Origin of the sequence: Hymenobacter sp. UV11, from assembly GCF_004684095.1 — a bacterium.
In the GTDB taxonomy this organism is placed as follows: domain Bacteria; phylum Bacteroidota; class Bacteroidia; order Cytophagales; family Hymenobacteraceae; genus Hymenobacter.
The window spans coordinates 576714-633808 of sequence record NZ_SRII01000001.1 but is presented as its reverse complement, the minus strand read 5'-3'; the positions used below and the strand labels follow the sequence as shown (position 1 = coordinate 633808).

Annotated in this window: 50 protein-coding genes and 1 tRNA gene (2 of these 51 cut by a window edge); 22 read left to right on the top strand and 29 right to left on the bottom strand. The window is 60.4% G+C overall.

Annotated features, from left to right (window positions below; translation table 11 throughout):
• The 4 genes from E4631_RS02480 to E4631_RS02465 all read right to left on the bottom strand — a co-directional run.
• Positions 1-215: the 5' portion of a hypothetical protein gene (locus tag E4631_RS02480; RefSeq protein ID WP_133658506.1), read on the bottom strand. It extends 34 nt beyond the left edge of the window; only the first 215 of its 249 coding nucleotides appear in the window; the start codon lies at positions 213-215; its stop codon lies beyond the left edge, outside the window.
• 91 nt (positions 216-306) lie between these two features.
• Complete coding sequence (locus E4631_RS02475) at positions 307-912, bottom strand: TlpA disulfide reductase family protein (protein ID WP_240734614.1); 606 nt, start codon at positions 910-912, stop codon at positions 307-309.
• Positions 913-1062: 150 nt separating this feature from the next.
• Entirely contained in the window at positions 1063-1992 is a 930-nt protein-coding gene (locus E4631_RS02470) for a PfkB family carbohydrate kinase (RefSeq protein ID WP_133658505.1), read from the bottom strand.
• Between the two features lie 99 nt (positions 1993-2091).
• Positions 2092-2165: transfer RNA gene (locus E4631_RS02465), tRNA-His, on the bottom strand.
• 138 nt (positions 2166-2303) lie between these two features.
• Here E4631_RS02465 and E4631_RS02460 point away from each other — a divergent pair.
• Positions 2304-3725, top strand: a complete 1422-nt coding sequence (locus tag E4631_RS02460; protein WP_133658504.1) for a DEAD/DEAH box helicase — start codon at positions 2304-2306, stop codon at positions 3723-3725.
• 37 nt (positions 3726-3762) lie between these two features.
• On the opposite strand, the gene E4631_RS26210 is transcribed toward E4631_RS02460, so the two are convergent.
• From E4631_RS26210 to E4631_RS02445, 4 genes are all read right to left on the bottom strand, one after another.
• Positions 3763-4080 (bottom strand): hypothetical protein, encoded by a 318-nt coding sequence (locus tag E4631_RS26210; protein WP_205704191.1) that lies wholly within the window; start codon positions 4078-4080, stop codon positions 3763-3765.
• Positions 4081-4172: 92 nt separating this feature from the next.
• Positions 4173-4604: a hypothetical protein gene (locus tag E4631_RS02455; protein WP_133658503.1), complete on the bottom strand. Its 432-nt coding sequence runs from the start codon at positions 4602-4604 to the stop codon at positions 4173-4175.
• A gap of 277 nt (positions 4605-4881) precedes the next feature.
• Positions 4882-5580: a uracil phosphoribosyltransferase gene (gene upp / locus E4631_RS02450; RefSeq protein WP_133658502.1), complete on the bottom strand. Its 699-nt coding sequence runs from the start codon at positions 5578-5580 to the stop codon at positions 4882-4884.
• Positions 5565-6515, bottom strand: coding sequence for a GNAT family N-acetyltransferase (locus E4631_RS02445; RefSeq protein WP_166648150.1), 951 nt, complete (start codon positions 6513-6515; stop codon positions 5565-5567). Before E4631_RS02445 ends, upp begins: the two co-directional genes overlap by 16 nt.
• Positions 6516-6631: 116 nt before the next feature.
• Between E4631_RS02445 and E4631_RS02440 the strand changes: the two genes are divergently transcribed.
• From E4631_RS02440 to E4631_RS02415, 6 genes are all read left to right on the top strand, one after another.
• Complete coding sequence (locus E4631_RS02440; RefSeq protein WP_133658500.1) at positions 6632-8632, top strand: capsule assembly Wzi family protein; 2001 nt, start codon at positions 6632-6634, stop codon at positions 8630-8632.
• A gap of 241 nt (positions 8633-8873) precedes the next feature.
• Positions 8874-10718: an ABC transporter ATP-binding protein gene (locus tag E4631_RS02435; RefSeq protein WP_133658498.1), complete on the top strand. Its 1845-nt coding sequence runs from the start codon at positions 8874-8876 to the stop codon at positions 10716-10718.
• A gap of 66 nt (positions 10719-10784) precedes the next feature.
• A complete protein-coding gene (locus E4631_RS02430) occupies positions 10785-11198 on the top strand; it encodes a hypothetical protein (protein WP_133658497.1) in 414 nt (137 codons plus the stop codon).
• Positions 11199-11212: 14 nt separating this feature from the next.
• Entirely contained in the window at positions 11213-11791 is a 579-nt protein-coding gene (gene lpcA, locus E4631_RS02425; RefSeq protein ID WP_133658496.1) for a D-sedoheptulose 7-phosphate isomerase, read from the top strand.
• A 182-nt stretch (positions 11792-11973) separates the two neighbouring features.
• Positions 11974-13512: a YifB family Mg chelatase-like AAA ATPase gene (locus tag E4631_RS02420; protein ID WP_133658495.1), complete on the top strand. Its 1539-nt coding sequence runs from the start codon at positions 11974-11976 to the stop codon at positions 13510-13512.
• 50 nt (positions 13513-13562) lie between these two features.
• The gene (locus E4631_RS02415) at positions 13563-14591 is read left to right on the top strand and encodes a quinone-dependent dihydroorotate dehydrogenase (protein WP_133658494.1); all 1029 of its coding nucleotides are present in this window, start codon (positions 13563-13565) and stop codon (positions 14589-14591) included.
• Here the strand turns inward: E4631_RS02415 and E4631_RS02410 are convergent.
• A complete protein-coding gene (locus tag E4631_RS02410) occupies positions 14588-15292 on the bottom strand; it encodes a hypothetical protein (RefSeq protein WP_133658493.1) in 705 nt (234 codons plus the stop codon). The genes E4631_RS02415 and E4631_RS02410 overlap by 4 nt on opposite strands.
• Before the next feature lie 140 nt (positions 15293-15432).
• Positions 15433-16590 carry an acyloxyacyl hydrolase gene (locus tag E4631_RS02405; RefSeq protein ID WP_133658492.1) on the bottom strand — a complete coding sequence of 386 codons (1158 nt, stop codon included), beginning with the start codon at positions 16588-16590 and terminating at the stop codon, positions 15433-15435.
• Positions 16591-16783: 193 nt separating this feature from the next.
• Here E4631_RS02405 and E4631_RS02400 point away from each other — a divergent pair, with 193 nt between their 5' ends.
• From E4631_RS02400 to E4631_RS02390, 3 genes are all read left to right on the top strand, one after another.
• Complete coding sequence (locus E4631_RS02400; RefSeq protein WP_133658491.1) at positions 16784-17485, top strand: porin family protein; 702 nt, start codon at positions 16784-16786, stop codon at positions 17483-17485.
• Positions 17486-17605: 120 nt separating this feature from the next.
• Entirely contained in the window at positions 17606-18319 is a 714-nt protein-coding gene (locus E4631_RS02395) for a porin family protein (protein WP_166648149.1), read from the top strand.
• Between the two features lie 131 nt (positions 18320-18450).
• Positions 18451-19065 (top strand): porin family protein, encoded by a 615-nt coding sequence (locus E4631_RS02390; RefSeq protein WP_133658489.1) that lies wholly within the window; start codon positions 18451-18453, stop codon positions 19063-19065.
• 83 nt (positions 19066-19148) lie between these two features.
• On the opposite strand, the gene E4631_RS02385 is transcribed toward E4631_RS02390, so the two are convergent.
• From E4631_RS02385 to E4631_RS02320, 14 genes are all read right to left on the bottom strand, one after another.
• Positions 19149-20519 (bottom strand): dipeptidase, encoded by a 1371-nt coding sequence (locus E4631_RS02385; protein WP_133658488.1) that lies wholly within the window; start codon positions 20517-20519, stop codon positions 19149-19151.
• A 112-nt stretch (positions 20520-20631) separates the two neighbouring features.
• Complete coding sequence (gene preA, locus E4631_RS02380; RefSeq protein WP_133658487.1) at positions 20632-22014, bottom strand: NAD-dependent dihydropyrimidine dehydrogenase subunit PreA; 1383 nt, start codon at positions 22012-22014, stop codon at positions 20632-20634.
• A gap of 79 nt (positions 22015-22093) precedes the next feature.
• Positions 22094-23416, bottom strand: a complete 1323-nt coding sequence (locus E4631_RS02375; RefSeq protein WP_133658486.1) for an FAD-dependent oxidoreductase — start codon at positions 23414-23416, stop codon at positions 22094-22096.
• A 177-nt stretch (positions 23417-23593) separates the two neighbouring features.
• Positions 23594-24460: a nitrilase-related carbon-nitrogen hydrolase gene (locus tag E4631_RS02370; protein ID WP_174805467.1), complete on the bottom strand. Its 867-nt coding sequence runs from the start codon at positions 24458-24460 to the stop codon at positions 23594-23596.
• 185 nt (positions 24461-24645) lie between these two features.
• The gene (hydA, locus tag E4631_RS02365; RefSeq protein WP_133658485.1) at positions 24646-26022 is read right to left on the bottom strand and encodes a dihydropyrimidinase; all 1377 of its coding nucleotides are present in this window, start codon (positions 26020-26022) and stop codon (positions 24646-24648) included.
• 142 nt (positions 26023-26164) lie between these two features.
• Positions 26165-27517 carry an aminotransferase class III-fold pyridoxal phosphate-dependent enzyme gene (locus tag E4631_RS02360; protein ID WP_133658484.1) on the bottom strand — a complete coding sequence of 451 codons (1353 nt, stop codon included), beginning with the start codon at positions 27515-27517 and terminating at the stop codon, positions 26165-26167.
• 186 nt (positions 27518-27703) lie between these two features.
• A complete protein-coding gene (locus E4631_RS02355; RefSeq protein ID WP_240734611.1) occupies positions 27704-29176 on the bottom strand; it encodes a CoA-acylating methylmalonate-semialdehyde dehydrogenase in 1473 nt (490 codons plus the stop codon).
• Between the two features lie 122 nt (positions 29177-29298).
• Positions 29299-29880: a GNAT family N-acetyltransferase gene (locus tag E4631_RS02350; protein WP_133658483.1), complete on the bottom strand. Its 582-nt coding sequence runs from the start codon at positions 29878-29880 to the stop codon at positions 29299-29301.
• An 8-nt stretch (positions 29881-29888) separates the two neighbouring features.
• The gene (gene plsY / locus E4631_RS02345) at positions 29889-30527 is read right to left on the bottom strand and encodes a glycerol-3-phosphate 1-O-acyltransferase PlsY (protein ID WP_133658482.1); all 639 of its coding nucleotides are present in this window, start codon (positions 30525-30527) and stop codon (positions 29889-29891) included.
• Positions 30528-30571: 44 nt separating this feature from the next.
• Positions 30572-36109 (bottom strand): hypothetical protein, encoded by a 5538-nt coding sequence (locus tag E4631_RS02340; RefSeq protein WP_133658481.1) that lies wholly within the window; start codon positions 36107-36109, stop codon positions 30572-30574.
• A gap of 190 nt (positions 36110-36299) precedes the next feature.
• A complete protein-coding gene (gene prmA / locus E4631_RS02335) occupies positions 36300-37130 on the bottom strand; it encodes a 50S ribosomal protein L11 methyltransferase (RefSeq protein WP_133658480.1) in 831 nt (276 codons plus the stop codon).
• Between the two features lie 167 nt (positions 37131-37297).
• Positions 37298-37666: a hypothetical protein gene (locus tag E4631_RS02330; RefSeq protein ID WP_240734609.1), complete on the bottom strand. Its 369-nt coding sequence runs from the start codon at positions 37664-37666 to the stop codon at positions 37298-37300.
• A gap of 105 nt (positions 37667-37771) precedes the next feature.
• On the bottom strand, positions 37772-38536 hold the full coding sequence (gene tpiA / locus E4631_RS02325; RefSeq protein ID WP_133658479.1) for a triose-phosphate isomerase: 765 nt from the start codon (positions 38534-38536) through the stop codon (positions 37772-37774).
• An 84-nt stretch (positions 38537-38620) separates the two neighbouring features.
• Positions 38621-39427: a tryptophan-rich sensory protein gene (locus E4631_RS02320; RefSeq protein ID WP_133658478.1), complete on the bottom strand. Its 807-nt coding sequence runs from the start codon at positions 39425-39427 to the stop codon at positions 38621-38623.
• A gap of 294 nt (positions 39428-39721) precedes the next feature.
• Between E4631_RS02320 and E4631_RS02315 the strand changes: the two genes are divergently transcribed.
• From E4631_RS02315 to E4631_RS02300, 4 genes are all read left to right on the top strand, one after another.
• Positions 39722-40828, top strand: coding sequence for a DegT/DnrJ/EryC1/StrS aminotransferase family protein (locus E4631_RS02315; RefSeq protein ID WP_240734606.1), 1107 nt, complete (start codon positions 39722-39724; stop codon positions 40826-40828).
• Positions 40829-40942: 114 nt separating this feature from the next.
• The gene (locus E4631_RS02310) at positions 40943-41917 is read left to right on the top strand and encodes a glycosyltransferase family 2 protein (protein WP_133658476.1); all 975 of its coding nucleotides are present in this window, start codon (positions 40943-40945) and stop codon (positions 41915-41917) included.
• A gap of 98 nt (positions 41918-42015) precedes the next feature.
• Entirely contained in the window at positions 42016-43899 is a 1884-nt protein-coding gene (locus E4631_RS02305) for a DCC1-like thiol-disulfide oxidoreductase family protein (RefSeq protein WP_133658475.1), read from the top strand.
• A 70-nt stretch (positions 43900-43969) separates the two neighbouring features.
• Positions 43970-44617 carry an acetyltransferase gene (locus E4631_RS02300; RefSeq protein WP_133658474.1) on the top strand — a complete coding sequence of 216 codons (648 nt, stop codon included), beginning with the start codon at positions 43970-43972 and terminating at the stop codon, positions 44615-44617.
• A 73-nt stretch (positions 44618-44690) separates the two neighbouring features.
• Here the strand turns inward: E4631_RS02300 and cysK are convergent, their stop codons facing one another.
• Both cysK and E4631_RS02290 read right to left on the bottom strand, forming a co-directional pair.
• Positions 44691-45617: a cysteine synthase A gene (cysK, locus tag E4631_RS02295; RefSeq protein WP_133658473.1), complete on the bottom strand. Its 927-nt coding sequence runs from the start codon at positions 45615-45617 to the stop codon at positions 44691-44693.
• 99 nt (positions 45618-45716) lie between these two features.
• Positions 45717-46559 (bottom strand): serine O-acetyltransferase, encoded by an 843-nt coding sequence (locus tag E4631_RS02290; protein WP_133658472.1) that lies wholly within the window; start codon positions 46557-46559, stop codon positions 45717-45719.
• 244 nt (positions 46560-46803) lie between these two features.
• Between E4631_RS02290 and E4631_RS02285 the strand changes: the two genes are divergently transcribed.
• The gene (locus tag E4631_RS02285; RefSeq protein ID WP_133658471.1) at positions 46804-47121 is read left to right on the top strand and encodes a cupin domain-containing protein; all 318 of its coding nucleotides are present in this window, start codon (positions 46804-46806) and stop codon (positions 47119-47121) included.
• Positions 47122-47191: 70 nt separating this feature from the next.
• Here E4631_RS02285 and E4631_RS02280 read toward each other — a convergent pair whose 3' ends face one another.
• Positions 47192-48175: a YheT family hydrolase gene (locus E4631_RS02280; RefSeq protein ID WP_133658470.1), complete on the bottom strand. Its 984-nt coding sequence runs from the start codon at positions 48173-48175 to the stop codon at positions 47192-47194.
• 244 nt (positions 48176-48419) lie between these two features.
• Here E4631_RS02280 and rpsT point away from each other — a divergent pair, with 244 nt between their 5' ends.
• The gene (rpsT, locus tag E4631_RS02275) at positions 48420-48671 is read left to right on the top strand and encodes a 30S ribosomal protein S20 (RefSeq protein WP_133658469.1); all 252 of its coding nucleotides are present in this window, start codon (positions 48420-48422) and stop codon (positions 48669-48671) included.
• A 615-nt stretch (positions 48672-49286) separates the two neighbouring features.
• On the opposite strand, the gene pyk is transcribed toward rpsT, so the two are convergent.
• Together pyk and E4631_RS02265 are read right to left on the bottom strand one after the other, a co-directional pair.
• Positions 49287-50729, bottom strand: coding sequence for a pyruvate kinase (pyk, locus tag E4631_RS02270; RefSeq protein ID WP_133658468.1), 1443 nt, complete (start codon positions 50727-50729; stop codon positions 49287-49289).
• 140 nt (positions 50730-50869) lie between these two features.
• Positions 50870-51298: an IPExxxVDY family protein gene (locus E4631_RS02265; protein ID WP_133658467.1), complete on the bottom strand. Its 429-nt coding sequence runs from the start codon at positions 51296-51298 to the stop codon at positions 50870-50872.
• 163 nt (positions 51299-51461) lie between these two features.
• On the opposite strand from E4631_RS02265, the gene E4631_RS02260 reads away from it, so the two are divergent.
• From E4631_RS02260 to E4631_RS02235, 6 genes are all read left to right on the top strand, one after another.
• Positions 51462-51698 (top strand): acyl carrier protein, encoded by a 237-nt coding sequence (locus E4631_RS02260; RefSeq protein WP_068229068.1) that lies wholly within the window; start codon positions 51462-51464, stop codon positions 51696-51698.
• 231 nt (positions 51699-51929) lie between these two features.
• Complete coding sequence (fabF, locus tag E4631_RS02255) at positions 51930-53186, top strand: beta-ketoacyl-ACP synthase II (protein ID WP_133658466.1); 1257 nt, start codon at positions 51930-51932, stop codon at positions 53184-53186.
• A gap of 142 nt (positions 53187-53328) precedes the next feature.
• Positions 53329-54063: a ribonuclease III gene (gene rnc / locus E4631_RS02250; protein ID WP_133658465.1), complete on the top strand. Its 735-nt coding sequence runs from the start codon at positions 53329-53331 to the stop codon at positions 54061-54063.
• Between the two features lie 146 nt (positions 54064-54209).
• On the top strand, positions 54210-56126 hold the full coding sequence (nadE, locus tag E4631_RS02245; protein ID WP_133658464.1) for an NAD(+) synthase: 1917 nt from the start codon (positions 54210-54212) through the stop codon (positions 56124-56126).
• 198 nt (positions 56127-56324) lie between these two features.
• Positions 56325-56960, top strand: a complete 636-nt coding sequence (locus E4631_RS02240) for an RNA polymerase sigma factor (protein WP_133658463.1) — start codon at positions 56325-56327, stop codon at positions 56958-56960.
• A protein-coding gene (locus E4631_RS02235; RefSeq protein ID WP_133658462.1) for a hypothetical protein crosses the window boundary here: on the top strand, positions 56953-57095 show its 5' end (the start). It continues 148 nt past the right edge of the window; only the first 143 of its 291 coding nucleotides appear in the window; it begins with the start codon at positions 56953-56955; the stop codon falls past the right edge of the window. The genes E4631_RS02240 and E4631_RS02235 overlap by 8 nt, the downstream gene beginning before the upstream one ends.

The following is a 57095-nucleotide window of genomic DNA, read 5'->3' as shown; positions in this document are numbered from 1 at the left end:
CCTTTGTTAATAGACATCGGGTTGTTACCCTGCGGGTTGCTGCGGATATTGTTTACACCTTCGCCGGCATCGGCGCCGTCGGTGGTGTTACCTTGATGCGACACTTGATTATTGTTCGGGTTCTGCACCTGGGTGCTCTTCTTCTTGGTATTCTCGAAGGGATTGACAGACGTTTTTTCGTCCTTCGGGTCGGCGTCTTTATGAGCTAATGACATGGCGGGAAAAGGATTAGTGAGCGTATCCTTAGTGTACCCACTAAGGGGCCATAAGGTTGCCCCTACCCCCTGCCTGCGCCCCGAAGCCAGGTTATTCGGCCAGCTTCTCTAAGGCCGCCAGGAAGGCAGGTGTGTCGTAGTCAGCCATGCCGTCGTGGCGGTCGGCCAGCCGGCCGGTGGGCGTGAGGATGACGGTAGACGGAATGGAAGGCGGGTCGAACGGCGTGGGTAGCGGCGCGGCCGGGAAAAATACTGGCAGCGTGTAGCCCTTCTTCTTTAGAAAAGCCCGCGCCTTGTTCGGGTTTTCATCGAGTGAGATGAGCACGAAGGCCACTTTGGCGGTGTCCGTTTTTTGGTAGAGCGCTTGCAGGCCGGGCATTTCGGCCAGGCAGGGCGGGCACCAACTGGCCCACAGGTTCACGAGCACCGTCTTGCCCCGAAACTGGCGCAGGTTGGCCGGGCGGCCGTTGAGCGTGAGCAGTGGAAGGGGGTAGGGATAGTCAGCGCGCACGCTGGCAAACTGCACGAGCAGCGCGGCCGGGGCCGTGGGCGGCGCGGCATGCCAGAGCCCGGTTGCCAACAAGCCGCGTTGCAGCGTACTCAGCACGGGTAGGCGCAGGTTGGTCGTCATCACCACCGCGAGGGCGGCGAAGGCAAATACTTCACCTAAGTTTTTGCGCAGCCAGGTAGATAGCATAGGTCAGGATGTAGGTTGAGTAAGGATAAAAAAGAACGTCATGCTGAGCTTGCCGAAGCATCTTGCTCGGACCGTTGGAATACTAATCCTAACGACGCGAACAAGATGCTTCGGCAAGCTCAGCATGACGTTCTTTTTAACCTTTATGACCTAGGCCGTGACGCCTACCGGCTGCACTCTCACCAACTCTTCAAACTGGGCTTCGCGGGCTTCGATTTCTTCTTGCGTAAGATTCAGCAGGCGCTCGGTACCGAATTTCTCGACGCAGAACGAGGCCATTGCCGAGCCGTGGATAACGGCACGCTTGAGGTTCTCAAACGAGCAGTCGTCGGTGGCCGCTATGTGACCGATGAAGCCGCCGGCGAAGGTATCGCCCGCGCCGGTCGGGTCGAATACTTCTTCGAGGGGTAGGGCTGGGGCGAAGAACACCTTATTCTTGTGAAAGAGCAACGCGCCATGCTCACCCTTCTTGATAATCAAGAACTTGGGCCCAAGAGCCAGGATTTTGCGGGCGGCTTTCACTAGCGAGTACTCGCCCGACAGTTGGCGGGCTTCCTCGTCGTTGATGCTGAGCACGTCAATCATTTCGATGGTGGCCAACAACTCATCGGGGGCCGAATCCATCCAGAAATTCATGGTGTCGAGCACGATGAGCTTGGGGCGGTTGACCAGGCGCTCGATGACTAGGCGCTGCACCTGCGGAGCCAGGTTACCCAGCATCAGGTACTTGCAACCCTGGTAGCTATCCGGGATGAGGGGGTCGAACGAGCCGAGCACGTTCAGCTCCGTCGTAATGGTTTCGCGCGAGTTGAGGTCCTGGCTGTACTTACCCGACCAGAAAAACGACTTTTCCTCGGGCTTTACTTGCAGGCCTTCGGTGTCGACGCCGTGGGTTTCCAGAATCTGGATGTCGGACTGCGGAAAGTCGCCGCCCACCACGGCCACCAGGTTTATGGGCTTGGTCGAATACGAGGCCGACAGGCTGATATAGGTAGCTGCGCCACCGATGATTTTGTCGGTTTTGCCAAAGGGAGTTTCCAGGGCATCGAAGGCCACGGAGCCGATAACGAGCAGACTCATTGCGGGAAATTAGAATTGGGTAGAGAATTGGGCGATGGGTACCCAACTATGCAAATAACAAAAAAAGTCCCCGGATTCGCATCCGGGGACTTTTGCGAGGGTAAATAATGGGGCTCGAACCCACGACCTTCGGAATCACAATCCGACGCTCTAACCAGCTGAGCTATATCTACCGTGTGGTGATTTGGGAGTGCAAAGATACGTGAGGGATTGTTTTTCGCAAGAATTTTTGCGTAAAAACTCACCTGTCCTTGCGAGTGTCATGACGGCCGAAACGGGATTACTCAATAAAATAGCCCGACCTTTGCCGGATGGATACCCCCGCTGCCTTCGCCGACTTCAAGCTTAACAAGCAATTACTCACCGCCGTAGCCGAGGCTGGCTTCACCGAGCCCACCCCGGTGCAGGTGCAGACTATTCCGCTGCTGCTGGCCGGGCACGACGTGCTGGGCATTGCCCAAACTGGCACCGGCAAGACGGCCGCTTTCGGCCTACCCCTGCTCATGAAGGTGAAGTATGCGCAGGGGGAGCACCCGCGGGCGCTCATTCTGGCCCCGACGCGCGAGCTGGCCATTCAACTCGAAAAACACCTCAAGGCACTGGCCACCTACACCGATTTGCGCATTTTTGCCATCTACGGCGGGCTGGGGCCCAAAACCCAGATTGAGACGATAAAGGCAGGGCTGGACATCCTGATTGCCACGCCGGGCCGCCTGATGGAGATTTATTTAAAGGGCGACCTCATCTTCAAAAACCTGCAAACGCTGGTGCTCGACGAGGCCGATAAGATGATGGATATGGGCTTCATGCCCCAGATTCGGCGCATCCTGGAAATTATTCCGCGCAAGCGCCAGAACGTGCTTTTCTCAGCCACCATGCCCGAGCGGGTAGCGGTGCTGAGCGAAGAATTTCTGGAATTTCCGGTGCGGGTGGAAGTGACGCCGCCCGCCCAAACGGCCCAGACCATCACCCAGAGCCTGTATGAGGTACCCAACCTGGCCACCAAAATAAACCTGCTGGAGCACCTGCTGCACCGCGATGCAGCCGAGATGACGCGGGTGCTGCTCTTTACCCGCACAAAGGAAAACGCTGACCAGGTGGCCGCCTTTCTCAAGCGCAAAGCGCCCGTAGGCGAGGTGCGCGTAATACACGGCAACAAGGGCCAAAATGCCCGCATGAACAGCATGGACGCCTTTAAAGAAGGCAATGTGCGCTACCTGGTGGCCACCGACGTGGCGGCCCGCGGCATCGACGTGCCGCAGGTGAGCCACGTGGTGAATTTTGACGTGCCGCTGATATTTGACGACTACGTGCACCGCATCGGGCGCACAGGGCGGGCACGGCACGCGGGGGCGGCCATCACCTTTGCCGACCCCACCGAGCGCCAGCACATGGAGCGCATCGCGGAGCTTATCAACCAAGAAATTCCGCTGCTGCCCATCCCGGAGGAAGTCTCGCTGACCAACACGCCCTTTATCGAAAAACAGGTGCAGGACCGCACCCTTGACGAGCAGCGCCGCCGCCAGGACCCCGATTTTAAGGGTGCTTTCCACGAAAAAAAGGAGTGGATAAAGCCCGGCGTAACGGTTGATAAGCGCACCGGCAAGGCCTTCGAAGAAGGCAAGCACCACAAAAAGAGCCAGAAGGGTAATAAGAAGAATCCCGGCAAAAAAGGCGCTTCGGCCCCCGCTATGAAGGCCATAGCCGCCCGGCCCCGTCGGCGCAGCAGCTAGAATAGCGGGGCTCCACAAGCTACTTCTCAGCAGGCGGTTACCTTCTTTCCAGCTTGGTTATTCTTGCCGTCGGCGAGCAACCGTTTGGTTCAGTAACCCAGCTAACACGGACGTAAAGCGGCAGCTCTTTTACATCAATATTCAGGTCCGCGCTGTTCGCTATCGAATAGGTCCCTACCCCCGCAAACTTGGGCGTATTCGTAAAATCCACCACTAAGCCGCCGCAGCAAGGGCACATTCTAGGGTCATAGACGATAACGGCATTTGACAGCGCGGGCTCGTCTTTCTTGCAAGCCCCCATGAGCAGCATGGGGGCGGTTAGCAGACCAAGTAGGGGTAGGGTGAGCGATTTCATGGCGCGTTTCTCTTACGACTCCCCAACGCACGCTAAGGTTGCATTTGTAGCAAGCAAATACTTCTAACAGCCAGCTACTTGCGTATTTAGCCTTAGTGGTGCAGCATGTGCCCGAGGCGGGCGCTGGCTAGCGTGAGCACGCAGCCCCACAGCACGGCGCTCCAGAGCATGTGCAGCATAATGCGCTGGCGCGGCACGCCCAGCAGCGTGGCCACCACGGTGCCGCCGATGGGCGACAGTAGCACGGGCGTCAAAAACGCGATGCCGCCCATGCCAAAGCGCTTGAACACCTTGATGATATTGCGCGAGCGCTTCGAGAAAACCGGCACCCGGCGCAGGCGCCGCTGCTGCTGCCGGTGCCGCACCCAGGCCCTACCCACTCCCGAAATGATGAAGACGCTCGTCATCATACCTGCTACTGTGAGGCCCAGTGTGGGCCAGAAACCCAAGCCCATACTATTGCCGAGCAACGGACCGCCTAAAAATTTTACGGTGCTGAGCAGAAATACGGTAGCAAGCTTCATGGCAAAGTGTAACACTAATACAGGAATAACAATAAAATAGCAGGCATGCCCGCGCAATTAGACAGGAATGACAGCAAAAATAGACAATTTCCTGTATCGGTTTACGCGTTAGGCCTTGAAATTTTAATTATGAATGTATTATGCTGTTTTCGTGCCGGAATTTGCGTGTAGCTGATACACGCAAATTCTCATCTGAACGCCGATGCTACCCCGGCCAACAAATTCAAGCACCCAATGAAGGTACAACAGTTGAGGAGATATACTACTCGCTACAGTCCTAAATTTTACTACCAAAAGCCAAATCGCCCGCATCGCCTAAACCTGGAATGATGTAGGCCTGCTCATTCAGTTTTTCATCGACGGCCGCTACCCAAAGCGTGGCTTCGGGGATTTCGCGCGCCACATAGGCTACCCCCTCGGGCGAAGCAATAACGGCCGCAATGTGCACCTGGCGCGGCGTGCCGAAGCGCAGCATGGCGCGGTAGGTTTGGACCAGGCTTTTGCCGGTGGCCAGCATGGGGTCGGCCAGGATGAGCACGCGCTCATCGAGGCTGGGAGCGGTGAGGTAGTCGAGCTGCACCTGCACCTGGGCCGTGCCCTCGATGCGGTAGGCGGCGGCAAAGGCGCTGGGGCTCTGGTCGAAATAGTTGAGGAAGCCCTGGTGAAACGGCAGGCCGGCCCGCAGCACAGTAGCCAGCACCGGAAAATCGCGGAGCAGCTGGCTCGGGGCCTCGCCCAGCGAGGTGCGCACCACCTGCGGCGTGTAGCTGAGCTGAGCGCTGATGCGGCAGGCAATAATTTCGCCCAGGCGCTGCAGGTTGCGGCGAAAGCGCAGGCTGTCCTTTTGAATGTCCACATCGCGCAGCTCGGCCAGAAAGTGGTTGGCAATGCTAGGCGCGGCACACACCACGTGCACGCGCTCGGGCAGGGCCGGCGTGGTGGGGGTAGCAGGAGTAGAAGTCAGAGGCGCATCCATGAGGGAAACCAGTTGGGGGGAGAAAGAGTCAGGGCAGCGTATAGTACGGGCCGCGCTCCGAAATTGGCGAAGAAACGCCCAATACCTGGCAAATTCCCCCCTTCGAAGTCGAATACCTGGCCGGGTTGGCCCGCGTGTCGGCGCAGGGCGTCGTCGAGCAGCAGCATAGGCGCTTTTGCCGCGCGCCCGGCCGGCGTAACCGCCGCAAAGAGGTAAATGACCCCGCTGCCGTGGCGCACAAACAGGGCGCCGGCCAGCAGCTCGCCGGTGGTGGGCTGGCGCACCTGCCGTATCTCGGCTACTCCGCGCACCTGGGCGGCCTGCACCAGCCGCCGCAGCGCGTGGTAGTGGCGCGCCCGCAGCCCCGTATCGGCGGGGCCACGATACGTCTGAAATAAGCGAATCAACTCTTCCATCTCGGCACCTGAGCCCTCGGTAGCGCCCAGCGGCTGGGGCAGCTGCTGGTTTTTTCGCAGCCGGCGGCGGTACTCGGCCGTGTAGCCTTGTAGCAGGGTTGGGTAGTCGGGGCCCAGGGCGAGGTGGTGCGTGAGGCGCTCGGTAGCGCTGAAAGCGGGGGGTAGGGCGGGTAGCGCCACCCCAGTAGGCAGCTGCTGGTAAAAGTGGCGGCAGTATTTTTTTGCGAGCAGTAGATAGTCGGCCAGTTCGCGGTACTGGCTGGCGGGCGTCAGGACCAGGCCCAACTGCTGGGTGAAGAGCGGCTGGTACCCTACCCTACCCCAGGGGCGCCACTTGGTGGGCAGCGGCAGCAGCGAGCGGTACTCGCCGGCCGGGCCCAGCTCGACTACGGCGGCCCAGCGGCCGGCCGTGGCGCGCAGCCACCACGCCTGCACGTAGGGCAGCGCGCCGGGGCTGGCGGCCACGCAGGCCTCCCAGCGGGCAAGGTCGAGTTCGGCAAAGCGAAGCAGGTGCAGCACGGTAGTTGGCGGGGGTAGGCAGAAAGTCGCGGCCCCAAAAGTCGGGCTAAAAGCCGGGGCGACGGCGGGCGACGTAATTTTGGGCGACTTGCCCTCTTCGTGGTGATTTTTAGTTGATGAAATACTACTTATCCTTCTTCTTACTTGGGCTAGCTGGTCCGCTTGCGGCGCAGACTACCCCTACCCCACCCGCGCCCGGCTCGGCCAACTGGTATATTTTTGACAAACCCCTGCCCGAAAATACCAAGGGCGAAAAAATTATCACCAAGGAGAAGGAGTCTCGCGCCGACCGCCCCGTACCGGCCGACGCAGCCCCGACGCAGCCCTCCCCTACCCCCCTCGTGGTGCCGGAAACCACGGCTGTTCCGGCACGCGCGGCAGCGCCAGCGGTGGCCCCGCGCCCGGCACGCGCGCCCTACCAGGGGCCGTTGTACGTGCCGCTCGACCCCAACACGTATCGCCTCATCGACCGCTACGCTATTAAGTATGGGCCCGACTCGCTGCACGACCCGCACACCAGCGTGCGGCCCTACACCCGGTCGGCCGTGGGCCACCTGGGCGAGCGGCTGCTCGATGGCGCCGACCTCTCGGCCGCCGACCGCTTCAACGCGCAATATCTGGTGAAGGACAACTGGATGTTTTCGGCTACCGGCGACAGCCTCAACCAAAGCCAGCGGCCGTTCCTGACGTATTTCTACCGCGACCAGACGGACCTGTACAGCGTGCAGACCAAGGATTTTTCCTTTCGCCTAAACCCCGTGCTGCTGCTGCAAGGTGGGGTAGAGAGTGGCTCGGCCACCACTTTTGGCGGCCTGCGCTATGTGAACACGCGCGGCGCGGCTTTTGAAGGAATTATTGACCAGCGGCTGGGCTTCTACGGGTTCCTGACGGACAACCAGGAGGCCGTGCCGGGCTGGGTGTATCAGCGTGGCCTGCGCGACAACGGCCAAGTGCCCGTAGCACCTCACGAGGGTTACACCAAATTTTTCAAGAATAAAGTCGACCAGTACGACTTCTTTACGGCGCGGGGCGGCATTACCTATGCGGCAACCAAGCATATTAATGTTCAGTTTGCGCACGACCGCAATTTCATCGGCAACGGTTACCGCTCGCTCATTCTCAGCGACTACAGCGCGCCGTATTTCTTTTTGAAACTGAATACGCGGGTGTGGAAATTTAATTATCAGAACATTTTTGCTGAGCTCACGGCCCGCCGTAGCATCTCGGGCCTAGACTCTCTTTTTCCAAAGAAGTACCTGGCACTGCACCACCTGAGCTTAGACGTGACCGATAATTTTAATATCGGTGTGTTTGAATCGGAGGTATCAGGTGGGCCGGGGCGCGGGCTGGAATTGCAGTACCTGAATCCAGTTATTTTTTATCGCGCCATCGAGCAGCAAGTGGGCTCGACCGATAACGCGCTGCTAGGCTTCGACTTTAAGTGGAATATTAAGCACCAGGCTCAACTCTACGGTCAGTTGGTACTCGACGAGTTTAAATTGAACGAAATCCTGTCCGGCAATGGCTGGTGGGCCAATAAGCAGGCGTTTCAGCTAGGAGGCAAATTGCTTGATGTAGCTGGCATATCCAACCTCGACTTGCAGGTGGAAGTCAACTACATCCGGCCCTTTACCTACCAACACGAAAACGAGTATACCAACTACCAGAACTACCAGCAGCCACTAGCCCACCCCATGGGCGCCAACCTCACAGAGGTGCTCGGCGTGCTAAACTACCAGCCGCTACCCCGCCTGAACCTCGTGGCTAAAGCCTTTTACACGGTGCAAGGTATTGATGCGCTGCCAACTACCAGCATTGCCTTTAATAATAATGGGGGCAACGTGCTGCTCTCCTACAATACGCGTGCGCTGTCCACTACGCCGGGTACTGACTCAGAGCATGGTTACCGCACGGGTAACGGCGACAAAAACAAGCTATTTCACTTCGACCTCACGGGCACTTACCAGCCTAAGCTTAACCTGTTTGTGGATGCTACGCTCATTGCCCGCCGCCAAAGCCTAAGTCAGTCCACTTACTACGGCGCTGTATCGGGCACTGAGGTGTATGCCTCACTGGCGTTGCGCTGGAATATCGCCCAGCGCCTGCATGAATTCTAGACCGCAGATTCAAAGGGATTTAACTGATTTTGCGGATACGCCGCTGCGCGGCTGGCTTTCTTCTTTTTGGCTGGGCGGCTTTTGATTTTGTTGATGAGTACTACTCTTTATACCGGCTGGTTAATCAGACGGAGCTGGACTTGATTGCCGCCACAAGGCCGCAACGCCTGCCCGCCCGCGTTGCCAGGCAGCACAGCTGCCGCATCCGCGAAATCCGTTAAATCCGTTAAATCTGCGGTCTATGAAGACTTACCTCCGCCTGCTGAGCTTTTCGCGGCCCTACGCCGACTTTGTGCCGCTGTATGCGCTGTACGCCACGCTGGGCATTTTCTTCGGCATTGCCAACTTCACGCTGGTTATTCCGCTGCTGAACGTGCTGTTTGGCACCACCGACGTGCACACGGCCACCGCGCCGGCCGTGCTGCCGCACTTCGCGCTCACCATTGACTACATCAAGGAGCTATTTAACTACTACTTCAACCAGATGCTGGCCCGGCACGGCAAGCAGGGCACGCTGGCGTTTGTGTGCGGGCTGATAATTGTGTCGGTGTTTCTGAGCAACGTGTTTCGCTACCTGGGCGGGCGGCTGCTGGCGCGGGTGCGGGCGCGGGTGGTGCGCAACGTGCGCGGGGCGCTGTTCGGCCGCATCACGGAATTGGAATTGGGCTACTTCTCGAATGAGCGCAAGGGCGACTTGATTTCGCGCCTCACCAACGACGTGCAGGAAGTGGAAATATCGGTGGTGAATACGCTCACGGCCGTGTTCAAGGAGCCGCTCAATATCGTGGGCATTTTCGTGCTGCTATTCTCCATGTCGGCGCGGCTCACGCTGTTTTCGCTGGTGCTGCTGCCCATTTCGGGTGGCATCATTGCCAGCGTGTCGAAGCGGCTGCGGCGGCACGCCACCATCAGCCAAACCACGCTCGGGGCCATGCTTTCGGTGATTGAGGAAACGCTGGGCGGCATGCGGGTGGTGAAGGCGTTCAACGCCCGGCGCTACGTGCTGGACAAGTTCGAATTTCAGAATGACCTGTACGCCCGCACCACGCAGGCCATCGACAATACCCGCGATTTGGCGTCGCCGTTTTCCGAATTTGCGGGCGTGACGGTGGTAGCGGGGCTGCTCTACTACGGCGGCTCGCTGGTGCTGGGCGGGCAGGCCGAGCTGTCGGCGTCGGCGTTTATCACCTACATCATCCTGTTTTCGCAGATTCTGACGCCCGCCAAGTCGCTGTCGGGCGCGTTCAGCAACATCCAGCGCGGGCTGGTGGCCGGCGGCCGGGTGCTGGGCATTATCGATACCGAATCGAGCATCCGCGACCGGCCGGGCGCCACGGCCCTACCCCCCTTCGAGGAGCAGGTGGAGCTGCGCAACGTGAGCTTCCATTACGGCGACGTGCCGGTGCTCTACGACCTCAACCTGACCGTGAAAAAGGGCCAGACCATTGCGCTGGTGGGCCCCAGCGGCGGCGGCAAAAGCACCCTCGCCGACCTCCTACCCCGCTTCTACGACCCCAGCGCCGGCCAAGTGCTCATCGACGGCCACGACGTGCGCGACTGCACCCTCTACTCGGTGCGGGCCCAGATGGGCATTGTCACGCAGGAGAGCATCTTGTTTAACGACACGATTTATAACAACATCAAATTCAACACCGAAGCCACGGAGGAACAAGTGATAGAAGCCGCTAAAACGGCCAACGCGCACGACTTCATCATGGCCAGCCCCGAGGGCTACCAGACCAGCATCGGCGACCGGGGCGGGCGGCTGAGCGGCGGGCAGCGCCAGCGCCTGAGCATTGCGCGCGCCATCCTGCGCAACCCGCCGATTCTGATTCTGGACGAGGCCACCTCGGCCCTCGACACCGAGAGCGAGAAACTGGTGCAGGAAGCCCTCACGCGCCTCATGGCCTCGCGCACCTCGCTCGTGATTGCCCACCGCCTGAGCACGGTGCGCCACGCCGACGAGATTATCGTGCTCCAGCACGGCCGCATTGTGGAGCGCGGCACCCACGACGAGCTGCTGCTGCGGCCCGGCGGCCTCTACCAGCGCCTGAGCCAGCTGCAAACCAACGCGGCGCTGGTCTGAACGTAAGCGGTACAGAACTTAGTAGTTTAACCTCATTTTCAGCTCCTACCCCCCTATCCTTTCGTCATGCTTTTCCTTAAACGCATCATCACATCCCTAGCTTTGATTTACTTGCTGGTGGCCCTGCTGATTTTATTTTTTCCCTTCGTACGCACCTCATCAGTAGGCATTTTCAGTGCCTACAGCCTGCCGATGGAAGTAAATATGCTGCTGGGTTTTACTTGGGCCAGCGTGGCGGTAATCGGCTTGCTGCTTATTTTTGAGAATATCGACAGCGGCTTGCTGCGGCGCACAGTGGGCAAGCAGGAGCGCAAAATCAATGAGCTGAAGGCCCAGCTTTTCGACGCCCAAAAGCCGCTTGGCCCGCCCGCCTACCCTACGCCGGCCGCGCAACCGGCGCCCGGCGTGGCCTACCCCACCGCCGAGCAGACGCGCCGCCCCGATCCGCTGCCCCCTACCCCTCCTCCCACCACCTACTAGCCCAGTTACCTCGCTTGTACCTCCCCGACCTCATCCGCGCCGAGCTGGCCGAAGCCCGTGGCGTACTCGACCAGTTTTTGGCCGATGACAATAACCTTCAGCGCATTGCGCAGGCCGCCGAGCTCTTCGCCGCCAGCCTCAACAACGGCGGCAAGGCCCTGACCTGCGGCAACGGCGGCAGCCTCTGCGACGCCCAGCACTTTGCCGAAGAGCTCAGTGGCCGCTTCCGGCAGGACCGTCGCGCCCTGGCCGCCATCGCCCTCACCGACGCCTCGCACATGACCTGCGTGGCCAATGACTTCGGCTTCGAATATGTATTCAGCCGCTTTGTGGAAGCGCTGGGGCGGCCCGGCGACGTGCTGCTGGCCATCAGCACCAGCGGCAACTCGCCCAATATCCTGCACGCCGCTGAAGCCGCCCGCGCCGCCGGTATGAAGGTCGTGAGCCTCACTGGCAAAGACGGCGGCAAGCTCGCCGCGCTCAGCGACGTGGAAATTCGGGTGCCGCACTTCGGCTTTGCCGACCGCATTCAGGAAGTGCATATCAAGGCCATTCACATTATAATACTGCTGATTGAGAAGCTGGTAGCTTAGCAGTCAGCTAAATAGGATTTCGAACGTCATGCTGAGCTTGTCGAAGCATCTCTACCGCTTCTGCCGCGCCGTGCAATGAAGCGGTAGAGATGCTTCGACAAGCTCAGCATGACGTTCTTTTTCGTGCGGCCTGATGTTCCTTTGCAAGAGAATTCTTATACTGAAGAAATTATACTAATCTAATGTTGACTAAAACCTACGGCTCGGCCGTGCAGGGTGTTAATGCGTATACCATTACCATTGAAGTAGTTGTCACGGCCGGCACGCTGTTCTACGTGGTCGGTCTGGCCGATAGTGCGATTAAAGAGAGCCAGCAGCGCATTGAGTCGGCGCTGAAGCTGCGGGGCTACCGGATGCCGCGCACGAAGGTGGTCGTAAACATGGCGCCGGCCGACATTCGAAAGGAGGGCGCGGCTTACGATTTGCCCATCGCGCTGGGTATTTTGCACGCCTCGCAGCAGTTGAACACGGAGAATCTGGGCGATTATATTATCATGGGCGAGCTGTCGCTCGACGGCGCGCTGCGGCCCATCAAGGGCGTGCTGCCGATTGCCATTCAGGCGCGCAAGGAAGGATTTAAAGGCATTATTCTGCCCAAAGAGAATGCGCAGGAGGCGGCCATCGTGAATAACCTCGACGTGATTCCGGTGGAGACGATGCAGCAGGCCATCGACTTTTTTGAGGGTAGAGAAACCATTGAGCCCGTGCGTATCGACACGCGCGACATCTTCCAGCACACCGCCAACCAGTACGCCGCCGACTTTGCCGACGTGCAGGGCCAGGAGAACATCAAGCGCGCCCTCGAAATAGCGGCGGCCGGCGGCCACAACGTGATTATGATAGGCCCGCCCGGCGCGGGCAAAACCATGCTGGCCAAGCGCCTGCCCACCATCCTCCCCCCCCTTAATATGCAAGAGGCGCTCGAAACCACCAAAATTCACTCGGTGGCGGGCAAGCTGGGAACGGGCCAGGGCTTGCTGAATCAGCGGCCTTTTCGGGCACCGCACCACACGATTTCGGACGTGGCGCTGGTGGGTGGGGGTAGCAACCCGCAGCCCGGCGAAATCTCGCTCTCGCACAACGGCGTGCTATTTCTGGATGAGCTGCCCGAGTTTAAGCGCACCGTGCTGGAGGTGATGCGCCAGCCGCTGGAAGAGCGCCGCGTGACCATTTCGCGGGCCAAGGTGAGCATCGACTTTCCGGCCAATTTTATGCTGATTGCCAGCATGAACCCGTGCCCCTGCGGCTACTACAACCACCCCGACAAGGAGTGCGTGTGCGGCCCCGGCGTAGTGCAAAAATACCTCAATAAGGTAAGCGGCCCGCTACTCGACCGCATCGACCTACACGTGGAGGTGACGCCCGTTACCTTCGACCAGATGACGGAGACGCGCAAGTCCGAAACCAGCCACGATATTCAGCAGCGCGTGGAAAAGGCCCGCGAAATTCAGACCAAGCGCTTTGCGCAGCAGCCTGATATTCACTCCAATGCCATGATGCCATCGCAGATGGTGAAGGACATTTGCGAGATAAGCCAGGCCGGCCGCAACCTGCTTAAAACCGCCATGGAGCGCCTCGGCCTCAGCGCCCGTGCCTACGACCGCATCCTGAAAGTGGCCCGCACCATCGCCGACCTGGCGGGCACCGACGAGATTCAGATTCAGCACCTGGCCGAGGCCATTCAGTACCGCTCGCTCGATAGGGAAGGCTGGGCGGGGTAGGCGTAGTTTTGCGCGGTGTTTCGCGCGTTTGCCCGCCTGCCCCTACCCCTATGTATAAATCCGTCGTCAAACCGCTGCTTTTTAAACTCGATGCCGAGCGGGCGCACCATTTCGTATTCGATAACCTGAAGCGGGCGGCGCGGCTGCCGGGCACCGGCGCGCTGCTGCGCGGCCTCTACAACTACCAGCATCCTGGCTTAGCGCGGGAGGTTTTCGGGCTAAAATTTCCGAACCCCGTAGGCCTGGCGGCGGGCTTTGATAAGAACGCGGTGCTGACCGATGAGCTGGCGACGCTGGGTTTTGGCTTTGTGGAAATCGGGACCGTAACGCCCCGGCCGCAGCCCGGCAACCCAACGCCACGCCTGTTTCGGCTGCCGCAGGATGCAGCACTCATTAACCGGATGGGCTTTAATAACGACGGGGCGGCGGCCGTGGCGGCGCGGCTGGCGCGGCGCCAAAACCGGCAGCTCATCATCGGCGGCAACATCGGCAAGAACAAGGACACGCCCAACGAGCGGGCGGCCGACGACTACGTGGCCGCCTTCGAGGCGCTGGCCGAAGTGGTCGATTATTTTGTGGTGAACGTGAGCTCGCCCAACACGCCGGGCCTGCGCGAATTACAGGATAAGAAGCCGCTTATCAACCTTTTGCAGCAGGTGCAGGCCGTGAACCTGGCACGCCCTACCCCCCGCCCACTGCTGCTCAAGATTGCGCCTGACCTTACTGACGCGCAGCTCGACGACATTCTGGAAATAGCCCGCGAAACGCAGCTCAGCGGCCTGGTGGCGACCAATACAACCATCAGCCGCGCTGGCCTCAGCACGCCTACCCCCACCGTGGCGGGCTACGGCGCGGGCGGCCTCAGTGGCCGGCCGCTACGGGCGCGGGCCACCGAGGTCATTGCCTACCTGCACCAGAAAAGCCAGGGCGGGCTGCCCATTATCGGGGCGGGCGGCATCCACTCGGCCCAGGATGCGCTAGAAAAGCTGGCCGCCGGCGCGGCGCTGGTGCAGCTCTACACGGGTTTTATCTACGAAGGGCCGGGGCTGGTGAAGCGCATCAACCAGGCCCTGGTTTAGCCAGCGCTGGCGGTTGGCAGCACTGCCTGGCTAGCGCGGCCACCCACGTAGTGGCGCTGGGCCCACAGCAGGTAGGGCACGCCCAGTAGCGTGGGCCACAGGAAATTCCAGGGCCAGGGAATGAAATGCAGGCTGGTGGCCGAAAAGGCCGATACCGCCGCGATGTAGGCCCCCACAAAGCCCGACATGTGGTTGCGTAGCCACTGTTGCGGGGCGGGCGGCGCGGTGTGCAGGTAGCTACGCAGCTGGCGGCCGGCCGTCATCAGCCCAATGGCGCCGAACACGACGGCCGGCACAGCGCCGTGCCGCAGGCCCCAAAACACGAAAAAACCAAATACCGGCAGGCCAGCACCTACCGTCAGCCAGTCGGAAAGCGCCGGCTGCTGGCCGTGGCCCAGCTTTTTGAGGTAGAGCGCCCGGTAGCCGAAGCCTGCCAGGTAGAGCGTAAACAAACCCGTGAGCAGCAGGAACTTGAGCGCGCCCTCGCGGGCACTGGTCAGCGGCACAAACGAGAGCTTGAGCCCGGCCAGCAGCAGCGAGGTAGTACCCGCCACCACCATCGCCCAGAAAAATACTAACCCCCAGCGGCGGTGGGCCGGCCCGCCCTTGCGCACCGCCAGCGCCGCCGGCGCCACAAAAAACCCCACGAAGCCCGCCGCAATGTGCAGGTAGAGCATGGCGCGCAAAAAGGCAGGAAACATGGGCCGCACGAGCCGCCGGGAGGTCAGCACCGGCTCGCATCCCAAAGATGCACTCGCGACTAGCCCCTACCCCCGCTTTTTTGCCCCAAGCGTAGCCAAGCCTCCTTGAAGCCGCTTGTGCGTGCTCCCAAGCGTGGCGGCTACAGCTTTACGCCTACTTTGAACTCGACAACGTCGGCCACCGTGCGGTGGGCTTTCAGGTCGATGTCGGCAAAGAGCAGGTCAGTAAACTGGTACTTGAGGCCGACGCGCTCATAAAAGAACGGGTTCGACTTGTAGGGATTGTAGAAGTAAAAACCTAGGTGCGTGACCAGCGCCAGCCGCCCAAACAGCAGCTCGTGCCCCAGGAAGCCGCTGGCTTTTTTCACGTCGGGCAGGTGGTCCTGGCTGCGGGCCGTGTCGCGCAAGGCGGCCACCAGCGAGCGGTCGTAGAAGCCTTCGAGGCCCAGCAGCAGGTTGCTCTTGCGGTTTACGCGCCGGCCGGCGGCCAGCGTCACCGAGTTCACGAGGTAGGGGGTAGGGTCACCCACGCTAAGCTGCCTGTATCCCAGACTGGTGCTGATATTCCAGAAATTATGCTCCACATCGGCGGGGTCGGGCGCCAGCGCGGTGGCCGTGGGCACGGGCCGCAGCTGGTGATAGTTGAGCCCCAGCAGCAGGGTAGGCAGGTTGATGCCGAAGTTGGGCTTGGCCGTGGCCCCGTTGGAGTAGTGATTGAGCGCCAGGCCCATAAGCAGGCCCAGGTGCTGGCCAATGGCCACGTCGTACTCCAGCCGCATTTGCAGGGTGGCATTCAGTGCTGAGCCCACAAACGTGTTCTTGCGGTTGGTATAGAGGTCGTAGTGTTGGGGAAAGTACGCCAGGCCCGTACCCAGCCGGAAGCTCAAATCATGGCGGGCCGTGCGGCTAATGGGCTTGCTGAGGTACACCGATGCCGCGTAGCTCTGGCCCAGCAAGGGGTTGTGGTAGTCATAGTATAGCAGGGCCAGGCCCACCTTGGGGTATTTGTACCAGCCGTGCCAGGGCATGGCCCCGGTAGTCTGGCGCTGCAGGTTCACTTCGAAGCCCGTAGGATGCGACGCTACCAGGTGCGCTACCGCCGCTGTGTGACTCACAATGATGGCGCCTTGCGCATAAACGCCAAAAATAAATGGAGTCCGCTGCGCCACGCGCAACGAGTCGCCCAGCGTCATGGGCGCAGCCTGGCTGCGGCGCACACTTCCCAGCGCACTCAACAGCAATACAGCACTAACTACGTAGTGTTGAATACACTGCGAATTTCGATGAAAATGACGCATAAATGAAGTGAGCAAACCCCTTCCAAATCTACATCCTGCCCAAGACCAGCCCAACCTCGACCGTGAAAAACCAAATTTTACGCAGAATGTAACCCTGCCCTATCCACGGCAAGTATAAGGCGCATTCCTGGTCAACTGTCATTAATTATTCTATCACTACCCGGCCAGGGGTTATTAAACCCATTTTTCAGTCATGAAAAAAGTACTTCTTTCCCTCGCACTTCTAGCTGGCTTTGCCGGCGCTGCCAACGCCCAGAGCGGCGTTGTAAAATATGGTGTTAAAGGTGGCTTCAGCCTCAGCTCGTACACGGGCGGCGGCGAAACTGGCTCTAGCACGGGTTTCAAGCCTGGCTTCACGGCCGGTGTGCTCGTTAACTATGGCCTATCGGACATGACTTCGATACAAGTCGAAGGTCTGTACTCGCAAAAAGGTGCGTTCATCGATAAAGCAAATTATCCCGCTGGCACTGCCCTGGCGCCTTATAACGGCCAGCAGTACCGCTCGACCCTTTCTTATATCGACGTACCCGTGCTGTTTAAGGTAAACACGGGTGAGGCCGGCAAAGGTCTGTTCTTCGAGCTTGGCCCGCAGGCAAGCTTCGCCCTTCGTGACCGCGAGTTTTTCCGCCCCCAAGGTGAGGACGCTGGCAGCCCGAAGGAAGTGACTGCTTACAGCAGCCGCGACCGCATGGTGCCGGTAGGCATTGGCTACGTAGGCGGCATTGGCTACCAGATTACGAGCGGCTTCGGCTTGGGCGTACGCTACAACGGCGACTTCTCCAATGTGTTTAAGGACGGCTTCGGCACCGGCAACGCTCCGCTGCAAGGCACTAACAACTTCCACAACGGTGTATTTCAATTCCAGGTGCACTACCTGTTTGGTGGCAAAAGCTAATCTAAGCTATACTTAGCCTATATTTGGCTATACTAAAAGGCCGGTTTCCTTATGGGAACCGGCCTTTTAGTTTTTAGAAACCGTAGCTTCAGACCCAGGCCACTCTTGCTCCTCATCCACATGAAAAAACTCCTGTCTGTTTTCGCTCTCCTGTTGGGCCTGCCCAGCCTCGCCTTTGCGCAGCAAGGGGTTTTCAATTATGGGCTCAAGGGCGGCTTTAGCCTCAGTACCTACGCGGGTCAGCTGGACGGCCCCCTCAACGCTGGCTACAAGCCGGGCTTTACCGCAGGGGCAGTAGCTACCTATGGCTTGGCCGAACACACCACCGTGCAAGTAGAAGCGCTCTATTCGCAGAAAGGCGTTTTTGTGGATAACTACCCTTTCCGGTTCAATAATTCGGGCTCCGGGCCACAGTTCAACGCCTGGCGCTACCGCGCTACCCTATCGTACCTGGACGTACCCGTGCTGGCTAAACTGACTACGGGCGCGGCCGGAACCGGCTTCTTTGTGGAGGTGGGGCCGCAACTGAGTTTGGCATTGGCCCAGCGCGAATACTTATCTGCTTTTGGCAAAGTAGGCAGTTACGACAACCCGCCCGACCAAGTAATCAGCACCGACCGGAGTAGCCTGGTGCCCGTGAGCCTAGGCTACGTGGGAGGACTGGGCTACCAGTTCGCCATTGGCTTGGGCGTGGGCCTACGCTACACCGGCGATTTTTCGCACGTTTATAAGAATGACCGGAATGTGGGCAGTTCAGATGTGTCCTACGGCAACAGCTTCCATAACAGCGTGTTCCAGTTTCAGGTGCATTACCTGTTTGGCAGTAAAAGCTAAACAATTGTTAGCTGCTAAAGACCCGCAAAAAAGCCAGCTTCCTCGTCGGAGCTGGCTTTTTGCGTTTTCCTACCCCCCTCACCAAAGCTCACGTCCGTAGCTTTGCCCCATCTATCACCTGTAGGTTTCTGATGAAAAAAACTACTTTTATGCTCTTTGCCCTGCTTGCCGGGGGTAGCACCGTTGCCCACGCGCAGTACCGCGGGCGCGGCGGCAACGTTTCACTGGGCCTCAAGGCCGGTGCTTCGCTCACCGATTTTGTGGGTGTTGATGCCAAAAATGGGTTCGACAACCGCTTTGGCTTCCACGCGGGTGTGTTTGCTAATATTGGGTTTGCCAAGCTGTTTGCCTTCCAGCCCGAGTTGATTTATTCGCAGAAGGGTGCGCATTTTGCCAACAACAGTGACACTGGCATCCGGCTGCACTACATTGATGTGCCATTGGTTTTTCATGTCAATACTGATGGCTTCTTCTTCGAGGCCGGGCCGCAGGTGGGCTTCTTGGTAGCCGCTAAGGCAGAGGCGGGCAGCGTATCTACGGATGCAAAAAGCGCCTTTAAAACCGCCGATTTTGGCTACCTGGCTGGCCTGGGCTACCAGCTAAAGCATGGGTTGGGCGTGGGCCTTCGCTACAACGGCGCCTTTAGCAATGTGTACAAGGAAGTGCCGCTTTCGGCCACCAGTAATTCGCAACAGCGCATACGCAACAGCGCGTTTCAACTGTACCTGACCTACTCGTTCAACTAAGTAACTGCCTCCCTACCCCCATCAAAAAGCCCGAACGCTGTGTAGCGTTCGGGCTTTTTGATGGGGGTAGGGAGGCGCTTTGGCTACCGTGCCGCCGCGTATTCTTTGTAGAACTCGGGGATGGTTTCGATACCCTTCAGGAAGTTGAACACACCAAAGCTCTCGTTGGGCGAGTGGATGGCGTCGCTGTCCAGGCCGAAGCCGAGCAGCACCGAATCGAGGCCCAGCTCCGTTTTGAACATGGCCACGATGGGGATGGAGCCGCCGCCGCGCGTGGGCACCGGCTTCTTGCCAAAGGTGGTGGTCAGCGCCTTAGACGCGGCGCGGTAGGCGGCCGAGTCGGTAGGCGTAACTACGGGCTCGCCGCCGTGGTGGGGCGTCACCTTCACGGTAATGCCGGCCGGCGCAATGCTAGCGAAGTGCCTCTGAAACAGCGCCGTAATCTCGTCGCTGGTTTGGTGGGGCACCAGGCGCATCGAGATTTTGGCGTAGGCCTTGCTGGCGATAACTGTTTTGGCGCCCTCGCCGGTGTAGCCGCCCCAGATGCCATTCACGTCGAGCGTGGGCCGGATGCTGGTACGCTCGGGCGTACTGTAGCCGGCCTCGCCCACGGCGGCGGGCAGGCCGATGCTCTGTTTAAATTCCTCTTCCGAGAACGGCGCCTGGGCCATTTCGGCGCGCTCGGCGGCGGGCAGCTCGTCCACGTTGTCGTAGAAACCGGGGATGGTGATGTGGCGGTTCTCGTCGTGCAGGCTGCTAATCATGTCGCAGAGCGCGTTGATGGGGTTCATCACGGCGCCGCCATAGAGGCCCGAGTGCAGGTCGCGGTTGGGACCGGTTACTTCTACTTCGTGGTAGCTGAGGCCGCGCAAACCCACCTCAATAGTGGGCACGTCGTTGGCCAGTATGCCGGTATCGGAGATGAGAATAACGTCGGCTTTCAGCTTCTCTTTATTCTCTTTCACGAAGATAGCCAGGTTATTAGAGCCCACTTCTTCTTCGCCTTCAAACATGAACTTGATATTGCAGGGCGCACCGGTACCACCGTCGCGCAGCATCATTTCCAGCGCTTTCACGTGCATATACACCTGGCCTTTGTCGTCGCAGGCGCCGCGGGCGTAGATTTTTCCGTCCTTAATCACCGGCTCAAACGGCGGCGAGGTCCAGAGCTCGTAGGGGTCGGCGGGCTGCACGTCGTAGTGGCCATACACGAGCACGGTAGGGCGGTCAGGGCCGGCAAAATATTCGCCGTACACAATGGGATAACCGGCAGTGGAGCAAATCTCCACGCCTTGGGCGCCAGCTTCTTCAAGCCTGGTTTTCAAGAAGTCAGCGGCCTTCAGCACGTCGCCGTGAAACTTGGGGTCGGCTGACACGGACGGGATGCGGAGCCAGTCCATCAGCTCTTCGAGGAAGCGGTTTTGATGTTGGGTGAGGTAAGCGGGGGTAGGCATAGGTGGAAGGGAAATAATGGGAACGCAAAATTAGCCCCCCAACCGTAAGCCAGGGCCGGCATACGGTCAACTCCTACTTTCAGACGATTAGCACCCCGTTTTGCTGTGCAAATTATTCTGTCTTATGTTCTATAACCCCTAATGCCCGCGCTTTGCCGGGCAGCGTTTTATGGCGCTCCTTGCCCAACGCGGCGGCCGGCTCGGGCACCCAGTGGTGGCGGCCGCCGGCCAGCTCGTCGTTGAAAGTGGTGGGAATGTTGCCGGCCGCGGTGCGCTCCTTCCAGGTGAGGTGCTGGGTGCCGTCGTCGTGGCGCTCCATCGTAATGCACTCATCCACTGGGCACACCAGCGAGCAGAGGTTGCAGCCCACGCAATTTTCCTCAATGATGGCGGGCGTGCGGGTACCGGCTTGCAGCCGAATGGCCTGGTGCGCGCCGTCTTCGCAGGCGGTGTAGCAGAGCTGGCAGCCGATGCACTTTTCTTCGTGAATGTGGGCCTTCACTTGGTACTTCATATTGAGGTCTTCCCAGTGCCGCACGTTGGGCAGGGCCTTGCCCACGAAGTCGTAGATGGTCTGGAAATTCTTCTCCACCATGTACTGCTCCAGCCCGCTCACCATCTCCCGAATGATGCCGAAGCCGAAGTGCATGGCCGCCGTGCACACCTGCACTGAGCTGGCACCCAGCAGGATATGCTCCACCGCATCGCGCCAGTTCTCAATGCCGCCGATGCCCGAGATGGGCAGTCGCACGTCGGGGTGCTGGGCGCAGTTCTTCACCATGTTCAGGGCAATGGGCTTCACGGCCGGGCCGCAGTAGCCGCCGTTGGTGCCCTGGCCGTCCACGATGGGGTAGGGCGCGAAGTGGTCGATATCAACACCCACAATACTCTGGATGGTGTTTATCAGCGAAATAGCATCGGCCCCGGCGCGGCGGGCGGCCATCGCCGGCTCGGTGATGTCGGAGATGTTGGGCGTGAGCTTCACGATGACGGGCTTCTGGGCCACTTCCATCACCCATTCCACTATCATTTGTAGGACTTTGGGTTCCTGCCCCACCGCCGAGCCCATGCCGCGCTCGCACATACCATGCGGGCAGCCAAAGTTCAGCTCGAAGCCGTCGGCGCCCGCATCCTGGCTTTGGCGCACGATGTCGTGCCACTCCTGCCGGCTCTGCACCATGAGCGAGGCAATGACGGCGTGTTCGGGAAAGCGCTTCTTGACCTCCGAAATCTCGCGCAGGTTGTCGGCCAGCGGGCGGTCTGATATCAGCTCAATGTTATTGAAGCCCACCAGCCGCTTGTCGCGGTAATTAACCCCACCGTAGCGGCTCGACACGTTGATAACGGGCACGCCCAGCGTTTTCCAGACCGCGCCGCCCCAGCCCGCGTCAAAGGCTTTCATCACTTGGTAGCCCGAGTTGGTAGGCGGCGCCGAAGCCAGCCAGAATGGGTTGGGCGAGGTGATACCGGCGAAGTTTATGGAGAGGTCAGGCATGGCAGTAGCGCGGACTTTTAGTCCGCGATTGAATACAAAGGGAGGAAATGAGGCTCAACTCGCGGACTGAAAGTCCGCGCTACTTGCTCAAAAAGGCGTGGATACCGCGCGCCGCTACCTTGGCTTCGGCGGCGGCGTTCACTACCTCGGCCCCGCCGTTGCGGGCATCGCCGGAAGCGAAGTACTGCGGGTTGGTAGTCTGACCCACGGCGTCGGCCACAATGCGGCCGCGATTATCCAACTCCAGGCCCGGAATGTGGTGCAGAAAATGGGTCTGCTTGGCCTGGCCGGTGGCTTTAATCACCATGTCGCAGGGCTGCGTGAACTCGGTGCCGGGCACCTCCTGCACACGGCCATCGGCCACGGCGGTGCGGATGAAGCGCACGCCCGTTACGTAGTCATCGCCCAGAATTTCGAGCGGCGCCACGTTAAACAGGCCCCGCACCCCTACCCCCTTCGCCAGGTCGTATTCGAAGTGGTACGCGCCCATCTCGTCCTTACCGCGCCGGTAGGCCAGTACCACGTTCTCAGCGCCCAGTCGCGCCGCCTCGGATGCAGCGTCCATCGCGGTGTTGCCGCCGCCCAGCACCACCACCATGCGACCCACCGGCGTGCCCGCCTGCCGCTGCCGCAGCGCTTCAATAAACTCGACCGCGCCCACGCAGTTGGCCCTGTCCTCGCCGGGTAGGCCTAGCGCACTCGTGTGTCCCAGCCCGATGCCCAGGAAAATGGCGTCGTACTCGGCTTCGAGCGCGGCCAGGTCGTCGCGGCCAGTAATGGGCGCGTGGTAGCGCACCTCGTAGCCAAACTGCCCTTGCAGGTAAGCCATCTCGGCCAGCGCTTCCTCGTTGGTGATTTTATACGGCGCTACGCCGTAGAGCGTGAGGCCCGAAGGTTGAGCCTTGGCCTCATACACCACCACTTCGTAGCCCAGCGCCCGCAGCTCGCAGGCGGCCGAAATACCGGCCGGACCCGCGCCGATAACGGCCACGCGCTTGCCATTGGCTAGGCCGGGCGCGAAGAGTTTTTTATTCTCCGCAATGGCCTGGGTCGTGGCATAGCTTTGCAGGCGGCCGATTTCTATCGGCTTCACGTCTTGCAAGTTGTACACGCAGGCGCCTTCGCACAGCACTTCCGTGGGGCACACCTTGCCGCAGGCGTTGCCGAAGTAATTAGCCTCGTAAATGGTGCGCGCCGACCCGGTCACGTTGCCCGAGTTTATCTGCCGAATAAACTGTGGAATGTCAATGCCCGACGGGCAGGCCGTGATGCACGGCGCATCAAAGCAGAACAAGCAGCGCGAGCTTTCATACAGCGCCTCGTTGCGGCTCATGTTGGGCTTGAGCTGCGCAAAGTTTTCCGCGAATTCCTGGGCGGTGGTAGGGGTAGAAAATTCGGCCATTTAGTTTATTTTTTAATTCGAAGCGCCTGTCATTGCGAGCGCAACGAAGTGGAGCGCGGCAATCTTTCCTGGCCGTTCGCTTCAGCAGGTTAGTACCCCTAACGTGAAGGAAAGATTGCCGCGCTCCACTTCGTTGCGCTCGCAATGACAAACGATTTAACTCATAATCATTTGCTTCTACAGCTCCACTAACTTCCCATAAGTCTCCGGCCGGCGGTCGCGGAAGAACTGCCAGGTGGCGCGCACCTCGTCAATCATGTCGAGGTCGAACTCCGAAATCAGCAGTTCGTCCTGGTCCTCGCTGGCTTGCTTGATAATCTGGCCGCGCGGGTCCACGAAGTAGCTGGTGCCGTAGAAGCGGCCCAGGTTCCAGGGCTTCTCCTCGCCTACCCGGTTGATACAGCCCATGAAGTAGCCGTTGGCCGCCGCGTGGGCGGGCTGCTCTAGCTTCCAGAGGTACTGCGAGAGGCCGGCCACGGTGGCCGAGGGGTTGTACACGATTTCGGCACCGTTCAGGCCCAGCACGCGGGCGCCGTCGGGGAAGTGGCGGTCGTAGCAGATGTACACGCCCACCTTGGCGTAGCGGGTCTGGAAGACGGGGTAGCCCAGGTTGCCGGGCTTGAAGAAGTACTTCTCCCAGAAGCCGTTGGTGTGCGGAATGTGGTTTTTGCGGTACTTGCCCAGGTACGTGCCGTCGGCATCAATCACGGCGGCCGTGTTGTAGAGCACGCCCGCCGACTCGCGCTCGTACACGGGCACAATCATCACCATCTGGTACTTCTTGGCGTATTCGGCCATGCGCTCGGTGGTGGGGCCGGGCACCGATTCGGCCGAGGCGTACCACTTGCTGTCCTGACCAGGGCAGAAATAGGGCGTGCTAAAAATCTCCTGCAAGCAGAGAATCTGCACGCCCTGGCGGCCGGCTTCCTCAATCAGCGGGATGTGCTTCTGCACCATCGCTTCCTTGATTTCTTCGATAGAGCCCTCGCCCTCGGTCATCGGCAGGCTCATTTGGATGAGGCCGGATTTGATAATGCGCGCCATGTGGATTTGCTGATTGGTGATGGTTGATTGTTGGTATTGTTCTTCGTTTTTCCGCCTGTCATTGCGAGCGCAACGAAGTGGAGTGCGGCAATCTTTCCTTCACGCCTGGATTACTAATCTAATGAAGCGAACGGCCAAGGAAAGATTGCCGCGCTCCACTTCGTTGCGCTCGCAATGACAGACGATTAAAAAGCCGTCTTCCCGCGCTTGATAAACTGCCCGTAGCCTTTCGAAACCTTGGCTTCGCCGGCGTCGATGGCCACCTGACCACGCAGCAACACCGTGTCGATTTTGCCGGTCAGCTCCCAGCCTTCGTAGCCCGAGTAGTCCACGTTCATGTGGTGGGTAGCGGCCGAAATCGTGTGCTTCTTATCGGGGTCGAAAATCACTAAATCAGCGTCGGCCCCAATACTGATGGTGCCTTTGCGCGGAAACATGCCAAATATTTTAGCCGCGTTGGTCGAGGTTATCTCCACGAATTTCTGAGGCGTAATTCTCCCCTTCCCTACCCCCTCCGAAAACAGCAATTCCATGCGGTGCTCCACGGCGGGGTGGCCGTTCGGAATTTTCGAGAAATCGTCCTTACCCATGAGCTTCTGCTTCCACATAAAGGGGCAGTGGTCGGTACCGACTACGTTTACCAGCCCTTGGCTAATACCGGCCCAGAGCGTAGCCTGGTCCTTTTTTTCGCGCAGCGGCGGCGACATGACCCACTTGGCGCCCTCGGCCTTATTCTCATACAGCGAGGCGTCGAGCAGCAGGTACTGAATGCAGGTTTCAACCAGCACGCGCTGGTTGCGCTCGGTGGCGCGGCGCACCTGGTTGAGGGCGCCCTGGCAGGTGAGGTGCACGATGTAGGCATTCACCCCCGTGTAGTTGGCAATGTCGGCGAAGCGGCCAGAGGCTTCGGCCTCCGTCACTTCGGGCTGCGAGAGGTAGTGGTAGAGCGGCGACAGCTTGCCCTGCGCCCGGTGCTGGGCGATGAGCGTGTCAATCATGTCACCGTTGGTGGCGTGGGCCGTCACGAGGCCGCCGTGCTTTTTCACTTCCTGCATCAGGCCTACCATCTGCGCATCGTCAATCATGAGCGCGCCTTTATAGGCCATAAAGGTTTTGAAGGACGTGATGCCTTCGGCAATCATATCCTTGATTTCCAGCTGTGTGTCCGGATTAAAATCCGTCACGGCCATGTGGAAGGAGTAGTCGCCCACGGCGTTGCCGGTGGCCCTACCCTGCCATTCGTCGAGGGCGGCGCGCAGCGAGTTGCCCTGCTTTTGCAGGATGAAGTCGATGACCGTGGTAGTGCCGCCGTGCAGCGCGGCGCGGGTGCCGGTTTCGTAGGTGTCGCTGCTGAAGGTGCCCATGAAGGGCATTTCGAGGTGCACATGCGGGTCGATGCCGCCGGGCATTATCAGCTTGCCGGTGCAGTCGATGACCTCCGCGCCGTTGGGCAGGGGTAGACCCCGGCCAATGGCAGCGATGGTTTCGCCTTCGACCAAGATATCGCAAATACTGTCCGAGTCGGCCGTGATAACGCGGCCGTTTTTTAGCAGAATCGACATAGAAATTTCTCCTAATCAGGAACGTCATACTTAGCTTGTCGAATCATCTCGCTCGCCTCGCTCGCCTCGTTGAACTATTGAATTACTGCTGCGCGCGAGATGCTTCTCTGCGGTCAGCATGACGTTCTTTTTGAGCAGTTGCCTAATGGCAGGCAGCGTCCGCAATCTTCAGCGCCTCCGAAATTATCGCCAGCCCCTCATCCAGGTCCGCCTTGTTGATATTGAGCGGCGGCGCGATAAAAATATAGCTCCAGCGCACGAAGGTATACATGCCCAATTCCTTGATTTTGGCGGCCACCTCGTTCATGATGGCCATCTGGTCGGGGGCAGCGTTCCAGGGGGCCATGGGCTCCTTGGTTTTACGGTTTTTTACCAACTCCAGGCAGCCGAAGAGGCCGGTGTTACGCCAGTCGCCGATGCTGGGGTGCTGCTTGATGAGCTCGGCTACGCGCTCGTCGAGGTAGTGGCCCATCTCCACCGTATTTTCGAGCAGGTGGTCTTCCTCGTAAATGTCGAGCACGGCCACGGCGGCGGCGCAGCTCACGGGGTGCGCCGAGTACGTGAGTCCCAGCGGCAACGGCTTGTTGTCAAATGACTTGGCAATGGCTTCATCGACCATCACGGCGCCTAGCGGTACGTAGCCGGCGGTGATGCCCTTGGCCATGCACATGATATCGACCTTCACGCCGTGGTGGTCCGAGCCAAACCACTTGCCGGTGCGGCCGAAGCCCGACATCACCTCATCGGCCACCAGTAGGATGCCATATTTGTCGCAGATTTCGCGCACCCGCGTCCAGTAGCCGGGCGGGTACTTGATGCAGCCGCTGGTGCCCGATTCGCCTTCCAGAAAAATGGCGGCCACGCTGCCGGGGTTTTCGTAGCCAATAATGCGCTCCAGGGCATCGGCGGCGCGTTGGGCGCACTCCTCGGGGGTCGTGCTGTACCAGGGGCAGCGGTAGGCGTAGGGGTTTTCGACGTGCACCACGCCAGGCATGGCTTGGCTATCGACGGCAAACTTGCGGGGGTCGCCGCCCACGCTCATGGCCCCGTAGCTGGCCCCGTGAAACGACTGATACAGCGACACAATCTTGTGCCGGCCGGTGTAGATGCGCGCCAGCTTGATGGCGTTCTCGATGGCCTCGGCTCCGCCCAGCGTGAAAAAAGCCTTGGTCAGGTTGGGCGCAGTAATCTCGCTGAGGCGCTTGCCGAGGTCGCCGCGTACCTTGGTTATCATGCCGGGATACACGTAGCTTACCTCGCGCATCTGGGCGACTACGGCCTCGGTCACGCGCTGGTCGCCGTGGCCGATGTTCACGTTCATGAGCTGCGACGAGAAGTCGATGTAGCGCTTGCCATCGCGGTCATATAAGTACACGCCCGCCGCCCGCTCGGCGCTGATGGGGTTAAGGCCCGCCTGCTTTGACCACGAAAACAGCGTGTGGTCAAGGTTGTCGTGCAGGATTTGCTGTTGGTCGATATCGAGGATAGGGTTCATAAGTAGCAGCGCAGGTTATTAAAAAGCCGCTGGCCGCCGTTTAGCGCGCAGCGCGTAACGGCAGGCCGACGGGTGGGGCGAGTCTCCAGACTCGCGAGTTGTAGACAAAAAGCGAGTTAGAAACTCGCCCCACTGGCTAGCCTGCCGTTACGCGCTGCGCGCTAAACGGCGGCCAGCTTGTTGGTTCTAGCTCATCCAGTTCACCCGCGACTCCGGGTTCCACTTGGTGGTCGTCTTTTTGAGCTGGGTCCAAAACTCGATGGAGCTCTTGCCAGTGATATCACACGCGCCGAACTTCGATTCGTTCCAGCCGCCGAAGGAGAAGGGCTCGCGGGGCACGGGCACGCCGATGTTCACGCCAATCATGCCGGCGCTGGCGTGGTCCATCACATAGCGGGCATGACTGCCGCTTTGCGTGAAAACGGCGGCGGCGTTGCCGTAAGGGTTGGCGTTTTCGATGGCCAGGGCCTCGTCGAGGCTCTTGGTGCGCAGGATGGCCAGCACTGGGCCAAATACCTCCTCTTTGGCAATAGCCATATCGGGCGTCACGTAGTCGATGACGGTAGCGCCCACGTAGTAGCCGTCTTTGTGGCCGGGCACCACGGCGCCGCGGCCGTCGAGCAACACCTTGGCGCCGGCTGCTTCGGCCTCGGTGATGTAGCGCTCGATGCGCTCCTTGGCCTCGCGGCTGATGACGGAACCCAGGTTTTGGCCGACTACGATTTTCCTGGCTTCCTCTACCAACTTACTCACGATGTGGTCGATGCTGCCTACCCCCACCATCGTGGAGCCAGCCATGCAACGCTGGCCCGCGCAGCCCGACATGCTCGCCGCCACGTTGGAGGCCGTCATCTCGGGGTGCGCATCGGGCAGCACGATGAGATGGTTTTTGGCCCCGCCCAGCGCCACGCAACGCTTGAGGTTAGAGGTGGCCCGGATGTAGACCGTTTTAGCAATGGGCGTGGAGCCCACGAACGACACGGCCTGAATATCGGGGTGGTCGCAGATGGCTTCGACGATAGTTTTGTCGCCGTTCACCACGTTGAGCACGCCATTGGGCAGGCCGGCTTCTTTCAGCAATTCGGCAATTTTGACGGCGCTCAGCGGTACCTTCTCCGAGGGCTTCAGAATCATGCAGTTGCCGAGCACCAGCGCATTCGGAATAGTCCAGTGCGGTACCATGTTGGGGAAGTTGAACGGGGCGATGCTGGCCACCACACCCAGCGGCTTGCGCTCGGCGCGGGCCTCCACGCCCTTGCTCACTTCCAAAAATTCACCCTGCACGAGCTGGGGCAATGAGCAGGCAAACTCGGTTAGCTCCACGGCCTTCTCAACTTCCGCGCGGGCTTCGTCGAAGGTTTTGCCGTTTTCCTCCCGCACGAGGTCGGCCAGCACCTTCATGTCGCGCTCCAGCAGGGTTTTGTAGCGGTAGAATATCTGCACCCGCTCTTTGATAGGAGTAGCCGACCAGGCCGGAAACGCCGCCTGCGCCGCCTTCACCGCCGTATCGAGGTCGGCCGCGCTGCTCAGCGGCATGGCCGAAATAACGGCGCCGCTTAGCGGGCTGAACACGTCAAGCAAAGCCGCTGCCGGCGTGTCGATGGGCTGGCCGGCTACGTAGTTGCGGATGGCAGGGTACTTCAGCGCTTGCGTTTCCATGAATTACCGAAAGGTTTAGGGGGTGCAAGCTACCGGTTTTTCTGGAATTGCAAGCTAGCTGGGAACTTGTTCGGGCTAAATTTTTGCTGTTTTGGCCAGCCCAGCTTATTTCAGCCCCCGTCCTACCCCCCGTTGGGAGCCTGAGGCGGCGCCAGCGCAACGTATTCGGCGCGGGTGAGGCGGTACTGCCAGAGGTCGTGGTACTGGCCGTCGCGCCTAGTGTGCTGCACCAGCTCGCCCTCCTTCACCATGCCGTTTTTCAGCATTACGCGGCCCGAAGCGGGGTTGCCGGCAATGTGCGTTGCGTAAATCTTATTGAGCTCTAACTCCTCAAAGCCAAAGCGTAGCAGGGCGCCCAGCGCCTCGCTGGCCAGGCCCCTGCCCCAGTGCGGCTGGCCCAGCCAGTAGCCCGCCTCGGCCCGGTCGAAGCGGTGCTCCACCGTGAGGCCAATGCCACCGATAAACTCGCCCGTGGCCCGCAGCTCGATGGCAAACGCGTAGCCGGTTTGCTGCGCGTAGTTTTCCTGGGTGGCCTGCACCCAGTGCCGAGCATCCGCCGCGCGGTAGGGGTGCGGAATGTTGAGCGTGTTGCGGGCTACCTCGTAGTTGCCGGCCAGGGCCACGAGCGCCGGCACGTCGGCCAGGGCGAAGGCGCGCAGGTGCAGGCGCTGGGTTTCGAGTTGGGGGAAGGGGGTAGGCGGCATTATCTCATTTATCGCTTGCCCCACAGCGGCACGCGGCTCTCGGTGCCGGCGCGCAGGCGGCCGATATTGGCCCGGTGAGTATAGATGAGCATGGCCGCCAGCAAAAAGCCGAACCAGACTTGCAGCGGGTTGGCGGGCCTGAAGGGGGGTAGGAGCTGCAAAAAGGCGAAGGCCACGCCGGCCGTCATGCTGCTCAGCGACACGTAGCGCGTGGTGCCCAGCACCGCCAGAAACACCAGCAGCGCCACGCCTACCGTGGCCGGGGCAATGGCCAGCATCATGCCCAGAATGGTGGCCACGCCCTTACCCCCCCGAAACTGCGCGAACACCGGGAATATGTGCCCCACCACGGCCAGCACGCCGCAGGCAAGGCGGTAGTAAAACAAGCTTTCGGGCACAATGAGGCCCTGACTTAGCAGAAAGTTGGGCAGGAAATAGGCCGCTGCAAAACCTTTGAACGCATCAAAGAGAAGCACAAAGGTGCCGGCTTTTTTGCCCAGCACCCGGAAGGTGTTGGTGGCGCCCGCGTTGCCGGAGCCGTGCTCCCGAATGTCGGCCAGATTGAAAAACGTGCGGCCCACCCACAGCGCCGTGGGGATAGAACCAAGCAGATAGGCTGCGAGCAGCGCCAGAATAATGATAAGCATGGGCGCAAAAGTAAGCAGCCCCGGAGGTCGTCCGGGGCTGCTGGCTACGAGTCACCGAAGGGGTCTTCTTCGGCGTTTTTCTTCTTCTTTTTCTTGGCCTTCTTATCCGGCTCGGCGCCGGGCTCGGCGTTGGGGTCCGGCTTGGCTTCCTTTATTTTCTCCTTTTGCTTTTTGACCGGTGCTTCGGCCGGGGCTGCCATTGGGCTCACGGCCGGCGCAGCTACTTTGGCAGAATCGGCCGCGGGCTTGGTGGGTGCCGGGCTGGCTACGGCCGCTGGCGCGGGGGTAGGCGGCGCAGCGGGAGCCGAAGTAGCGGCTGGAGCTACGGCCTTGGGCTTGGGCGCTACGGGCGGGGCCACTTCGCTATCAGCGAACGGGTCGTTGTCTTTTTTCTTCTTCGACTTCTTGGCGGGCTCGGGCGCTGGTTCGTCGGCCGGGGCAGCGAGCGGGTCGCTGTCCTTTTCTTTCTTTTTCGACTTCTTGGCGGGCTCGTCGGCGGGCGTGATAGTGCCGTCGCCGAAGGGGTCAGCCTTGGCTTTCTTCTTCGACTTTTTGCCCTTCTCGGTGGCAAAGCTGTCTTCGTCGGGCTTGGCCGGGGCGGCGGGGCGGGCAGACAGCTTGCCCGTCTTGCCCAGGTAATCGCGCTCGAAGTGCGAACGGAAACGGTCCACGTCCTCAAACTCGCCCAGAAACACGCCGAAATCAGTGGCCGTTTCGATGCTACCGCGCTGCTTGGACGACACCTCACCGTCGAATTCCTCGCTCGATGACTTGGCCAGCAGCACGTTGTTGGCGTAGCGCAGGTAGTACCAGGTCTGGGGCTCGGCCTCCAGGTACACCTCCACGATGTCAGCCGAGTTATCGCGCTTGATTTCGACGTAGCCATCGACCAGCGCGTTCAGGCCCTGCTTCCCTACCCCCGACAAGCCAAGCTTACCCACTGAGTACCAAGCCTTCTGCTTAGGGTTCCAGCGCAGCTCTACCTTGCTCAGCGTTAGCGTGTGCAGCAGCTTGGGCGAAATGCTGGCCAGGTTGGGCGGGGCCACGCCCGGCCGGCGGTTGTTGAAAGCCTCCGCGCCCTTATCGCCCGCAAACTGGGCAATATTATACAGCTCTTCGTTGGAGCCGTCAAGCGCTTCAGGCGAGTTTTTAGTGACTTTGGCCAGGGTCGAAGCCATCACTTCCACCGCTTTGCTGGGCAAGTTGACGTCGATACCCAGCAGGCTCCGCACCTGGTAGTGGGCGCTGTCGGGGTTGGCCTTACCCACCCCGCTGGCGGCGATGCTGAAGTTTTTCGTATTAGTAATGAAGCTCATCGGGCCGCGGAAGGTCAGCTGGCTCGTGGCTTCGGAATAGTTGAGCAGCGTGCCCTGGTACTTGTTCGGGTCGCTCAGGTCGTGGTCGGTGATGGTGTAGTCGCCGAGCTTGGGGTCGTAGTGCAGCTTGCCCGATACGGCCAGCAGCGGCACGTCGGCTTCACTGCTCTTAGAGCCGGCGTAGAGGGGGTAAATCTTATTATCGGCATCCGATAAAAACAGGCCGGTGGACAACGGTGAGCCGTCCTCGGTCTTGAGGCTGCGCATATCGAGGTCGAGATTTTTGGGGTCGATACTGTCGCGCACCGCAAACCACTCGGCGGTGGCCGCGTCGCGCAGCTTGCCAAATTGCAGCTGCACCTGGCCGTCGAACATCAGCCCGCGCTTGCGCGAGTTCAGGTTGATGCCACCTCGGAAACCGATGCGCGGCGCCAGCTGAAACTTCTGGTTGGTTTCCACATTGGCCGTGGCCGTGGTAGCCAGGCTCGGCACGTTGGCGGCCTCGTCATCGGTGGCCTTGCGGCGGCGCAGGCCAAAGCGCTTGCGCCCACCCGCCGAAGCCAGCAAGGCCGCCGAATCGGACTTGAAATTCACGAACTTCAGCGCTACTGAATCACCGGTGGCGGTGCGCGACATATACTTGGCGTCGCCTCCAAAAGCATCGCGCGAGGTCACGGTGATGTTGCCGTCCACCAGCTTGTGAAACTTACCCAGCGAGTCGAGCAGCACCGTGGCGTGGCGCAGCGTCTGCATTTTGCCGCCACCGGCCACCGTCACGCGGCCCGAATCGGGAATAACCCAGGCATCGGCCGCGGCCACGAAGGGCACGCCCTTGGCTTGCAGCTGGTACTTGGTGAGGTCGTAGGTAGCGCGGGCCGCCCGGAACTTGAGGCCGTGCTGGGCGGGCAGCGTCGAGGTGAAGTACGAGCGGGTCGAGTCGGCGCCGGTGGCGCGCAGCAGCACCCGCTTCTTCTTGAAGTCCCAGCGCCCGCCGCTGAGCGAGGTGCGGAAGTCGGTATAAGGCAGGTCGATAGTGGCCTTGCTACCCTCTTCGCGCTTAAAGTCGGCGGCGCCATTCTTGAGGTCGTAGGTCAGGCTCACGTCGTTGGCGATAAGTGCGGGCTTGCCGGCCTGGGCCGACTTCACGCTCAGCAATGCTTTTTTGCCCGAGTATGAGTCGTTCTTAAACGTCAAATTATCGGAGCGCACGTAACTCTGCGGGCCATCGAGGCGGCCAGCGCCGCCCACCGTTTTGGGCGTCAGCAGCAACTCGCCTTTGAAGGTGTGGTCGGCATATACCTTGGCCGAGGCGCCACTCGGCGGCGTGCGCATATACAGCGAGTCGGCGCGCGTCTGCCAGTTGATGAGGTAGCCGGGGGGTAGGGTTACTTTGGGCGTGTAGGTGCTGGCCGCGATAGTGCCGGTTTTGCCCTCGCCCGTGAGCGAGTCGCCGTACATCACGAAGCGGTCGCTCTGCATGGTGGCGCCGAGGTAGGTTACGGTGCCGTTCGATTGCAAACCCTTGGTATTAAGCTTCACCTTGGCCCCGCCCGACAGCCGGCCCTTGCCGCCAAACAGGGGGTAGCCCGCCGCCGGCACCGTATGCTCAAAGCCCATCGAGCCGTCTTCCTGAGTGCTCAACGCCGTTTTGATGGGGGGTAGGGCGCGGCTGTGGAATACGCCCACGAAGGTGCCGCGCGAGCGCCCGGTGCCCATCGAGTCGAAACTAAAGGGCGGCACGTCGAAGTACGTAGTCGAGTCGTAGGCGCCGCCCAGCATGTCGGGCTTGTTGAAGTACACGTAGGCGCCCGACGACGAGGTGAACGACGGATACTTGGGCAGCTTTTTGCGGCCCGAGCGGTTTTTGGGGTCGTTCAGGTACAGCCGGCCGCTTTGGTAGTTGCCCTTGTTGGTGAGCACAAACTCGCTGGGCAGGCCTTCTTCCACCGCCAGCGCGCCGTTTTTGTTGGAGGCTTTCTTCTTCTTGTTGCGAATGCTGAGCGAGTCAATACGGGGCATGTCAATGTAATACCCATCGTAATCAAACTTGAAATCGCGGCCCTTAAAGCTGTAAATCGACGTTTTGACGCGCCCGCCAAATGCGAGGTTGCGGTTGCGCCGCAGGTGCACTACGCCGCTGTCGGGCTGCACATACACAGCCGCCGAGTCGTCCGAAAAGCTGAACTGCTTCACTCCGCGCAGCAGCAGCTCGTTGCTGGCCAGGTTGAGGGTAGCGCTCCGGCCCGAGCCCGTAAGCGACTTAATATCAATGTGGTCGAAGTCTTTTTTGTCGCGTGCCGCGCCCACGTAGTGGCGGCCCTTACGCAGCAAAATCACATCGCCGGTTTGCTGGTTGATATCCACGTAGCCTTCGCGGGCCAGGCCGCTGATGGCCGAACGCAGGTTGGCCTCGTTGGTGTGGGTAGCCTCCGCCACGTCGTGCACGTTCAGCACATCGCCGTGGCCGTGCTCGATGCTGTAGCCCAGCAGCATTTGCAGCGGGTGCAGGTGGTTGATGCTCTTGAGCTGCTGGTAGCGAACGTTGGAAAAGAAGTTCCGGCTCTCAAAATCGGCCGATACCTGGGTGGGCGCCGTGATGATGCTGAAGTCCATCTTGGGCTCGCGCAGGTTCCAGACCAGCATCTGCGCCCGAATATCGACTTGGTGGTACGAGTCCGAATACGGCGCATTGCGGTACAGCCCCTGCTCATACAACAGCTTGAGCTGTTCCTTGCCTTTCAGGTATTTAAGCTCCACGCCGGGGTGGGTAATGGAGTCGCCGGTGCTCTCGTAAAGCGCTACCGCCGCCCGGCTGGCCGTGATAACCGAGTCACCGAGCACAAAGCTGCGCGAGGCCGAGCGAAAGCGCAGCTTGTTGTCCTGCCGCACGGTGAGGTGGGACATGGAGCCATCGAGCGCCGCCGACAGCACCTGGCTGCCCGCAATCGACACGCCACCCTGGTAGCTGAGGCCCGTGCCCATGTTCTTGAGCCGCGCATCGTTGGTAAGCGAGATGAAGCGGGGGTAGCTGCTTTCGGTGGCGCCCGACTTGCGGCGCACGCTCTTGTAGCTGAGGGCGCCCTTTATCGGGGCTTCGAGCAGGGCCGGGTAGGTCAACGTTACGGGCTGCGCCGTGAACTCAGGCTTACTGAGGTCGAAGTCGAAGGCCGCCAGCTCGGCCGTCACGGGGTTGCCCTTGATGGTCCAGGTTACCTGGCCGCCCGTGGCTACCAGGTGGCTGCTGCCCGGCGCTATCGTGCCGCTCACCTTGCGCAGCACGATGGAGTCGCCGTTGGTACGCATCACTAAGTCCGCATCTTTGATTTCGATGAGAGGGCCGCTTACGGGCGGGGGATAGTAAGCATCGTAGGCCGCCGCGGCCGAGGGCACAAAGGGCTGGTCGAAGTCGCTGGTGCTGGGCGCGGGGGTAGGGGCCGGCTTAGCGGCTACGGGCTTGGCCGCGGCTTTGGCAGGAGCTTTAGCAACAGCTTTGGCGGGCGCTTTTTTCTTGGCCGGCGCGCCCCAGCCATCATTCGCCGGGGCACCCCAGCCGTCGCTGGAAGCCTTTTTCTTGGGGCTGCTCACGATGGGCGGGCCCCAGCCATCGTCTTTCGCGGCCTTGCTGCCGCCGCTCCACATATCGGCGGTGTCCCAGCCATCGCTGGCGCGCTTTTTCTTGGCTACAGGTTTGGGTTTGGGGGCCGGCTTAGGCGCGGCCGCAGCGACTGGCTTGGCCGGCGCGGCGGGGGGTAGGGCGGCCTGCTTGGCCGGCGCGGCCGGCGCATCAAACGAGGCATTGGGGTCGGGCGCAGCGGCCGCCTTGTAGGCAAACGACAGCTGCCCGCCGGTAGCCCGCAGCGCGTTGAAGCCCGAGCGGTACACGTAGCCGCCGCTGAGCATTTGCGCCGTGGCCATCAAATACTTTTCCACCGCGGTGGCCGGGTCTTTTTCTACCGACTGCCCCAGCGCGTCGAGGTACTGGTCCAGTTGCTTGTCGCTGAGGCCGGCCTTGGTCTTGCCATTTACCAGGGCGCTGTAGAAGGCCGTGAGGTGCGGAATGGGCCGCAGCTTCTTGTCCAGCATTTGCTGCGACAGCCCGGCGATGGTGGTCTGCTGGCTGGCCGTGAGCTGGTTGCTACCCCATAGCTGGCGCAGCTGGTCGCCCAGCGTTTTGGCCCCGGCATTGTTGGTGGCCACCATCATCGTGCGCACGTCGATAATGAACTGCTCAGGGTCGGGCGAGAGGTGGCCCGTGTAGCGCGCCACCGCCGTTTGGGCGGGGCGCGCGTCGCCTGCTACCCGCCCAGCAGGTGGGGGGGCAGCAGGTTTTGCAGTTTGGGCCCAAGCAGGCAGTAACGGTAACGATAAACAGAAAAGTAGACTAGCTAAACACTTCATATAATAGGACTAAAACCAGAATAAACTAGCGTAAAAGCCCCAGGCGAAGCTAAGGCGGCTACAATTTCGTAAAAATTGCTGAAACCCAGCTACGCAGGCTCCGGTGGCGCTCATAACGGAGGCCCTGGCGGGTGGCTTCAGCCGTTATTTTAGCCAAATCTTCCTCATAAAACCCACTGAACAAAATTGGGTTCCCGCTGGGTAGCAGTCGGGCGTAGGCGTGCATGTCTTCGAGCAAAACATTGCGGTTAATATTGGCCAAAATGAGGTCGAAGGGTGCTTCGTCGGCCAAGGTTTCGGCGCCGCCCAGGCGGCACTCTATCGTGCGGCAGTGGTTCTCGGCGGCGTTGTCGCGGGCGTTTTCCACGGTCCAGGGCTCCACATCCACAGCCAGCACCTGGCGGGCACCCAGTTTTTCGGCCATAATGGCCAGGATGCCGGTGCCGCAGCCCATGTCCAGCACGCGCTTACCGTGGTGGTCAATGTCGAGCTGGTTCTCAATCATGAGGGCCGTGGTTTCGTGGTGGCCAGTGCCAAACGACATGCGCGGCATTATCTCGATGTCGTAGTCTACGCTCTCGGGCCGGGGGTGAAACGGCGCCCGCACCGACACGCGGTCGGCAATAACGAGCGGCTGAAAATTCTTTTCCCACTCGCTGTTCCAGTTCTGGCGCGTGATGATGCGGTCCGAAAACGCCAGCTCGCCGATACCCTCGTAGCGGCTCATAATCTCGGCCACCGCGTCGCGGTCAAACGCCTCTTCGGTGGTGTAGGCGCAAAAGCCGGCGTCGTTGTCTTCGAAGGTGTCGAAGCCCACTTCGCCCAGCTCGGCAATCAGCATTTCGGCCAGCTCGCGCGGGGCCTGTACAGTCAGTTCAATAAAATCCATTGTACGAATATGTTCTTTATGAGTCAATTATCTACCAACAAACAGAACGTCATGCTGAGCTTGTCGAAGCATCTCGCCTGCATCGTTGAACGAACTCAGACGATGCGAGCGAGATGCTTCGACAAGCTCAGCATGACGTTCTTTTAGTTAATAGAAATCAGCAAGTATTACTGCTTACAGCCCGCAAACGAGCGGACTTTGGTGTAGTGAATGGCGAAATCGGCCCGGCTGCGGTCGGTGGTCACGAAGAGCACGTAGTCGGCAAACTCGCGGTTTTCGGCCGGGCTCCACAGGCCGGCTTTGTCGGCGAAGAGCTTGTTGGTTTCGTTGAAAACCAGCACGTCGGCGAACGCCTGCTCGGGCTCCATGTATACTACGGCGAAGCACGAGTTGGCCCGGCGCGGGTCCATTTCGAGGTATACCGAGCCGTAGATTTTGCACGGCTCGACCGAGCCCGCCAGGTGTGCCGCCGGCCCTACCCCCATCGGAGCGGGCGAAGCGAACAGCAGCAGAAAAGAAAGTAAAAACGAGAGCATGGCCGGGGCTGCGGGAAAAGGTGAGGCAAATTTTTGCGGGTTTTATGTAGCACAGGCAAGAATTCTGCCCAAAATGCAAACCCTTCTCCCAGCAGTGCCAGTGCGCTAGAAAGACTTTACAATCTCGACAAAATCGCGTGATTTCAACGACGCGCCCCCGATGAGGCCGCCGTCGACGTCGGGTTGGGAGAAGAGCTCGCGGGCGTTCTGCGCGTTGCATGAGCCGCCGTATAAAATGGTGGTATCGGCGGCAGTGGCCGCGTCGTAGGCCGCCGCTACCTGCGCCCGAATGAAGGCGTGCACCTCCTGCGCCTGCTCGCTACTGGCCGTGCGCCCCGTGCCAATGGCCCAGATGGGCTCGTAGGCAATCACTAACCCGCCAAATTCTTCCTTGCTGAGGTGAAACAGGCCGGCGGCCAGCTGCTGGCCAATGTAGTCGAAGGTTTCGTCGGCCTCGCGGGTTTCGAGGGTTTCGCCCACGCAGAAAATGGGCTTCAGGCCAGCGGTGAGGGCCGTTTTGAGCTTTTCGGCCAGCAGGGTATCATCTTCGTGAAATTGCTGGCGGCGCTCGGAGTGGCCCAGAATCACGTACTCGCAGCCTACCGATTGCAGCTGCTTGGCCGACACCTCGCCGGTGTAGGCGCCGCTTTCTTTCTGGTGAAAGTTCTGCGCCCCGAGGGCGGGGTTGCCGCTGTCGCCCAGCAGCTGGCCCACGGCCATCAGCAGGGGGAAGGACGGGCAAACGACTACCTGTGGGCGCGCGGCGGTCAGGTCGGCCTTCAGGAGCTCCATGAGCTCGATGGTCAGGGCCTGCGCTTCGGGCAGGGTGAGGTTCATTTTCCAGTTGCCGGCAACGAAATTTTGGCGCATTAGAGAAAGGCTAAAAAGTAAAAAAACAACCGCTAGGGCTCGGGGCAAAAGTACGGCACCCAGGCAGCCCCGCCCTACCCCCTCCTACTCGGCCAACGCCACCCGGCCGGGCGCGCGGCGGCGCTGCCAGCCCGCCAGCGCGGCGCCTACCAGCAGCGCCACGGCGGCCCCCAGCGCCGTGAGCGCCAGGCCTGGCTCGGCGGCGCGCTGGGCCTGCCAGGTGCCCACCAGCCCCCAGGCAATGGGCAGCGGCAGCAGCGCATCGCGAAAGTGCCAGGCCAGCGCCACGCCCAGCCCGGCCGCTACCACCAGCAGCGCGTAGCAGCCCACCAGGCTGGCCGGCGCCGACCACACCAGCCCGTGCGCGCCAAAGCCATCGCGCAAGCCAAAAATAAAGTTGAGCACCGTGGCCAGCATTATCCAGCCCAGATACAGGCTCAGGAACCACACCGGCCAGCCGGGCGCGGCATTGGCTAGCACCAGGCGCCGGGCGCGGCCGTAGGTCTGGGCCAGCAGCAGCAGGATAAACAGCATCACGGTAAGACTGGTCCCGATGATGCCGTAGCTGAATACCAGCGTCCAGGCCGTGGTGAGCAGCACGGCGCGGGTCAGCAGCGAATTAAGTTGGCGGGGTAGGGCGGCCGCTCGCTGCGCGGGCAGCAGCTGCCACACCGTGTACACCACCAGCCCCGTAAAAATGACGCCCCAGATGCTGAACGCGTAGCCCGCCGGCGTGAGCAGCGTAGGGTGCTGCGCCGACATGGCCCCGTTGCTGAGCGCCCCGGCCGGCGGGTTGGCATTGTAGAGGTAGTTGACGTACAGGCAGCTCACCACGGCTACCGGCAGTAGCCAGCGCCAAAAGCGGTCGGCCGGGGTTTCGGTCTTTTCCATAGCGCACGTGTACGTAAGCAGGCGCTAAAAAACCAGCCCCTCGGCCAGTGGCCAGGGCACCGGCGGCTAACCCAGGCGGCCCGCTGTGCGCGGCGGGGGGGGGAGGCGGGGCGGGCGGGCGCTATTTTTTATTACCTGGAGCAACTCAATTGATAATACTATCATAACTAGCCACGTAGTGCCGCGTATACGGTTAGGGTTAAGAGTAGTAGCCAAAAAATATTTGGCCGGGGCAACCTATCACCTCTTAACTTGAGTCTCGAAGAAGCCAAAAATTTACCGTAATAATACATATTGCCCGCTCTCCCCTTGATTCCCGTTACGCAACCTTTTTTACCGCCCTTAGCAGAATACACCGCCTACTTGGTTGGCATTTGGGAGCGGAGCCGGCTTACCAATAATGGACCGCTGCTGCTGCAGCTGGAAGCCGAGTTGCGCCATTATCTGCAGATACCCTACGTGCACTTTACCTCCAACGGCACCATCGCGTTGCAGCTCGCTATTCGGGCGCTGGAGCTGAGCGGGGAGATTATCACAACCCCTTTTTCGTACGTCGCCACTACGGCGGCCATTCTCTGGGAGCACTGCTCCCCGGTATTCGTTGACATTGATGCCGATACGTTCTGCCTGGATGCGACCAAGATTGAGGCGGCCATTACGCCCCGCACCAGCGCCATTTTGGCTACCCACGTGTATGGCTACCCGTGCGACGTGCTAGCCATCGAGGCCATTGCCCGGCGGCACGGGCTCCGGGTTATTTATGACGGGGCGCACGCGTTTGGCACGCAGGTAGCCGGCCGCTCGCTGCTGAGCTACGGCGACATCACCACCTGTAGCTTTCACGCTACCAAACTGTTTCACACGGGCGAGGGCGGGGCCGTGCTGCTCCACGACGAGCAGCTGTCGCGGAAAGTAAACCTGCTCAAGTCGTTTGGGCACGTGGGCGACGAGCACCTGGCGCTGGGGATAAACGGCAAAAACTCGGAGCTGCACGCCGCAATGGGCCTTTGCCTGCTGCCGCGGGTGGCGGGCTTCATTGCCGCCCGCGCCGAGCTGTACCATTGGTACCGGCAAGAGCTGGCGGGCCTGCCCCTGGCCTACCCCCACCTGCCACCCGACACGGTGTACAACTACGCCTATTTTCCCATTTTGCTGGAAACTCCGGCGCAGCTGCTGCAAGTGCAGGCCCTGCTGGCCACGCACGGCATCGACACGCGCCGCTACTTCTTTCCCTCGCTCAACCACCTGCCCTACCTCGATGGGGCGGCGGCCTGCCCGGTATCGGAAGATGCCGCCGGGCGAGTGCTGTGCCTGCCTTTCTACCCCCAGCTAGACATTGAGCAGGTGCGTCGCATTGCGGGGCTGGTGCGGCTGGCCGTGGCCAGCGCGGTACCTGCTTAGCGCCTACGGTTGTCAGCCAGCAGCTACCAGCAGTTGAGCGCGTGGCAGGCTACAAGTTGACAGCCAGCCGCTAACAACGCATTTTTTCAGATACTTACTCTATGCTACTCTGCTATGAACTCGACACCTATTAAGGTCAGCGTGGTCGTTCTGGCCTATAACCACGAGCCTTTTTTGCGCCAAGCCCTCGATGGCGTGCTGGGGCAGGAGGTGGACTTCAACTACGAAATAATTGTGGGGGAAGACTACTCGACGGACCAGACGCGGCGCATTGTGCGCGACTATGAGCAGCGCTACCCTACCCTGCTCAAGCCCATTTACCACCCGCATAATGTGGGCATGGGACCCAACTTCCACGCCTGCCTGCAAGCGTGCCGGGGCGAGTACATTGCCTTGCTCGAAGGCGATGACTACTGGACCAGCCCGCTAAAGCTTCGGCGCCAGGTGGCGTGGCTGGACCAAAACCCCGATTTTACCATCTGCTTTCACCCCGTGCTGGACCATTACGAAGATGGCTCGCGGCCCGACGCCGTGCCGCACAAGTTCAAGCAGGATGTGTATGAGTTTGATGATTTTCTGACCCCCATCTACACCATCGTGAGCACGAGCGCTACCATGCTGCGCAACGTGCGCCCCACGTGGCCGGCGTGGCTGTTCACGGTTAAGCCCATTGACTTTTCGCTGGTGCTGCTCTACGCCGAGTTGGGTAAAGCCAAGCTGCTGCCCGAGGTGATGAGTGCGTACCGCATTCATGCGGGCGGCATCTGGTCGGGCACCCCGCGCCACCTCAATATTAAGAGCTTTTTGCTGATGTACCGGCAGCTGTGGCTGCACTACGCGGCTACGGGCCACGGACCCAAGCTGCGCCGCCACCTGTTTGACCTGTACCTGACTACGGCCAACGTGTACGCCAACAGCGGCTTGCCGGCCGGGGCCCGCGACTTGCTGCGCGAGGCGCTGCGCCTGGAGCCGACGCGGCACCTCACCGACCTGCCGGCGCTGCTGGGCGCCGGCCTGCGGCTGGCCCGCAGCATGGCCCGGCACCAGCGCACGCCGGCCGGGGCGAGGCCCGCCTACCCCCTGGCGTAGCCGCTACGCCAGGTATTCAAGCACAGCCTTACCTCTTTCTTTCATAAAAGGCACTTCCAGACCTTCTTTCTGCCGGGCTGCTACTAGGCCATTTCCTGATGCTACCGCCCTACCCCCCCCCCACCCGCCGGTTCTGGCTCTACGATAAATTTAAGCAGGTATATACCAAGCAGGTTGATGGCGGCGGCCTAGCCATTTTTCGCATCGTTTTTTGCGCGGTGCTGCTGGCCGAGGTGGCGCACTTGTTCTATTTCCGCCACCTCATTTTCGATGTAATTCCATTCGTGGAAGGGGCCGAAATTGGCTTCACGACGCCGCTGCTGCTGTGGATGGCCACGCTGGTGCTGCTGGGGCTGGGGCTGTACACGCGCCCGGCGGCGCTGGTCAACTACGGATTTGCGCTGATACTTTTTTCGTCGCTGAAAACCTACGCCTATATGATGACGCCGGTGTACATCGGCATGAGCTTTTTATTTCTGTTTTTGCCGATTAGCCGGCGGTTGTCGCTCGACCGGCTGCGGCTCAAGCTGCGGTATTCCGGGCCGCGTTTTCGCTACGAGCCGCCGACTACGGTGAGCCAGCTGGCGTACTATGCGCCCGTGCTGGTCGGTATCGGGTTTGTCTACTTCGACTCGGCGCTCTATAAGCTGACGTCGCCCCTGTGGCTCACGGGCCTGGGCATGTGGAAGCCGCTGTCGCTCCCCTACGAAACCCCGTTCAACTACTCGTATCTCCTGAACCAGGAGGTGCTGGTCAAATTTTTGGGCTACCTGACGCTGGTTTTCGAGCTTGTTTTTTTGTTCCTTTATCCCTTCCGGCGGTACCGGCCGTGGCTGTTGCTCATTGGCCTGGGGCTGCACCTGGGGGTGCTGGTATCGTTGCCGATACCGCTGTTTGCGGTGGGTTTTAGCAGCTTGTACGTGCTGGTAGTGCCGGCTGGCTGGTGGCGCCGCTGGCTGGCGCCGCGGGTAAGCCGCCCCAGCCTGGCTTTTTACTACGATGCCGAGTCGCGGCTCAGCACCCGCGTGTGCCTGCTGCTAGAGCAGCTCGACCGGCACCACGCAGTGCAGTTTCGCAGCGCCCAGGACTTTGCCGGCCAGGAGCCCGCGCTGCAGGGCCTAGCTCCGCAAGCGCTGCACGCTGCCGCCTACAGCGTTGATGCCAAGGGCCAGGCTTACAACGAGCTGGCCAGCTACGAGCAGGTGCTGCGGCGCATTGGGTATCTGCGGCCTCTGGCCTGGCTGCTGCGGCTGCCGGGCGGGCGGGCGCTGGGCGGGGCCGCGGGCCGGTGGATAGCGCGCTCGGTGGCGGCCGGGAGCGGCCCTACCCCCGCTGTGCCGGTTGGGCTGCTGCCAGGCGCTACCCGGCGCACGCTTAAGCTGGCCGGGGCGGCGGCGGGGCTGGCGGGGCTGACACTTTTGCAAGGTCTGGTATCGTACGATACGCCTCTGGTGCGGCTGCTGCGGCGCAATTCGCGGCTGGAATACACGCTGGTTGGCCGGGGGCTGGCCCGCATTTCGGAAGCGGTGGAGGGGCCAGCCCACAACTTTTTGGGAATTGCGAAGCACCCGATTGCCCTCGACGAGCACTTTGCCAGCTACACGCACCTGATTGCCGTCACCTACACCGGCCCGGATGGTATTGAGCGGTTTTTGCCTATTACGCAGCCTAGTGGGCAGCCGGGCGCCTATTTATCGGGGGCCGTTTGGCTGAAGTGGACGTACAGCGTCGTTTCGGCTAAGGTAGACCAGGAGCGTTTGGCAAAAGGTATTCGCAGCTTCACGGCTTTTTGGGCGCATCAAAACGGGGTAGACCTGGCCAATTGCCGCTTCAGCGTGAAGGTTAAAAAAATTGCCGAGCCTCTTACCTGGCAGCGTGACTTTCTCAACCAGCAACTACGCAAGCCCTGGCAAAACGCCGGGTTTGTGACGTGGCACAACCAGCAGTTTGCGGCGCACCTGGCCACTATTGAAGCGCTGTAGGCCCACCCTACCCCTGCCCCGCATTCTCATTCACTCACTTAACTCCGCGCCCCACGGCGCCCTTCTCCCCATGCTGATTGTCGGCGCCAAAGGCTTTGCCAAAGAGGTTCTGGAAGTTATCTACCAAGCCGATAGCAAGGCGCGGGTGGCGTTCTACGACGACGTCTCCGACGACTTGCCGCCGCTGCTGTATGGGCACTACCCGGTGCTGCAAACGATGGCCGCCGCCCAGGCGTGGCTGGCGCAAGATGCGCGGTTTGTGCTGGGGGTAGGCAGCCCGCGGGTGCGCCGCCTACTGGCCGAAAAAATGCAGCAGGCGGGCGGTATACTCACCTCTACCATTTCGCCCAAGGCCGCTATTGGCGCCTTTGGCACGACTATCGGCCCCGGCTGCAACATCATGACTGGCGCCGTGCTCACGGCTGACAGCAGGGTGGGCGAAGGCGTGCTGATTAACCTAAACTGCACCATTGGCCACGACTGCATCATACACGATTACTGCGAGCTTAGCCCAGGCGTGCACCTGTCGGGGCACGTGACGCTGGGAGCTAACTGCGTGCTGGGAACCGGGGCTGTGGTGCTGCCCGGCGTGCAGATTGGGGCTAACGCCGTAGTGGGCGCCGGCAGCGTAGTGACGAAGCACGTGGACGCCAACTCGCTGGCAGTAGGCATCCCGGCCAAAGTTATCCGCCGGTTCGATACGCCTGATGCGGGGTAGCGCGACACCTTCTAGCAACTGCCAACACGCTCCTAACGAAAACGGGCAGCGCCAGCGCTGCCCGTTTCGACGTTTAGACGAATAAGCCTTCGACCGAGAGGTAGCGCTCGCCGGTGTCGTAGCAGAACGTGAGCACTTTGCCGCCCTGGGGCACTTCGGCCAGCTTTTTGGCAACGGCCGCTAGCGAGGCGCCCGACGAGATACCACACAGAATACCTTCTTCCTTGGCCACGCGACGCGTCATTTCGAACGCCTCGTCGCGGGTTATCTGAATGACGCCGTCGAGAATATCGGTGTGCAGGTTTTCGGGAATGAAGCCTGCGCCGATGCCCTGGAGCGGGTGCGGGCCGGGCGCGCCGCCACTGATAACGGGCGACTGCTCGGGCTCCACGGCGAAGGTTTTCATGTTCGGGAAGTGCGGCTTCAGCGCCTCGGTCACGCCCGTGATGTGGCCGCCCGTACCTACCCCCGTAATGTGCATATCGAAGCCGCCCTCGGGCGCATCGGCCAGAATTTCCTGAGCCGTAACGTCGATGTGCACCTGAATATTAGCAGGGTTCGAGAACTGCATGGGCATCCAGGCGCCGGGCGTGTTGTCCACCATTTCCTGGGCCTTGGCAATGGCGCCTTTCATGCCGCCTTCACGGGGCGTGAGCTCCAGGCTGGCGCCGTAGGCCGTCATCAGGCGGCGGCGCTCGATGCTCATGCTCTCGGGCATCACCAGCGTGATTTTATAGCCCTTTACGGCGGCCACCAAGGCCAGCCCTACCCCCGTGTTGCCCGAGGTAGGCTCAATAATGACGCTGTCTTTAGTCAGAATACCGTCTTTTTCGGCCTGCTCAATCATGCTGAGCGCGATGCGGTCCTTGATGGAGCCACCAGGATTCTGGCGCTCTAGCTTTATCCACACCTCCACGTCGGGGCGCTCGGCGGCGAAAAGCTTGTTGAGTTTGACCAGCGGCGTATGGCCGATAACGTCGAGAATGGAATTGGCTTTCATTTTTTAGAATGAGTAGGTAGGTAAATGAGCAGATGAGTAAACGAGCAACTTGTTTCAGGTAAGCACTTTACTCAGGCACTACCCTACTCATTTACCTTTTTAAATGGAAAACATGAGCTCGCCGGCGGGGTCATCCTGGCGGGCCATGTGCAGCTGAGCGCGGTGATACACCCGCGAATGCGAGGGTACGCTCTCCGTCAGCCACACGTTGCCGCCGATAATGCTGCGCGTGCCAATGACGGTGCTCCCCCCCAAAATCGTGGCGTTGGCATAAATCACCACGTAGTCCTCAATAGTGGGGTGGCGCTTGAGGCCTTGCAAGGTCTTTGTCACGCTGAGCGCACCCAGCGTAACACCTTGATATATTTGCACGTGCGCACCAATCTCGGCCGTTTCGCCAATGACGATGCCCGTGCCGTGGTCGATGCAGAACGCCGGCCCGATGCGCGCGCCGGGATGAATGTCGATGCCCGTGCGCTGGTGGGCATACTCGCTCAGCAGGCGGGGTAGGCGCGGCACGCCGCGCTGGTGCAAGGCGTGGGCAAGCCGGTGCAAGGCAGTGGCGTAAAACCCTGGGTACGTGCTCAGTATCTCCGTCACGTTTTGCGCGGCAGGGTCGGCAGCTAGGGTGGCTTCGGCGTCGCGCAGCAGGGCGGCCCGCAGGTTGGGCAAGCCATTGAAGAGGTCGGCGGCGAGGGCCGCGGGGGGGGTAGGGAGGTCGGGCACCTGGGCCAGCAACTCACCCAACTCAGCCTGCAAGTGGTAAAGCGTGGCGGCAATGGCATCGGTACCGGCCAGCGGCTTGATGGCCCGCTCGGGAAAGAGCACGGCCAGCACCTGCTCGGCTAGCGCGCAAAAAGCGGGGCCAGGAAGGGCGGTGGGCACGGCCGCATGTGCCCGTGCCAATTGCTCAGCAAACGTTTCGAGGGCGGCGGCAGACACGGCAGAATCATGAATAAGCGAAAAAACAGGCCCGGCGCTACGCAGCGTCCAAACGGCTAGGGTTTCTTAACCGGCGGGGTTGGCCGAAGGTTTTGAGCCGGCCGTGGCACAACCGCCGGGGCAGCCCCGCCGTTAGCAAGGGCAGCTGCTGAGCAGAGTGGCACTCTGCTCAGCAGCTTTCTGCTCCCTCCTTACTACCTGGCTAAAACGAAGTGCCACTTCGTTTTACACATTCCTACCCCACATGTCTACCCCCAACGCTAACGCCAGCACCACCACTCCCAGCGCCGATGGCGCCAAGCACCTGGCTGCCGGCCACCACGTATCGCTCCGCCTCTGGGAAGATGAGCAGCCCGGCGAACCCAAGCCCCTCACCAACAAGCCCTACGAAACGGTCGGCTACGTGCTCAAGGGCCGTGCCGAGCTGCACCTCGAAGGCAACGTAACCACCCTGGAGCCCGGTGCTTCGTACCTAGTGCCCCAAGGCGCCTCGCACACCTACAAAATCCTGGAAACCTTTACGGCCATTGAGGCCACTTCGCCCCCGCAGGAAGGCAAATAAGTAAGTGGGTAATTGAGTAAATGAGTAACGTAAAAAATTGCTCATTTACTCAACTACCCACTTACTAACCCTACCCCGGCTCGGGGCGGGTGAAGAAATTGATGGCCCGTCGCTCGGAATAATACGAGCCTGCCGGGCCATTTTCGTTGAAGCCTACGTGGCCGCCCATGGCTGGCGTTTCGAGGTAGAAATAGGAGCTGGCCGTAGCCGCTTCGCGCGGGTAGCAGCTGGGGGGTAGGAAAGGGTCATTCAGGGCGTTGACGAGCAGCGTGGGCACCCGAATACCCGCCAGGTAGCGCCCCGACGCGGACTGCGCATAGTAGTCGTCGGCCGAAGCAAAGCCGTGCATGGGCGCCGTGAAGTACTCGTCAAACTGCGGAAAATCGCGCATTTGGCTCAGCTTTGTGAGGTCGAGCTGGCCGGGCAGCTGGGCCGCCTTCACCCGGATTTTTTCGCGCAGCGAGCCCATAAAGCGCCGCAAATAAATTTGGTTCTGCCAGCGGCTAATATGCATAGAACTGGCCTTTAGGTCGGTAGGCACCGAAAAAACGGCGGCCCGCTGCACCTGCGGCGGCACCCGCGCCGCGTGCTCGCCCAGGTACTTGAGCGTGACGTTGCCGCCCGCCGAAAAGCCCGTCAGAAATATTTTCGGATAGTTTTTGGCCGCAGTAGCATGGCGAATTACTTCGGCCAGGTCTTCGGTATCGCCGAGGTGGTAGGCGCGCAGCAGGCGGTTGGTTTCGCCGCCGCAGCCGCGGTAGTTCCAGGCCAGCGCATCAAAGCCCGCCTGGTTGAGCGCCCGCGCCATGCCGCGCACGTAGGGCCGGCTGCTATCGCCCTCCAGCCCGTGCGAAATAATTCCCAGCCGCGCCGCCGGCTGGGGCCCGGCCCAGGACCAATCGAGGTCCACAAAGTCGCCGTCGGGCAGCTCTAGGCGCTCGCGCTGGTAGCGTACCTCCGGCACGCGCCGCAGGATACTGGCCGCGATGGTTTGCAGGTGGCCATTGGCCAGCAAAGCGGCCGGGCGATAGGTAGAAGTAGGGAGAAGCGGCATAGTAACTTGGCGAACAAGGCGTACTTTTGAGGGGGTAGTGCGCCCCTATAGCGGGTAACCTTATCAGCGGTGCCAACAAAAATGACGCCTCGTTGCTTCTGGGAATTAGGCGCGGCCCCGGTGTTTCACTCACAACTTTATCAGCCAGCCTTTGGGAAGTGTCAGATTTATTTTCTACCTTTGCCCTCCCAAACGCGAAAACTACAGCCGCCTGGCTGTCTTGTTATAGAATTTCTTTTTTGTCATGGCAAATCATAAGTCGGCTATTAAGCGCATCCGCAGCAACGAAGCGAAGCGTGTACTAAACCGCTACCAGCACAAGTCTACTCGTACGGCTATCAAGAAGCTGCGCGACACTACCGATAAAACGGCCGCTCAGGAGCTGCTGAAAAAAGTAGCGTCGATGCTGGACCGCCTGGCCAAGAAGAACATCATCCATAAAAACAAAGCTGCTAACAACAAAAGCAAGCTGACAAAACTCGTTAACGCGCTTTAGCGCGAGACGAGTTCTAGCGGGGCCGAACTCTGCCGCCCCACCGTTCGGTCCCGCGCTCATCACCAGAAAGCTCCGCCCTACCCGGCGGGGCTTTCTGCGTTGTAGTTGCCTGGTATAGCTTGAGCTGGGGTAGAAAAACGTAGGAGCGACGTCACTCCCAACGCGGTTTTTAAATTGGTGTGCCCTAACCTAGAAATCGCTCTAACTACTCAGCTAAACGACAGTGTATTAGGCTACCGCTTCGCTTTTAACGGACTTGGGAACCGCTCTAACAGTTAGGCAGCTACGGCGACCATGATTGCCCTCGTGGCCCCTACCGGCACCGTATTGGCGCTCACCGATGCGCTGGGCCGCCACGTGTAGTTGCTGGCCTAATCTACTACCCCCTTGCCTGGAAGCGAAACTACTCCAGCAACGAATTGGCAACCACAGCAGCTTCGGTGTTACCTTGGTGAAGGTCTTTACCCCTAGCAAACTGACTCCGAAACTACCCCGAACGAGCTTTATCGCCGATATTCTCTCGCGTTTTACACGCAAAAAGGCCACTCGTTGGAGTGGCCTTTTGTGTACAAATATTTTTTAAACTACTGTTTGTAAGCCCTACAAAAGCTGCGTTTAGGCCACGCTTACTTTCACCATGTTGGCCCGGCCGCGCTCGGCGATAGGCATGGTGCCAGTGTTGATAAACACGTCGCCTTCTTTGATGTGACCAGTGGTAAGGAGCACATTGCGGATATCCGCGATGGTGCTGTCGGTGCTGTTTAGCCGGTCGTAGTAGAAGGAGCGAACGCCCCAAACCAGGCTCAGGGCCGTGAGTAGGGGGCGGTTGTCGGTGAAGATAAAGATGTTAGCCTTGGGGCGATATTTCGCCAGCTGGAAGGCCGTGTAGCCTTCGTGCGTCACGCCGGTGAGGGCCGTGGCGGCCGTGTTCTTGGCCAGGTGGCACGAGGCCGACAGAATGCTGTCAACCATGAACGACGGAGACGCCGCATCGACGGGCCACCACTTATTGAACATCTTGGGGCTGCGGGTTTCCACGCTCAAGATGGTGCCCACCATGGAGCGAATAACCTCAGCGGGGTAGGCACCCACGGCCGTTTCGGCCGAGAGCATCACGGCATCGGCGCCATCGAGCACGGCGTTGGCCACGTCGCTGGTTTCGGCGCGAGTAGGGCGCGGGGCCGTTATCATGCTCTCCATCATCTGGGTAGCTACGATTACGGGCTTGCCAGCGCGGTTGCACTTCTCAATAATCATTTTCTGGGCCATCGGCACCTCTTCCATCTTCACCTCCACGCCGAGGTCGCCACGGGCCACCATCACGGCATCGGTGAGGGCGATGATTTCGTCGATGTTGCGCAGGCCGTCGGGCGTCTCAATTTTAGCCACTACCCGGGTCGTTTTGCCGGCTTCCGCAATCAGGGTTTTGATAAAGCGAATGTCGTCGGCTTTGCGGGCAAAGCTCAGGGCAATCCAGTCTACGTCGTTAGCCAGGCCAAATTTCAGGTCCTCGATGTCCTTCTCGGTCATGCTCGGGGCCGATACTTCGGAGTCGGGCAGGTTGATGCCCTTGCGAGGCTTCACCAGGCCGCCATACACCACTTCCACATCTACCTCGTGGTCGCGGTCGGTGGCCAGCACGCGCAGCTCAATCTTGCCGTCGTCAATCAGAATCTGGTCGCCGGGCTTCACGTCGCGGGCCAGGCCCAGGTAAATCGTGCAGAGGCGGGTAGCGGTGCTAATTTCTTTTTCGCCGCACACCAGCTTGATTTTGTCGCCAGCCTTGATTTCTACGCCGCCACCCTCTACTTCGCCCAAGCGAATTTTTGGTCCCTGCAAGTCTTGCAGCAGGCCCACGTTGGTACGCATGTCCTTATTGAGGCGGCGCACCGTGTTGATAACGGACAGGTGCTCTTCGTGCGCCCCGTGCGAGAAGTTGAGACGAAATACATCGACGCCCTCCCGAATGAGCATCCCGAGGCGCTCGTAGGTGTTAGACGCGGGCCCCACGGTGGCCACAATCTTGGTTTTGTTGAACGAAGCAGTAGTTGGTTGCATGGATTTTCAGAATCATCCGGCGCAGGCCGCGCTTAAAATGGAAGGTCCCTACCCCCCATATTAGGCGCAACGCCGAAAATGTGTAAAAGTGAACTGGAACTGCCGCGAAAGGGAGCGCCCTTCGCCGGCAGGAGAGAAGGTTAAAAAATCAGATTTTCTTTGTATTTCAATTCGTTGGGGTCAAACTCGCTGGCGTACTGAATGGTAGGCAGGGCCGTGAGGCGGTCGAGCAGCTCGGTGCCCGCCAGCTCATCGGAGCCGCCCTGAACTTGCAGCAGGTAATCATACTCGCGAATATCAGGGGCCAGAAAGGGCTTGGCCAATACCGAGGGCAGGGCTGCCCGATTGCGCAGCAGGCGCAAGGTAAGCACTTCGGTGGCGTAGAGGTAATAGCTGAATGCCAAGGCGCCCTGCTGCACCAGATTCAGCACAAAATCGGGCTGGCGCACCAGGCGCAGGCGCAGGTAGCGGTTGAGGCTCCAGGCCAGGGTGTAGTCGCGCGTGCTGGAAACCAGGCCATACAGCGCGAAGTCACAGTCGTACTCAGCCTCCAGGGTTAGGGTTTTCATGCAGCAGCGGCGAACTGCAAAGCTACGGCTTTTGAGGGGGCGCTAGCAGTGCCCGCGGGGGGGTAGGCCAAAATATTGTACGCCCTTCGTGAAGGCAATTCGCGGGGCAGTTGCCAAAAGGTGCGTTACTTTGCAGGCAAGTTTCCCCTTAACCACGACTGCAATGTCTGAAATCGCCGAAAAAGTAAAAGCCATTATTATCGACAAGCTGGGCGTTGAAGCCTCGGAAGTAACTCCGGAAGCCAGCTTCACCAACGACCTGGGTGCCGATTCGCTCGACACCGTGGAGCTGATTATGGAATTCGAAAAAGAATTCAACGTCAGCATCCCCGATGACCAGGCCGAAAACATCCAGACCGTGGGCCAGGCAGTAAGCTACCTCGAAGAGCACGCCAAGTAGACCGCAGGTTTGACGGATTTAACTGATTTCGTGGGTACGCCGCTACGCGGCTGGCTGCGTTTTTTGTGGTTCGTCTGTTTGCTGTTCAAGCTTTCCCCTAGAACCGGCCGGCGCACTGCCGGCCGGTTTTGCGGTTTCAGCCCGTTTTATCATCACTTGCGGGTAGCCGCGTATTCAGCCGCGCAGCGGCGTATCCGCGAAATCAGTTAAATCCGTTAAATCTGCGATTTTATGTCGTCAATTCGCCGCGTTGTCGTAACCGGTATCGGGGCCATTACCCCCCTGGGTAATACCGCCCCCGCCTACTGGGAAAGCCTCAAAAACGGTGTGAGCGGGGCTGCGCCCATCACCCGCTTCGACGCTACCAAATTTAAAACCCGCTTTGCCTGCGAGGTTAAAAACTATACCCCCACCGACTACTTCGAGCGCAAGCAAGCCCCCAAAATGGACTTGTTTACGCAGTTCGCCGTCATTGCTTCCGACGAGGCCATCGCCGACGCGGGCCTGCTGACGGATAATGTGGACAAGGACCGGGTAGGCGTTATCTGGGGCTCGGGCATTGGCGGACTGAAGTCGCTGCAGGAAGAATGCTTCCAGTTTGAACGCGGCGACGGCACGCCCCGGTACTCGCCTTTCTTCATTCCGCGCATGATTGCCGACTCCTCTTCGGGCAATATTTCCATCAAAAATGGCTTCCGCGGGCCCAATTTCGTCACTACGTCAGCCTGCGCCTCGTCCAACGACGCGCTGATTGCGGCCTTCAATAATATTCGCCTCGGGCTGGCCGACGCCATCGTGACCGGCGGCTCCGAAGCAGCCATCACCGAATCGGGGGTAGGCGGCTTCAACGCCCTCAAGGCCATGAGCGAGCGCAACGACGACCCGGCTTCGGCCTCGCGGCCCTACGATAAGGACCGCGACGGCTTCGTGCTGGGCGAAGGCGCGGGCGCGGTAGTGCTTGAAGAGTACGAGCACGCCAAGGCGCGCGGCGCCAAAATCTACTGCGAAATCATCGGCGGCGGCATGTCGTCGGATGCGTATCACATTACGGCGCCCGACCCCAGCGGCTCGGGCGTGGTATTGGTGATGCGCAATGCGTTGCGCGACGCCGGCATTCAGCCCGAGGAAGTAGACTATATCAACACCCACGGCACGAGCACGCCGCTCGGCGACGGGGCCGAGATTAAGGCCATCGAAACGGTGTTTGGCGACCACGCCACCAAGCTTAACATCTCTTCGACCAAGAGCATGACCGGCCATTTGCTGGGCGGCGCGGGCGGTATTGAGGCGGTAGCCAGCATTCTGGCTATTAAGTACGGCATCGTGCCGCCGACCATTAACCTGCACACGCCCGATCCGGAAATCAACCAAGCGCTCAACTTTACGCCCAACGTGGCGCAACAGCGCGAGGTGAACGTGGCGCTCAGCAACACGTTTGGCTTTGGCGGGCACAATACGTCGGTACTATTTCGTAAGCTCAGCGAGTAGACTTTTTACACTTCACCTAAAAAAAGAACGTCATGCTGAGCTTGCCGAAGCATCTTGCTCGAATCGTTGGGGTAGTATCCTTGTCGGCGCGAGCGAGATGCTTCGGCAAGCTCAGCATGACGTTCTGGTTTTTTCAATAAAGATGCCCCTACCCCTCTTCGGCCTGTTTCGGCGGCTGCTGGGCAGCGATAAGCAGTTTCGGCAGGCGGTAGCCACCGTTATTGGGCAGAACCCGCACAATGCGCGGCTCTACCAGCTGGCGTTCACGCACTCGTCGGTGGTGCGGGCCGAGCCCGGTGCGGGCCGCCACCAAAGCAACGAGCGGCTGGAGTTTCTGGGCGATGCGGTACTGGGCACGGTGGTAGCCGAATACCTGTTCAAAAAGTACCCCTACGAGCAGGAAGGCTTTTTGACGGAAACGCGCTCGCGCATCGTTAACCGCGAGAGCCTCAACGCTATCGCCCTCAAAATGGGCCTCGACAAGCTGGTGCAGCTCGACTCGACGCAGACGCGCGTGGCCCGCTCGCGCTCCGTGAATGGCAACGCCCTGGAGGCGCTGGTGGGCGCGGTGTACCTGGATTTGGGCTATAAGGCCGCCCGTAAGTTCGTGCTCAAAGGCTTGATTAAGCCGTTTGTAGATGTTACTAAACTGACAACTACGACTTCCAACTACAAGAGCAAGCTCATCGAGTGGGCGCAGCGCCACGGTAAAGACGTGCGCTACGAGCTGAGCGGCGAGCCCCGGCCGGGCGGCGTAATGGAGTTTACGGCCAGCGTGGTGCTAAACAACGAGGTGGTAGCCACCGGCATGGGCCTCAATAAAAAGCAAGCCGAGCAGCTGGCCGCCGAACGGGCGCTAACCGCGCTGGGCGTATGATTTTAGCCTGAGAACGTCATGCTGAACGTAGTGAAGCATCTTGGCCGCTTCGTTGGTTGTATTCCAATGATGCGTGTGAGATGCTTCACTGCGTTCAGCATGACGTTCTTTTTTACTGCGTATTTTCGTCCCTACCCCTCCTACTTATGCGTATCGCCGGAGCTGCCCTCAACCAGATTCCCTTCGACTGGGCGCACAACCTAGAAAATATCAGCGCTGCCATTGCCCAGGCCAAGGCCGAGGGGGTAGCGCTGCTGTGCCTGCCCGAACTGTGCCTGACGGGCTACAATTGCGAAGACCTGTTTTTGAGCGACTGGCTGCCGGCGTCGGCGCTGGCGCATTTGCAAAAAATCCGGCCGCTGACGGAAGGTATTTGCGTGGTGGTAGGGCTGCCGGTGCGGCTGCACCAGCGCACTTACAACACGGCCGCCGTGCTGCGCGATGGGCAGATTCTGGGCTTCGCGGCCAAGCAGTTTCTGGCCAATGATGGAGTGCACTACGAGTCGCGCTTTTTTGTGCCGTGGCTGGCGGGCGAGACCACGACCGTGGAGCTGGAGGGCGAAAGCTGGCCGCTGGGCGACCTCACGTTTGAGCATTTGGGCGTGCGGTTTGGGTTTGAAATCTGCGAGGATGCCTGGCGGGCCGACGATGTGCGGCCGGCCTGCCGCCTGCGCGGCAAGGTGGAGTTGATTATTAACCCGTCGGCCAGCCACTTTGCGATGAGCAAAACGGACCTGCGCTACAAGCTGGTGCTCAATGCGTCGCGCAATTTTGAGTGCACGTATCTCTACGCTAATTTGCTGGGGAATGAGGCCGGGCGCATTATTTACGACGGCGAGATTCTGATTGCCCGCAATGGCCACCTGCTCAAGCGCAACCAGCTGTTGAGCTTCAAGGCCGTGGATATGGAGTGGGCCGACGTGGACTTTGCTACCCCCCTCGCCGTGGCCGACGTCCTCGTGCCGCTGCCCGCGCCCGACGAGTACCGTGAGCTGAACCAGGCTATGAGCCTGGGCCTGTTTGATTACCTGCGCAAGGCGCGCAGCCGCGGCTTCGTGCTGAGCCTGAGCGGCGGGGCTGACTCGTGCTTCTGCGCCGTGGGGGTGGCCGAGATGGTGCGCCTGGGTGTGGAAGAGCTGGGGCTAGAGGAGTTTAGGCGCCGCAGCGGGGCGTTTGACCCGGCCAAAACCGACGTGGTGCAGACCGGCGCGGGCGGCGCGGCGGAGCAGGTGGTGGTGGAACCAGCTGCCCCTACCCCCTCGCTCACGGCCAACCAGGAGTTGGTCAACCACCTGTTGACTTGCGCTTATCAGGGTACCGTCAATTCCTCAGATGACACGTTTAACTCGGCTAAGGAGCTGGCAGACAGCATTGGGGCGAGGTTTTTTGACTGGACGATTGACGAGGAGGTGCGCGGCTACGTGGGCAAGATTGAGGGCGCGCTGGGCCGCGAATTGACCTGGCAAACCGACGATTTGGCCCTGCAAAATATTCAGGCCCGGGTGCGGGCACCTGGTATCTGGCTGTTGGCCAATGTACAGAACTGCCTGCTGCTCACCACCTCCAACCGCTCGGAGGCCAGCGTGGGCTACTGCACCATGGACGGAGACACGGCGGGCAGCATCTCGCCTATCGCGGGCGTCGATAAGGCGTTTGTGAAGCAGTGGTTGCGCTGGGCCGAAACGGAGCTGGGCTACGCGGCCCTGCACCACGTGAACGCCCTGCAACCCACCGCCGAGCTGCGCCCGCTGGCCGACAAGCAGACCGATGAGCGCGACCTCATGCCCTACCCCCTGCTCAATCGCATCGAGCGGCTGGCCTTCTACGACCGCCTACCCCCCGCCGGCGTGCTGGCCCAGCTCGTGGCCGAAGACCCGCACGCCGACCCCGAGCAGCTGCGCACCTACGTGCGGCGCTTTTACATCCTCTGGAGCCGCAACCAGTGGAAGCGCGAGCGCTATGCGCCGAGTTTTCACCTCGACGACTACAACGTGGACCCGCGCTCCTGGCTGCGCTTTCCGATACTCAGCGGCGGGTTTGGGGAAGAGCTGGCGGCGCTGTAGCATGGCCACCACCAGGTAGTGGCGCGCAAGGCAAAGTGATTTTAGCAAATAAGTACTTGTTCATCAAGTATTTGCTAATTTATCATCCAGTGTAGCGCAAGTATTTCAGCGGGCTGGTACCTAAGCTACCGTAACGCTAGCCACCGCGAACGGCTGGCGTTGCGCATTTCTTTGCCTGAACCCGTCGCGTTGGTCTTTATGGCTTTTAGCCTTCCCCTGATTTCTACCCTTGCGCCGCCATCCTACCTCAGCGGCAGTGCCGCCGCGGGCGATGCCGAGCTGGTAGCGCACCTTCAGCAGGGTAGTGAAGCGGCCTTTCGCACGCTAGTGGCACGCTATCAGGACCGGGTTTATACCACTGCTTTTTCGCTGCTGCGGTCGGCGGAGGAGGCCGAAGATGTGGCGCAGGAAGTGTTTGTGGAGGTGTACCAAACGGTGGCCCGGTTTCGGGGTGAGGCATCCCTTAGCACCTGGCTCTACCGGCTGGCCACGTCGCGGGCCTTGCAGCACCGCCGCCGCCTGAAGGCCAAAAAACGCTTTGCCTATTTTACCAGCTTGCTGGGTTTCGACAACCAGGTATTGCACGAGCCGCCCGACCACGCGCACCCACTGGCCCTGCTGGAGGGCGAGCAGCAGCTGCGTCTGCTGTTGAATCACATCGACCGCTTGCCCAGTCAGCAGCAGGTAGCTTTTACCCTACGCCACGAGCAAGAGCTGAGCTACGAGGAAATAGCGGCCGTGCTCGATACCACCGTTTCGGCGGTCGAATCTTTGCTTTTTCGGGCCCGGCAAACGCTGCGCCGGCACCTTCAATCCCCCTCTCGCCATGTCTAATCCAGCCGTTCGCCCAGGCTCCGAGGAGGAGTGGAACGCGTTGATGCGCCAGCTGCACGCGCGCTCCAAAGGCCAGCCCAAGCCGTTTTTTTATGCGCGCGTCCACGCCCGGCTCACCGCTGAGCTAACCACGGC

What these genes read in the sequence shown, in the direction of transcription:
- E4631_RS02475 (WP_240734614.1), bottom strand. Translation starts at nt 912, where the DNA reads ATGCTATCTACCTGGCTGCGCAAAAACTTAGGTGAAGTATTTGCCTTC.
- E4631_RS02470 (WP_133658505.1), bottom strand. Translation starts at nt 1,992, where the DNA reads ATGAGTCTGCTCGTTATCGGCTCCGTGGCCTTCGATGCCCTGGAAACT.
- E4631_RS02460 (WP_133658504.1), top strand. Translation starts at nt 2,304, where the DNA reads ATGGATACCCCCGCTGCCTTCGCCGACTTCAAGCTTAACAAGCAATTA.
- E4631_RS26210 (WP_205704191.1), bottom strand. Translation starts at nt 4,080, where the DNA reads ATGAAATCGCTCACCCTACCCCTACTTGGTCTGCTAACCGCCCCCATG.
- E4631_RS02455 (WP_133658503.1), bottom strand. Translation starts at nt 4,604, where the DNA reads ATGAAGCTTGCTACCGTATTTCTGCTCAGCACCGTAAAATTTTTAGGC.
- upp (WP_133658502.1), bottom strand. Translation starts at nt 5,580, where the DNA reads ATGGATGCGCCTCTGACTTCTACTCCTGCTACCCCCACCACGCCGGCC.
- E4631_RS02440 (WP_133658500.1), top strand. Translation starts at nt 6,632, where the DNA reads ATGAAATACTACTTATCCTTCTTCTTACTTGGGCTAGCTGGTCCGCTT.
- E4631_RS02435 (WP_133658498.1), top strand. Translation starts at nt 8,874, where the DNA reads ATGAAGACTTACCTCCGCCTGCTGAGCTTTTCGCGGCCCTACGCCGAC.
- E4631_RS02430 (WP_133658497.1), top strand. Translation starts at nt 10,785, where the DNA reads ATGCTTTTCCTTAAACGCATCATCACATCCCTAGCTTTGATTTACTTG.
- E4631_RS02420 (WP_133658495.1), top strand. Translation starts at nt 11,974, where the DNA reads ATGTTGACTAAAACCTACGGCTCGGCCGTGCAGGGTGTTAATGCGTAT.
- E4631_RS02415 (WP_133658494.1), top strand. Translation starts at nt 13,563, where the DNA reads ATGTATAAATCCGTCGTCAAACCGCTGCTTTTTAAACTCGATGCCGAG.
- E4631_RS02410 (WP_133658493.1), bottom strand. Translation starts at nt 15,292, where the DNA reads ATGTTTCCTGCCTTTTTGCGCGCCATGCTCTACCTGCACATTGCGGCG.
- E4631_RS02405 (WP_133658492.1), bottom strand. Translation starts at nt 16,590, where the DNA reads ATGCGTCATTTTCATCGAAATTCGCAGTGTATTCAACACTACGTAGTT.
- E4631_RS02400 (WP_133658491.1), top strand. Translation starts at nt 16,784, where the DNA reads ATGAAAAAAGTACTTCTTTCCCTCGCACTTCTAGCTGGCTTTGCCGGC.
- E4631_RS02395 (WP_166648149.1), top strand. Translation starts at nt 17,606, where the DNA reads ATGAAAAAACTCCTGTCTGTTTTCGCTCTCCTGTTGGGCCTGCCCAGC.
- E4631_RS02390 (WP_133658489.1), top strand. Translation starts at nt 18,451, where the DNA reads ATGAAAAAAACTACTTTTATGCTCTTTGCCCTGCTTGCCGGGGGTAGC.
- E4631_RS02385 (WP_133658488.1), bottom strand. Translation starts at nt 20,519, where the DNA reads ATGCCTACCCCCGCTTACCTCACCCAACATCAAAACCGCTTCCTCGAA.
- preA (WP_133658487.1), bottom strand. Translation starts at nt 22,014, where the DNA reads ATGCCTGACCTCTCCATAAACTTCGCCGGTATCACCTCGCCCAACCCA.
- E4631_RS02375 (WP_133658486.1), bottom strand. Translation starts at nt 23,416, where the DNA reads ATGGCCGAATTTTCTACCCCTACCACCGCCCAGGAATTCGCGGAAAAC.
- E4631_RS02370 (WP_174805467.1), bottom strand. Translation starts at nt 24,460, where the DNA reads ATGGCGCGCATTATCAAATCCGGCCTCATCCAAATGAGCCTGCCGATG.
- hydA (WP_133658485.1), bottom strand. Translation starts at nt 26,022, where the DNA reads ATGTCGATTCTGCTAAAAAACGGCCGCGTTATCACGGCCGACTCGGAC.
- E4631_RS02360 (WP_133658484.1), bottom strand. Translation starts at nt 27,517, where the DNA reads ATGAACCCTATCCTCGATATCGACCAACAGCAAATCCTGCACGACAAC.
- E4631_RS02355 (WP_240734611.1), bottom strand. Translation starts at nt 29,176, where the DNA reads ATGGAAACGCAAGCGCTGAAGTACCCTGCCATCCGCAACTACGTAGCC.
- E4631_RS02350 (WP_133658483.1), bottom strand. Translation starts at nt 29,880, where the DNA reads ATGCCGCCTACCCCCTTCCCCCAACTCGAAACCCAGCGCCTGCACCTG.
- plsY (WP_133658482.1), bottom strand. Translation starts at nt 30,527, where the DNA reads ATGCTTATCATTATTCTGGCGCTGCTCGCAGCCTATCTGCTTGGTTCT.
- prmA (WP_133658480.1), bottom strand. Translation starts at nt 37,130, where the DNA reads ATGGATTTTATTGAACTGACTGTACAGGCCCCGCGCGAGCTGGCCGAA.
- E4631_RS02330 (WP_240734609.1), bottom strand. Translation starts at nt 37,666, where the DNA reads ATGCTCTCGTTTTTACTTTCTTTTCTGCTGCTGTTCGCTTCGCCCGCT.
- tpiA (WP_133658479.1), bottom strand. Translation starts at nt 38,536, where the DNA reads ATGCGCCAAAATTTCGTTGCCGGCAACTGGAAAATGAACCTCACCCTG.
- E4631_RS02320 (WP_133658478.1), bottom strand. Translation starts at nt 39,427, where the DNA reads ATGGAAAAGACCGAAACCCCGGCCGACCGCTTTTGGCGCTGGCTACTG.
- E4631_RS02310 (WP_133658476.1), top strand. Translation starts at nt 40,943, where the DNA reads ATGAACTCGACACCTATTAAGGTCAGCGTGGTCGTTCTGGCCTATAAC.
- E4631_RS02305 (WP_133658475.1), top strand. Translation starts at nt 42,016, where the DNA reads ATGCTACCGCCCTACCCCCCCCCCACCCGCCGGTTCTGGCTCTACGAT.
- E4631_RS02300 (WP_133658474.1), top strand. Translation starts at nt 43,970, where the DNA reads ATGCTGATTGTCGGCGCCAAAGGCTTTGCCAAAGAGGTTCTGGAAGTT.
- cysK (WP_133658473.1), bottom strand. Translation starts at nt 45,617, where the DNA reads ATGAAAGCCAATTCCATTCTCGACGTTATCGGCCATACGCCGCTGGTC.
- E4631_RS02285 (WP_133658471.1), top strand. Translation starts at nt 46,804, where the DNA reads ATGTCTACCCCCAACGCTAACGCCAGCACCACCACTCCCAGCGCCGAT.
- E4631_RS02280 (WP_133658470.1), bottom strand. Translation starts at nt 48,175, where the DNA reads ATGCCGCTTCTCCCTACTTCTACCTATCGCCCGGCCGCTTTGCTGGCC.
- rpsT (WP_133658469.1), top strand. Translation starts at nt 48,420, where the DNA reads ATGGCAAATCATAAGTCGGCTATTAAGCGCATCCGCAGCAACGAAGCG.
- pyk (WP_133658468.1), bottom strand. Translation starts at nt 50,729, where the DNA reads ATGCAACCAACTACTGCTTCGTTCAACAAAACCAAGATTGTGGCCACC.
- E4631_RS02265 (WP_133658467.1), bottom strand. Translation starts at nt 51,298, where the DNA reads ATGAAAACCCTAACCCTGGAGGCTGAGTACGACTGTGACTTCGCGCTG.
- E4631_RS02260 (WP_068229068.1), top strand. Translation starts at nt 51,462, where the DNA reads ATGTCTGAAATCGCCGAAAAAGTAAAAGCCATTATTATCGACAAGCTG.
- fabF (WP_133658466.1), top strand. Translation starts at nt 51,930, where the DNA reads ATGTCGTCAATTCGCCGCGTTGTCGTAACCGGTATCGGGGCCATTACC.
- rnc (WP_133658465.1), top strand. Translation starts at nt 53,329, where the DNA reads ATGCCCCTACCCCTCTTCGGCCTGTTTCGGCGGCTGCTGGGCAGCGAT.
- nadE (WP_133658464.1), top strand. Translation starts at nt 54,210, where the DNA reads ATGCGTATCGCCGGAGCTGCCCTCAACCAGATTCCCTTCGACTGGGCG.
- E4631_RS02240 (WP_133658463.1), top strand. Translation starts at nt 56,325, where the DNA reads ATGGCTTTTAGCCTTCCCCTGATTTCTACCCTTGCGCCGCCATCCTAC.